Consider the following 41,487-nt stretch of genomic DNA (forward strand, 5'->3'; position numbering starts at 1 on the left):
GGACGGTGTCCGGGCCCTCCTCCACGTCCACGGCGAGGCTCACGCCGTCCAGCCGCCGCCCGGCGAGGTCGCAGACGGCGATCTGCGCACGGCTGGCGCCCAGGGATGCGACGAGGACGACGCCGCCCGCGGCGTTGAAGACGAGCCGGGTGGGCGGGCGGCCGCCGGTGGAGGGCCCCTCGCTGTCCTCCACGACGAGCCCGTGGTCCAGCAGCTCGGTGACGCGCAGCGAGACGGCCGGTCGGGACAGGCCGGTGACCCGGCCGATGTCGGCGCGCGTGACGGCTTCACCAGCGCGGATGAGGCGGAGCACCTCACCGCTGGTGGCGAGGGCGGCAGCGGGACGACGAGGCATCGGTCAAGTGAACCACACGGAGTTATGGAACCAAAACTCCGAGCTTTCTCATCTCAAATTACAAAACTCCGCTTGTGTGAAGCGCAAGATGTGGCTACTGTCCGATCCATCCCCTAATCCGGTAGATCACTACGGAGCAATCCTCATGTCCGAGACCCCGCGGCCCGCCGACCTGATCGTCTTCGGCGGCACAGGCGACCTCTCCATGCGGAAGCTCCTGCCCGCGCTGTATCACTGTGACCGCGACGACCGCCTGGCCCCCGAGACCCGCATCATCACGATGTCCCGGGGCGGGCTCGACGACGCCGACTTCCGCGGCAAGGTGGACGCCGAGGTGCGCGGCTATGTCCCGGCGGACGACCACGCCACCTGGCAGCGCTTCCTGGGCCGCCTGCACCACGTCTCCATCGACGTCGGCGGCCAGGACACCGAGGGCTGGTCGCGCACCGCCCGCCTGCTCGCCGGGCACGAGGAACGCGACCGGATCTTCTACCTCGCCAGCCCGCCCATGACGTTCGGCCCGTTCTGCCGCGAGCTGCACCGGGCCGGCCTGGTCACCCCCGCCTCGCGGGTGGTGCTGGAGAAGCCGCTGGGCCGCGACCTGGCCAGCGCCCAGCGGATCAACGACGAGGTCGGCGCGATCTTCGACGAGCGGCAGATCTACCGGATCGACCACTACCTGGGCAAGGAGACGGTCCAGAACCTCCTGGTGCTGCGGTTCGCCAACGCGTTCCTGGAGCCGATCTGGAACTCCCTGTGGATCGACCACGTCCAGATCACCGCCGCCGAGACCGTGGGCACCCCTGGCCGCCGCGGCTACTACGACCACGCGGGCGCGCTGCGCGACATGGTGCAGAACCACCTGCTGCAGCTGCTGTGCCTGGTGGCGATGGAGCCCCCGTCACGCAACGACCGGGAGTCGATCCGCGACGAGAAGGTCAAGGTCCTGCAGTCGCTGCGGCCGATCGTCGGCGGCGAGGTCGACCGGTTCACCGTCCGCGGCCAGTACACGGCGGGCGAGTGCGACGGCGTCCGGGTGCCGGGCTACCTCGACGAGCCCGACAGCACCGCGCCCACCGAGGCCTCCCGCCGGGTGGAGACCTTCGCCGCGATCCGCGCCGAGGTGAAGAACTGGCGCTGGGCGGGCGTGCCGTTCTACCTGCGCACCGGCAAGCGCATGCCGTACCGGTCCACGGAGATCGTGGTGCAGTTCAAGGACGTGCCCCACTCGATCTTCCCGGGCAGCGCGCCCAACCGGCTGGTGCTGCGGCTGCAGCCGAGCGAGGGCATCCGGCTGCACCTGATGGCCAAGGAGCCGGGCGCGGGCGAGGTGGCGCTCAAGCCGGTCCCGCTCAGCCTCAGCTTCGCCGAGACCTTCACCTCCCGGGTGCCCGAGGCCTACGAGCGGCTGCTCATGGACGTCCTCGCCGGCAACCCGACGCTGTTCATGCGGCGTGACGAGGTGGAGGCCGCCTGGCGGTGGATCGACCCGATCCTGCACGAGTGGGAGGCGCAGGGCGCCGCGCCCGAGCCGTATCCGGCGGGCAGCCCCGGCCCGGCCGGGGCGCACGAGCTGGTGCTGCGCAGCGGCCGCTACTGGTACGAGGACGACCTCGCGTGACCGGCCGCCGCACCCCCGCTGGACGCCCCGCGTGAGGAGCCTTCCGTGACCGATCGCCGCACCCGCCGCGAGGCGCCCCAGGTGAGGAGCCTTCCGTGACCGGCCGCACCGACCCCGGACGCACCGACCCCCGACCCGACGACGACGAAGGAGGCCGGGTGAACCCCGTCATCCAGGAGATCACCGACCGCCTGATCGAGCGCAGCCGCGCCAGCCGTACCGCCTACCTGGCGCGGATCGACGCCGAGGCCGAGGAGGCCCGCCGGCGCGGACCGGCCCGCTCCTCTCTGGGCTGCGCCAACCTGGCCCACGGCTTCGCCGCCGCCCCGGGAGCCGACAAGCTCGACCTCCGGGCCTCGGTCAAGCCGGGCGTGGCGATCGTGTCGAGCTACAACGACATGCTGTCGGCGCACCAGCCGTACGAGACCTACCCGGCGATCCTCAAGGCGGCCGTCCGTACGGCGGGCGGCGTGGCGCAGTTCGCCGGCGGCGTGCCCGCCATGTGCGACGGCATCACCCAGGGCCGCCCGGGCATGGAGCTGTCGCTCTACAGCCGCGAGGTCATCGCGATGGCCACGGCGATCGCGCTCTCCCACGACATGTTCGACGCCTCCCTCATGCTGGGCGTCTGCGACAAGATCGTGCCGGGTCTGCTGATCGGCGCGCTGCACTTCGGCCACCTGCCGGCCGTGTTCGTCCCGGCGGGGCCGATGGGCTCCGGTCTGCCCAACAAGGTCAAGGCGCGCACCCGGCAGCTGTTCGCCGAGGGCAAGGTCGGCAAGGACGAGCTGCTGGACGCCGAGGCGCGGTCGTACCACTCCCCCGGCACCTGCACCTTCTACGGCACCGCCAACTCCAACCAGGTCATGATCGAGGTCATGGGCCTGCACCTGCCGGGCGCGACCTTCGTCAACCCCCGCACCGAGCTGCGCCAGGCGCTGACCGAGGCGGCCGGGCGGCGGGCGGTGGCGCTGACCGCGCACGGCGCCGAGTACACCCCCGTGGGCCGGGTCGTCGACGAGAAGGCGATCGTCAACGCCTGCGTGGCGCTGCTGGCCACCGGCGGCTCGACCAACCACACCATGCACCTCGTCGCGATCGCCGCGGCGGCCGGCATCGAGCTGCTCTGGGACGACCTGGCCGCCCTGTCGAAGGCGGTGCCGCTGCTGACCCGCATGTACCCCAACGGGCAGGCCGACGTGAACCACTTCCAGGCCGCCGGCGGCATGCAGGTGCTCATCGGCGAGCTGCTGGATGCCGGGCTGCTGCACCGCGACGTGCTGACGATCGCCGGGCGCGGGCTGGACCACTACCGCTCGGCCCCGGCGCTCAAGGACGGCGAGCTGGTCTGGGAGGAGCGCACCGAGGGCAGCGCCGACCCCGACGTGCTGCGGCCGGTCGGCGACGCGTTCTCCCCCGACGGCGGTATCCACATGCTCGACGGCAACCTGGGCCGCGCGGTCAGCAAGGTCTCGGCGGTCAGGCCCGAGCACCTGGTCGTCGAGGCCCCGGCGAAGGTCTTCGACGACCAGCTCGACCTGCTGCGCGCCTTCGAGGCGGGCGAACTGGACGGGCAGGACTTCGTCGCGGTCATCCGCTACCAGGGTCCCAGCGCGAACGGCATGCCGGAGCTGCACAAGCTCACCCCGCCGCTGGCGGTGCTGCTGGACCGCGGGCAGCGGGTGGCGATCGTCACCGACGGCCGCATGTCCGGCGCGTCGGGCAAGGTCCCGGCCGCCATCCACCTGTCGCCCGAGGCCGCCCACGGCGGACCGATCGCGCTGGTCCGCGACGGCGACCCGATCCGCCTGGACTCCGCCGCGGGCACCCTGGAGCTGCTGGTGCCCGCCGAGGAGCTGGCCGCCCGCACGCCGCAGGGCGCCCCGCTCAGCGACGCCCAGTGGGTCGGCACCGGCCGTGAGCTGTTCGCCGCGTTCCGCCGTACGGCCGGCCCCGCCGAGCGCGGCGCCGGGATCTTCGCGCTGAACGGCCGCGCCGAGAGCCTCGCCGACGGCGCCGGCGCGGCCGGGAGCACGGCCGCCGCGGGGGACGCCCGGTGAACCTCCCCTGGCTCGTCGCCGACGTCGGCGGCACCAACGCCCGGTTCGGCCTGGTCACCGAACCGGGGCGGGGACCCGGCTCGGTGGCCGTGCTCGCCGTCGCCGACCACGCCGGGCTCCCCGAGGCCGTGACCGCCTACCTCGCCGAGCACGCGGACGGGGCCCGGCCGGAGGCGGCGTGCGTCGCGATCGCCGGACCGGTCGAGGGCGACCGCTACCGGCTCACCAACGCCGGGTGGGCGGGGTCGGTCCGCGACCTGGGCATCCCGCACGTCGAACTGGTCAACGACTTCGAGGCGCTGGCCGCGTCCCTGCCGCATCTGCCGGCCGCGGAGCTGGTCGGCCTAGGCGGTCCCGCGCCCGGGCACGGCGTCAAGGTCGTGCTGGGCCCGGGGACGGGCCTCGGCGTGGCGGGCCTGGTGCCCGCGGCCGAGGGCTGGATACCGGTGCCCGGCGAGGGCGGCCACGTCACCGTGCCGGTCCTGGACGAGCGCGACCACGAGATCGTCCGGGCGCTGCGCGCCGAGGGGATGGGCCACGTGGTGGCCGAGCACCTGCTGTCGGGGCCGGGGCTGGCCCGGTTGCACCACGCCCTCGCGCTGGTGCGCGGCGTCGAGGCGCCGCGGCTGGCCGCCTCGGACATCGTGGCCAGGATGGACGACTCGCTGTGCGCGGAGACCGTCGAGGTCTTCTGCGGAATGCTCGGCACCTTCGCCGGGAACGTCGCGCTGACCCTGGGCGCCCGCGGCGGCGTCTACCTGGGCGGCGGGGTGCTGCCGCGCATCGTGGAGCGGGTCCGCGCCAGCGACTTCCGCCGCCGGTTCGAGGCCGCCCCCACCATGACCGGCTATCTTTCGGGCATCGCCACCTCGCTGATCGTCTCCCCGCAGCCCGCGCTGCTCGGGGCCGCGGCCTGGCTGGGCCAGCGCCTGGCCGCCGCGCCGAAGTCGTCGAAGCCATCGAAGTTGGAGTACGCATGAGCCTGCTGGACATCGCCCCGGTGATCCCGGTCGTCGTGATCGACGACCCGGAGACCGCCGTCCCCCTGGCGCGGGCCCTGGCGGCGGGCGGCCTGCCCGTCATCGAGGTGACCCTCCGTACGGCCTGCGCGCTGGACGCCGTCGCGCGGATCGCCGCCGAGGTGCCCGAGGCGGTCGTCGGGGCGGGCACCGTCCGCACGCCCGCCGACGTGACCGCCTCGGTGGCGGCCGGCGCCAGGTTCCTGGTCAGCCCGGGGAGCACCCCGAGGCTCCTGGACGCCATGGAGGAGGGCGGCATCCCGTTCCTTCCCGGCGCGGCGACCTCCTCCGAGGTCATGGCTCTGGCCGAGCGCGGGCTGACGGAGATGAAGTTCTTCCCGGCCGAGGCCGCCGGCGGCGTGCCCTACCTGAAGTCGCTGGGCGGGCCGCTGCCCGAGGTGCGGTTCTGCCCGACGGGCGGGATCAGGCTCCAGACCGCGCCGGAGTATCTGGCGCTGGCGAACGTCGGGTGCGTGGGCGGGACCTGGCTCACCCCGGCCGACGCGCTGGCGGCCGGTGACTACGCCCGGATCGAGAAGCTCGCCGCCGAGGCGGCCGCGCTCCGCTAGCCGTACGGCCGGCGCCCGGCGGAGCCCCGGAGCCCGGAGCCGGTCCGGCGGAGCCCCGCACCGGCTCGCCGGGCCGGGGACCCGGCGCATGAGACCCGCGCGGACCCCCTCCCTGGTCCGCGCACGGGCCATGAGGCACCGTGACCCGGTGCGCCTCTCATGGGATCGAGGCCCGCGTCCGCCCACCCGGCGGTCGCGGGCCGCCCCTTTTCCCGCCTCCCCCCGCTTCTCCCTCCGCGGGGGCGGGCCGGTCTCCGGCCCCTGGGCCTGACCGGCGGATCCACGCCCGCGGCACGGAACCGGCCGTCCCCCGTCATGCGGGGACGGCCGGTTCCGTGCCTTCCGGGCCCCGGGGTCAGCCGGGCGGGCGGCCCGTCCCCTCTCCGGGGAGGTAGCCGCCGTCGTCGGCGTCGGTCCCGCCCAGGCCGCCGTTCGGGTCCTCCTCGTCGGAGGAGGACCAGTCCAGGTCGGCGTTCACGGTCCCGGTCTCCCGCGGGGCGTCGGGGCCGCGCCGGGGCTCCTCGTCCTCGTCGCGCCCGGCGGGCCGGGCGCTGGTCTTCCCCATCGAGGCCGGGCCGATGTCGCCGCCCATGTCGTGCAGCTCGGGGTCGAAGGGCGTCCCCCGGTACTTGCGCAGCTCCTCCTCGCGCCGCCGGGCGCGCTCTTCCTCGTTCGTCTCCTCGCTCACGGCGCTCTCCTCCCGTGTCGCTTCTTCCCCCTCACCGTTCTGCGGTGCCCAGTCGCCGATGTCCGTAACGGGTGTTTCCCGGCATGCCGGAAACGACGGCCGGCGCAGAACCCGATGAGCCGCCGGGTCAGTCCTTCCTGCCCATGACGTCGCGGATCACGTCGCGGACCCGATCCATGATCGCCAACGGGGTGCCCATCAGCACGTTCTTCGTCGCCGACTCCACCCCCGGGTGCGGGTGGGTCGGGGCCATCGCCTCGGCGGCCTTCACCCCGGCCGCCATCGCCCGCCGCTCGGCCTCGCTGGTGCGGGCGCGCAGCGCGGTGAACTCGTGGCGCTCCTCGTTCTCGGCGTGGGCGAGCACGGCCCCGCGCAGCAGCGTGAGGTCGGCGAGGAACCGCGGGTCCTCCACGCCCGCCTCATCCATCCGCAGGAGGAGCCGCTTGGCCTCGTTCTCCTCCTTCAGGCGGTCGTCCACCACGGCGTCGCCGCCGTCGAGCTTGCGGCGGGCGTAGGGATGGACGATCTCCTCCTCCGCCGTCTCGTGCACGGCCAGCAGCCGCACCAGCGAGCGGAACGCCTCGGCCCGCCTGTCGGCCGGCGCCCTCTCCACCTCGTCGAACATCTCCCTGATCATGGAATGCTGCAGCAGCAGCAGGTCCACGACGTCGTTCTCACCCATCAGCTCGGGAACCGGCCGGTCGTCACCCATGTTCTCTCCCTCTGTCCACATGCCGCCTACCCCCGCTACCCGGGATCACCGCACCGAACGTGGAAAGACACGGTCAGGGGGAGGGCGACGCGGGCGGGGTGAGGCGCAGGTCGGCCAGGATCGCGCGGTGGTCGCCGCCCGTCGGCGGCAGCACCCGGCTGCCGACGGCCGTGAAGCCTCGGGTGAGCACGTGGTCCAGGCGGACCAGCGGCAGCGCCGCGGGCCAGGTGAGCTGCAGGCCGGTGCCCGCCTTCTCGGCCACGGGCGTGACGGTCGCGGCGAGCGGGCTCAGCGCGCGGTCGGTCGCGGCCGTGTTGAGGTCCCCGGCGACGATGACCCGGGGAGCGGGGTCGGCCGCGACCGCGCGGGCCAGCGCCGCCATCTCCGCGTTGCGGCGGGCGATGACGGACGGCTCCGGGCGGAAGGAGGTGATGTGGACGGCGTAGAGGCTCACGTCGCCCCACGGCGTGCGCAGGACGGCGTGCCGGGAGCGCACCACGCCGGGTACGGGCTGCGGCCGGCCGTGGAAGGGGTATCTGCTCCACACGGCCACGCCGGGGTTGTCGGGGAAGCGGTAGGGCAGGACGGGGTCGATCAGCCGGGCGAAGCCGGGGTCGACCGTCCCGTCGCGCAGCACGGGGTCGTCGCGCAGCTCGGCGACCACGAGGACGTCCGCGCCGGTGTCCCGCAGGGCGGCGGCGGTGCGGGGCAGGCCGGGGTTGAAGTAGTCGACGTTCTGGTGGACCACCCGCAGGTCGCGCGGCCCGGTGACGGGGTCGCGGAGGAAGGCGGGCCCGAAGGCCGCCGCCCAGGTCACGGTCACGGCCAGGGCTCCGGCCAGCGCGGCCCACGACCGGCGGGCGAGCGCGGCCAGGACGAGGAGCGGCACCGCCAGGCCGAACCAGGGCAGGGCGCTGTCGACGACGTTGCCCAGCCCCCGCCAGTTGGGCAGCAGCCCGTGCCCCGCGATGAGCAGGGACACCAGGACGCCCGCACCCGCGGCCGGCCCGCCCCGCGTCCACGGCGACATGGTGGTGACGGCCCCCTCCCGCTGCCCGTGCGTGCCCTCGCGGCCCGGTCCCGCGACGCCGGGCCCGCGGAGGACAGTTCATCACGGGCGGGCCCGGTCATGGTGTCCGTTCCGGACAGGCAAGGCGCACCATACCCGCCCTTTTCCCCGTCCTGACCTGCGTGGATACATGATTGGTCTATGCGCGTACGCGACAAAAAGGGGAATTGCGGGCATGCGACGGGGGCGCTCGTGCTCCCCCGCCGGGAGAGCACGGAATGAAGGACACCCGGATCGACATCTCCAGCGGCCTGGCCCTGGAACTCTTCGACCCGGCCCCGGTCGGGGTGGCGGTCAGCAGGGGCCCGGATCATCGCCTGGTGTACACCAACGCCGCCTTCCGGTCGGCCTTCGGCAACCGCCCCCTGAACGTGCCCGCACGTGAGGCGTTCGCCGACCTGGTCGAGCGCGACTCCTACATCTCGATGCTGGACCGGGTCATGCGGGACGGGCACCCGGTGAACATCATCGAGGGCCGGGCCACCATGTCCTTCGCCGACACCGGCCCGCAGGAGCGCTTCTTCAACTTCAGCATGTCGGAGATCTACCTCGATGACGGCGAGCGCGGGGTGCTGCAGGTGTCCGTGGAGGTGACCGAGCAGATCGTCGCCTCACGGTGGATCGACGCCCTGTCGGAGGAGCGGCGCCGCCTGCTGCGGCGCTACCGCAACCTGGGGCGGGTCGGCACCCAGATGCTCTGGGTGACCGGGGCCGACGGCCGCGTCATCGAGCCGAGCCCCGGGTGGCAGAAGGTGACCGGCCAGTCGTGGGAGGAGTTCCACGGCGACGGGTGGCTCGACGCCGTCCACCCCGACGACCGGGACGAGACCGCCGAGTCGTGGATCAAGGCGATCGAGGAGGTGCTCCCGCTGTGGGAGCACGTCCACCGGATCCGGCTGGCCGACGGGAGTTACCGGCACTTCAGCGCGCGGGCCGTACCGGTGCACGAGGACGACCGCGTGGTCGAGTGGGTCGGCACCTGCGCCGACATCGAGCAGCAGTGGCAGGAGGAGCGGTACCGCGAGCTGCTGGGCCGCGCCTCGGCCGCCACCGCGGACGTCACGCGCCTGGAGGAGATGCTCTCGGCGCTGGCGCACGTGATCGTGCCGGAACTGGCCGACGCGTGCGGCATCTACCTGCTGCCGGAGTCGCCGGACCGGCCGGTGGGCCCCCCGCTCGTCTTCCGGCACGTCGCCGGCTCCGTACGGCAGGGCCTGCCCGGTCTGCCGACCGGGTACGAGGTGACGCTGGGCCCGGGGAGCGCGCTGGTGCGGGCGGTGCGCCGCCGCCACGTCGTGCGCCGCGAGTTCCCCCGCGGGGCGCCCCCGCCGGACCTGCGGCTGGCGCCGGGCACCAGCAGGTGGCTGGTCACCTCCGGGGCCACCAGCGTGGCGCTCGTCCCGGTCATCGTCGACGGGTTCGTGGCGGCGCTGGTGACCACCGCCACCTGCGGGGACCGCCCGGCGATCGGCGAGGCCGACGTCACCCTGATCAGCCAGATGCTCGACCACGCGCACGACGCGCTCAGCGGTGCCATGGAGTTCCAGCGCACCCAGCGGGTGGCGCTGGCCCTGCAGCGCAGCCTGCTGGCCGAGCCGCCGTCCGTCCCCGGCCTGCGGATCGTGGCCCGTTACCGGCCGAGCCCGGCGGCCGCGGCGGTCGGCGGCGACTGGTACGACTGCTTCCTGCTGCACGACGGCACCCCCGTGCTGACGATCGGGGACGTCGCCGGCCACGACCTGCCCGCGGCCGTGACCATGGGCCAGATCCGCACCATGCTCAGGGGGCTGGCCGTGGACCGCGAGGAGCCGCCGGAGGAGATCCTGCGGCGGCTGGACAAGGCGATGGAGCTGTTGTGCGACGACCAGACGGCCACCTGCGTACTGGCCCGCGCCGAGCGGGCGGAGGCCGGCCGGTGGCGGCTGAACTACTCGGTGGCGGGCCACCCGCCGCCGCTGCTGATCGCCGCCGACGGCCGCGGGCGGTTCCTCGACGAGCCGCTCAGCCCGCTGCTGGGCATCACGAAGGACCTGCCGCGCCGTGGCGCCACCGAGCCGCTGCCCCCGGGCTCCACGCTCCTGCTCTACACCGACGGCCTGGTCGAGCGTCGCGGCGAGGACCTCGGGATCGGGCTGAACCGGCTGCGGGACCACGCCATGTCGCTCGCCCGCGAGCCGCTGGACGTCTTCTGCGACGAGCTGCTGGCCCGGCTGGTGGCCGGCGGGGACGACGACATCGCCATGATCGCGCTGCGGACCCCCCTCACAGCGGGAGAACGCCACCCGGTTTGAGGGCCTTCATCGCGATCTGCGAGGTGAGCTTGTCCAGGCCGGGCAGGCGGCCCAGCCGCTCCAGGCAGAGCTGGCTGTAGGCGTCCATGTCCGGCACGGCGACGCGCAGGACGTAGTCCGGGCGGCCGAACATGCGCAGGCACTCCACCACGTCCTCGATCTCCATGACGGCGGCCTCGAACGCCGTGACGGTCTCGGCGTCCTGGCCCTCCAGCTCCACGTAGGCCAGGACCTGGAAGCCCCGCCCGACGGCCGCCGGGTCGAGGACGGCGCGGTAGCCGCTGATCACTCCCGACTCCTCCAGGTTGCGGACCCGGCGCAGGCACGGCGAGGGGGTCAGCCGGACCCGCTCGGCCAGCTCCTGGTTGCTGAGCCGCCCCTCCCGCTGGAGGAGGCTGAGAATTGCGCGATCGGTGACATCCATGGCAACAAATGTTAACCGACCAGCAATCCGGCATAAATCTTGACATCGCGTGCGCCGTAGCCTGGCATAGCCTTGCCGCACCCTCAGCCACTGAAGATGGGACGGAAGCATGACGATCTTCGCCGACCCCCGAGAGGCGACTCCCGGCGACGGGCACCCCCGCGGCGAGGGTCGGGAGTTCATGACCGGCACGCAGGCCCTGGTCCGGGTGATCCTCGACCAGATGCGCGCCGACCGCGCCGCCGGCCTCGACACCGGCGCGATGGTGTCGGGATACCCCGGCTCTCCGCTCGGCGGCTTCGACCAGGAGCTCATCCGCTCCCGTCGGCTCGCCGAGGAGCTCGGCGTCGTGCACCGGCCCGGCCAGAACGAGGAGCTCGGCGCCACCGCCGCCTGGGGCAGCCAGCTCGTGCCCTCCCTCCCCCGGCCGCGCAGGACCGGCGTCCTGGGCGTCTGGTACGGCAAGGCCCCCGGCGTCGACCGCGCGGCCGACGCCCTGCGGCACGGCAACTTCGTCGGCGCCCACCCCGACGGCGGCCTGATCGCCTTCTGCGGCGACGACCCGGGCTGCAAGTCCTCCACGCTGCCGTCGGCCACCGAGACCGCGCTCGCCGCGATGGGCATGCCCGTCGTCCACCCCGGCACCGTGCAGGAACTGCTCGACCTGGGCCGGCACGCCGTCGCCGCCTCCCGCGCCAGCGGCCTGTGGGTGGCCGTCAAGGCCGTCTCCAACGTGGTGGACGCCACCGGCACGGTCGAGACCGGCCTGGACCGCATCGTCCCGGTCATGCCGGTCGTGGAGCACGAGGGCAGGCCGTACCGGCACGTCCCCGACGCGACGCTGCTCACCCCGTGGTCGCTGGAGATGGAGAAGACCCTGGTCGGGCCGCGCCTGGCGCTGGCCCGCGCCTACGCCAGGGAGAACGGCCTCAACCGGATCACCGCCGACCCCGACGGCGCCTGGCTCGGCATCGCCGCCTCCGGCACCGCCTACCACGACGTGCGCCAGGCGTTCCGCAGGCTCGGCGTGGACCCGGCCGACCTCGGCGTGCGCCTGCTGAAGGTCGGCATGATCTGGCCGCTGGAGCCGGAGATCGTACGGACCTTCGCCCGGGGCCTGACCGAGATCCTCGTCGTGGAGGAGAAGGCCCCGCTGCTGGAGGGCCAGATCAAGGAGATCCTGTACGGCACCGCCGGCGCCCCGCGCGTCCTCGGCAAGCTCGACGACAACGGCGCCGCGCTCATCCCGCAGGCCGGGGCGGTGGACGCCGAGCTGGCCGCCAAGGCGGTCGCCTTCCGGCTGCGCCGCGGCGCCGAGGCCGGCGCGGCGGCCGGGCGGCTCGGCCCCGAGGTGCGCGAGCGGATCGACCGGGGCCTGGCGGTGATCTCCCGGCCGGCGCCGCTGAAGCTGCTCGGCCCGCAGCGCACGCCGTTCTTCTGCTCCGGCTGCCCGCACAACCGCTCCACCGCCGTCCCCGACGGCGCGCCGGTCGGCGCGGGCATCGGCTGCCACACGATGGTGGTGATCAACCGCGAGGGCAAGGGCACGCTCACCGGCCTGACCCAGATGGGCGGCGAGGGCACCCAGTGGATCGGCCAGGCGCCGTTCACCGACACCCCGCACATCTTCCAGAACCTCGGTGACGGCACCTTCCACCACTCCGGCTCGCTCGCCATCCGCGCGGCCGTCGGCGCGGGCGTCAACATCACCTACAAGCTGCTCTACAACAGCGCGATCGCGATGACCGGCGGCCAGGTGATCACCCCGTCCCTGGCCGTGGCCGACCTGACCCGCTGGCTGGAGATCGAGGGCGTGCGCCGGGTGATCGTCACCACCGACGAGCCCGGGCGCTACCGGGGCGTCAAGCTGGCCCGGATCGCCGAGGTGCGCGGCCGCGCCGCGCTGGAGGACGCCCAGCGGGAGCTGGCCGCGGTCCCCGGCGTGACCGTGCTGATCCACGACCAGCAGTGCGCCGCCGAGAAGCGGCGGCTGCGCAAGAAGGGCGACCTGCCCGATCCGGTCCGCCGGGTGGCGATCAACCAGCGGGTGTGCGAGGGTTGCGGCGACTGCGGCAAGAAGTCCGAGTGCCTGTCGGTGCTGCCGGTGGAGACCGAGTTCGGCCGCAAGACCGAGATCCACCAGTCCTCCTGCAACAAGGACTACTCCTGCGTCGAGGGCGACTGCCCGTCCTTCGTGACCGTCGTGCCCGGCAGGCCCGGCGGGAGGCGCGCGGCCGTGCCCGCCCCACCGGCGATGCCGGCGCCGGAGTTCCGCACCGGGGAGACCACCGTCCGGCTGGTCGGCATCGGCGGCACCGGCGTGCTGTCGGTGGCGCAGATCATCGGCCGGGCCGCGATGTTCGACGGCAAGCGCTCGCGCGGGCTCGACCAGACCGGCCTGGCCCAGAAGGGCGGCACCGTCGTCTCCGACATCCTGATCTACGAGGGCGACGACGACCGGACCGGCCAGGCGGGCACGGCCGGGGTGGACGCCTACCTCGCGCTCGACCTGCTCGGCGCCACCGACCCGAAGAACCTCAAGGCCGCCGGCCGCGAGCGGACCGTGGCCGTGGTCTCCACCAGCCTGGCGCCCACCGGATCGATGGTCGTGGACCCGTCGCGGCACGTCACCGACGTCGCCTCGCCGATCGGCGCGCTGGAGGCGCGGACCCTGCGCGAGCTGAACGTCTACCTCGACGCCGAGGAGGTCGCGCAGGCGCTGTTCGGCGACCACATGCCGGCCAACACGATCGTGGTCGGCGCGGCCTGGCAGCGCGGGCTCATCCCGCTGAGCCTGGAGGCGATCGAGCGGGCCATCCGGCTCGGCGGCGGCAAGAGCGCCGACCGGACGGTCGCCGCCTTCCACTGGGGCCGCGCCGTCGTCGCCGACCCCGAGGCGGTGGCCCGGGCCGCCCGCCCGGACGTCCCGGCCGAGCAGCCGCCGAACCCGGAGATCTCCCGGCTCGTGGACTCGGTCGCCGCCCCCGGCACCGAGCTGCACCGCCTGCTGTCGGTACGGGTGCCCGACCTGGCCGCCTACCAGAACCCCCGCTACGCCACCCGCTACGCCGAGTCGGTCCGCGCGGTCCTGAACGGGGAGCGGGCCGCCATGGGCCGGGCGGCGGGCGAGGAGGCCGGTGAGGAGGCGGGGTCCTTCCCCGTCACCGAGGCCTACGCCCGCCACCTGCACCGCCTGATGTCCTACAAGGACGAGTACGAGGTGGCCCGGCTCCACCTCGACCCGGCGGAGCGGGCCAGGATCGCCGCCGAGTTCGGCCCCGGGGCGAAGATCTCCTACAACCTGCACCCGCCGTTCCTGCGGGCCCTGGGCATGAAGCGCAAGATCCGCCTCGGCTCCTGGTTCGACCCGGCCTTCCGCGCGCTGTACGGCATGCGCGGGCTGCGCGGCACCACGTTCGACCCGTTCGGCCTGGCCGGGGTGCGCAGGGTCGAGCGGGAGCTGGTGGACGAGTACACCCGCGACGTGCACCGCGCCCTGGCCCGGCTGCGCCCGGACAACCTCGGCCTGGTCCGCGAGCTGGCCGAGCTGCCGGACGTGATCCGCGGCTACGAGGACGTCAAGCTGGGCAACGTCGCCACGTACCGGAAGCGGGCGGCGGAGCTGCTGGGCAGGCTCTGACCGGCCCGCGCGCCCGCCCGCCTCGCGCGGGCGGGCGCGCGGGTCAGGCGGCGCGGGACAGGAGGGTCGCCTCGTCGATGGGGCTCTCGTGGGTGCCGGCCACCGTGCAGGCGTGCGCGCCGGCCAGGGTGCCCAGCCGGACCGCCTCGTCCAGGGGACGGCCGGACAGCAGGCCGTACAGCACGCCGGAGACGAACGCGTCGCCGGCGCCGTTGCTGTCGGCCACCGGGCCGGGCAGCGGGGCGGCGGGGACGTGCCGGAGGCCCCGCTCGTCGAGGACGTGGCAGCCCTCGGCGCCGGCCGTGCAGATCACCGTGGTGGCGCGGCCCCGGGCGAGGATGTCGCGCATGACCTCGTCCCGGCGGGAGCCCAGCGCCGCCTCCGACAGGAACACCAGGTCCGAGGAGTAGGCGAAGTCGCGGTGGTGGTCGTTCTCGCCGTCCCAGTCGTGCAGGTCGGTGGAGATCCGCGCGCCCTCCAGGTCGGGGTAGACGTGCCGGGCGAAGTCCACGATCGACACGTGGACGTGCCGGGCCGCGCGCACCGCGGGCAGGTACAGCTCGCGGGGCAGCCGTTCGCCGGGTACCTGGCGCGGGTCGAACAGCGAGAGCCGCCGCCCGTCGGGGCCGACCAGCAGGACGCTGCGCCGGGTGCCCTGGGGGGCGAGCTCCCAGCCGAACTCCACCCCCGCGCCGGCCAGGTGGTCGCGGATGAGCCTCCCCTGCGGGTCGTCGCCGATCAGGTCGAACAGCTTGACCCTCAGGCCGAGGGCGTGGCAGCCGAGCGCGACACCGCTGCCGGTGTTGCCGATCCGGTCGATCACCGGGGGGACGGCGTAGGTGTCGGCGTAGGGTAGGGGGAGCTGAGGGACGTAGGCGGTGGTGTCGACACCGGTACCGCCGATCACGACGACGTCATGGTTCACCGTCCGATGATCCCATCCGCCGTCCGGCTCCCCGTCACGGGTGTCCGCGCCGTACGCCCGCCGGGCTCGGGGCGCCGCCGTCCGCCGGGAGACGTCCCCGCGGAAAGGCCCGCGCCGTACGGCCCGGCCCGCCGTACGCCGCAGTCAGCGGTGACCAGGGGGTCCGCACCGTACGGCGCGGTCAGCGGTTGACCAGGGGGCCCGAGCCGGTCGAGCCGCGCACGACCAGCTCGGCCTGGAACATCAGCTCGATGTGCCGGCCGCGGGCGCCGTTGATCTCCTCCAGCAAGGTCGCCACGGCGGCCGAGGCCATGGCGCCGATGGGTTTGCGCACGGTGGTCAGCGGCGGATCGGTGAACGCGATCAACGGCGAGTCGTCGTACCCCACCACCGACACCTCCCCCGGCACCGACAACCCCCGATCCCGGCACGCCCGGATCGCCCCCAACGCCATCAGATCCGACGCGCACACGATCCCCGTACACCCCCGCTCCAGCAACTGCGCCGCCGCCGCCTGACCCCCCTCCACCGAGAACAACGAATGCGAGATCAACTCATCGGCATCCGACACCCCCAGCAACTGCGCCATCGCCTGCCGGAACCCCTCGATCTTCCGGATCACCGGCACGAACCGCCCCGGCCCCACCGCCAAACCGATCCGCTCATGCCCCAGATCCACCAGATGCTGCACCGCCAACCGCGCCGCCGCACGATCATCCGGCGAGATGAACGGCGCCGGCACGTCGTCGGCGTGACCGTTGAGCAGGACGATCGGCACGCCCTGCCCGATGAGCTGGGTGTAGCGGTCGGAGCGGGCCGTGGTGTCGGCGTGCAGCCCGGAGACGAAGATGATGCCGCTGACGCCGCGCTCGACGAGCAGCTCGGTGAAGTCGTCCTCCACCACCCCGCCCGGCACCTGCGTGCACAGCACCGGGGTGTAGCCGTGCTGGGACAGCGCCTTCTCGAAGGCCTGGGCGAACGTCGGGAAGATCGGGTTGTCCAGCTCCGGGATCACCAGGCCGACCAGGCCGTTGCTGCGCTGGCGCAGCCGCTGCGGCCGCTCGTAACCCATGAGGTCCAGGGCGACGAGCACGGCCTGCCGGGTGGCGGCGGAGACACCCGGCTTGCCGTTGAGCACCCTGCTGACCGTCGCCTCGCTGACCCCCGCGTGCGCGGCGATGTCGGTCAGCCTCGCCGTACCGCTCGTCAGGGGGGTGGCGCCGTTAGGCGGCATCGCGTTCCCACCAGACGGCGGAGTCGGGCGCCAGGCGGGCCACGCCGTCCGCGACGGCGGGCTCGGCGCTGGCCAGCAGGACCCGTCCGGGGACGGGGATCTCCACCGGCTCGCCGGTCAGGTTGACCGTGCAGGTGAACCCGTCGCCCCGGGCGTAGGCGAGCGTGCCCTCCGGGGAGTCGAGCCAGGTCAGCGGGGCGTCGCCGAAGGCCCGCCGTTCCCGGCGGACGCGCAGCGCCTCCCGGTACAGCCGGAGGATGGAGCCGGGGTCGCGCAGCTGGGACTGGACGCTGAGCGGGCCCCAGGAGGCCGGCATCGGCAGCCAGGACTCCTCGATGCCCGGCAGGCTGAAGCCGAAGTGCGGCTCGACGTCGGCCCACGGGATCGGCACCCGGCAGCCGTCGCGGCCGTCGTCGGGGTTGCGCAGCCGCTGCGGGTCGCGCAGGAACTCCTCGGGCAGGTCGAGGACCTCCGGCAGGCCCAGTTCCTCGCCCTGGTAGAGGTAGGTCGAGCCGGGCAGGGAGAGCGTCAGCAGGGCCGCGGCGCGGGACCTGCGCAGGCCGGTCTCGCCGTCGCCGTAGCGGGTGAGGTGGCGCTTGACGTCGTGGTTGGACAGCACCCAGGTCGTGGGCGCGCCGACCATGCCGGCCGTGGCCAGTGACTCGGTGATCACCTTACGGAAGACCGAGGCGTCCCACGGCGCGTTGAGGAAGTGGAAGTTGAACGCCTGGTGCAGCTCGTCCGGGCGGACGTAGTTGGCCAGCCGCTCGGGGTTCGGCGCCCACGCCTCGGCGACGCCGATCCGCTCGCCGGGGTAGGAGTCGAGGAGGCGGCGCCAGGCGCGGTGGATCTCGTGGACGCCGTCCTGGTCGAAGAACGGCACCACGTCGGCACCGATCATCCGCACCTGGTCGGAGTGGCCGACGTCGGGCAGCCCCTCGGCCTTGACCATGCCGTGGGCGACGTCGATGCGGAAGCCGTCCACCCCCATGTCGAGCCAGAACCGCAGGATCGACTCGAACTCGGTGTGGACCTCGGGATGCTCCCAGTTGAGGTCGGGCTGCTCGGGGGCGAACAGCCGCAGGTACCACTCCCCGTCGGGGACCCTGGTCCAGGCGGGGCCGCCGAAGACCGACTCCCAGTCGTTGGGGGGCAGCTCCCCGTTCTCGCCCCGGCCCCTGCGGAAGACGTAGCGCTCCCGCTCGGGGCTGCCGGGCCCGGCGGCCAGGGCCTGCTGGAACCAGACGTGCTGGTCGGAGGTGTGGTTGGGCACCACGTCGACGATCACCCGCAGGTCGTGCCGGTGGGCGTCCTCGATCAGGGCGCGGGCGTCGGCCAGCGACCCGAAGATGGGGTCCACGTCCCGGTAGTCGGCCACGTCGTAACCGAAGTCGGCCATCGGGGAGGTGTAGAACGGGGTCAGCCAGAGGGCGTCCACGCCGAGGTCGGCGAGATACCGCAGCCGGCTCCGCACGCCCAGCAGGTCGCCGATGCCGTCGCCGTTGCCGTCGGCGAAGCTCCGCACGTAGACCTGGTAGATCACGGCATCGCGCCACCAGCGGGTGGCGGTGGTCTCGCCGGCGTGGCCGACCTGGATGAGCTCGGTCATATAAGTCCCCCGATCAAATGACATATCAGGACGTGTTGTGCTTGGTGCGCGGTGGTACCGGTTGCCGACCGGTGCGCGGTGGCGCCGCCCCCACGGGCGGCGCCGGCTCACGACTTCGTCGCCCCCGCGGTGAGCCCGGCGACCAGGTGGCGCTGGACGAGCAGGAAGACGACCGCCGCGGGCAGCGCGATCAGCACCGCCGAGGCCGTCAGCAGGCCCCAGTCCGACCAGTGCTGGCCGACGAACTGCTGCAGGCCGACGGCGAGGGTGCGGGTGTCCTCCCCCGTCATGAAGACCGAGGCGTAGGCGACCTCGCCCCAGGCCGTCATGAAGGAGTAGAAGGCGGTGACCGCGATGCTGGGCCGGGCCAGCGGCAGGATGACCCGCCAGAAGGTGCCGAACGGCGTCAGCCCGTCGATCATTCCGGCCTGGTCGATCTCGCGCGGGATGGAGTCGAAGTAGCCCTTCATCATCCAGGCGCAGAACGGCACCGCGACCGTCATGTATGCGATCACCAGGCCCGGGATCTGGTTGAGCAGCCCGAGGCCGGCCATGAGGTTGTACAGCGGCACGATCAGGATGGCCACCGGGAACATCTGGGTGACCAGCAGCATCCACATCACGCCGCGGTAGCCGGGGAAGCGGAAGCGGCTGATCGCGTAGCCGGTCGTCGAGGCCAGGAAGACGCCGATGACCGTGGTCAGGCCCGCGACGATCACCGAGTTGAGCAGCCAGGTCGGGAAGCCCGTCTCGGTCAGGACGCGGACGTAGTTGTCCAGCGACGGCTGATCGAAGATCTTCAGCTCGGTGGACAGCCAGCCGTCGCGCGGCTTGAGCGAGGTCAGCACGAGCCAGACGATGGGGAAGATCGAGATGATCGAGGCGACGATGAGCGTCGCGTGCAGCAGGATCGAGCCGCCGACGCTCCGGTCGTCACGGCCGCGGGCGCGGCGGGGCCGCGCGGGCTCTGCGGTGGCGGTGCTCACCAGACCTCCCCCTGCCGGCGCAGCGCGCGGCGGTAGACCAGGGCCATCACGACGAGGAGCAGCAGGATGATCACGCCCCAGGCCGCCGAGCCCGAGTAGTTGCGGATGCCGGTGAACGCCTCACGGTAGGCGTAGGTCACCAGGATCTCCGTGGCGCTGCCGGGCCCTCCCCCGGTGATCAGGAAGATCAGCGGGAACATGTTGAACGTCCAGATCGTGCCGAGCAGCACGACGGTGCTGGAGACCGTGCGGAGCCCGGGGATCGTGATGTGCCGGAAGCGCTGCATCGGCGTGGCGCCGTCCACCTCGGCCGCCTCGTAGAGCTCCGCGGGGATCGACTGGAGCCCGCCGAGCAGGGCCACCATCATGAACGGCACGCCCACCCAGACGTTGACCGCGATGACCGCGATCTTCGCGGTGGTCGGGTCGTCGAGCCAGCCGACGCCACCCAACCCGGCCGCGCGCAGCATCGCGTTGATGACGCCGAAGTCGCTGTTGTAGAGGTAGCGCCAGATGAAGGCGGCGACGAATCCGGGGATCGCCCACGGCAGGATCAGCAGCAGCCGGTAGAACGAGCGGAACCGCAGCCTGCGGTTGAGCATCATGGCCAGACCGAGGCCGAGGCCGTAGTGCAGGGCGACGCAGGCGACGGTCCAGACGACCGTCCAGGTCAGCTTCTCCCAGAAGACCCCGCTGGTGAGGATGTCGACGTAGTTGCCGAACCCGACGAACTCGTAGGTCGAGGGGATCACGTTGACGCCGATGGTCCGGCCCATCGTGGCCTCGGTGGCGTCGGTCAGGGACAGGTAGACCCCCCGGACCAGCGGCCAGCCGATCAGCACGGCGGTGACCACGACGACCGGGGCCACCATGGCCCAGGCGTACCAGTACTGCGACGTGGCGCGCCGGAACGGGCCGGCCTTTCGGGGCCGGCCCCGGCCGCGGGCGCCGTCGTCGGCGCCCGCGGCCCGGTCCCTGGCCGTGCCGGTCACACGTCCAGTGGAGGTCGCCACGGTGTCAGCTCCAGTCCTTGAAGATGCCGCGGTACTTCTGGTCGACCGTCTTGAGCATCTCCTCGGGCGTGGTCTTGCCGCCGACCAGGGCCTGGTAGCCCTCCAGCAGCGGCTGGAAGAGCTGGCCGCCCTCGGGGATCCACGGCCGCGGGACCGCGGTGTCGAGGATCGGCTTGAAGGTGGCGACGTCCTTGTTGCCCGTGACGTCGGGGTTGTCGTAGGCGGAGGCGCGGGTCGGCAGGAGGCTGATCTCCTTGGCGATCTTCGCCTGGGCCTCGGGGGTGCTCATGAAGCGGACGAACTCGTAGGAGGCGTCCAGGTTCTTGGAACCGGCGTAGATGGCGTAGTTCCAGCCACCGGTGGGGGCGCCGGCCTTGACCGAGCCCGCGGGGACCGGGGCGATGCCCAGGTTCTCCTTGTCCTTGAACTCCTTGCCCTGGTAGACCTCGGCCAGCGACCACGGGCCGTTGTAGATCATCGCGGTCTTGCCCTCCTTGAGGGCGGTCATCGCGTTGGCGTAGCTGTCCTGGATGGCCGGCTTGGGCGCGGCGCCCGACTTGATCAGGTCGTCGATCGTGCCCATCGCCTTGGCGTTGGCCGGGGAGTTCACGGTGATCTTCTTGTTCGGGGCGTCGAGCATGTCGCCGCCCTCGCCGTACATGAACGGCAGCAGGAAGTAGGCGTCCACGTTGAGCGCGAGGCCGTCGGCGCCGGTCTTCTTCTTGACGTCGAGGGCGGTCTGCTTGAGCTCCTCGACCGTCTTCGGGGCCTCCTCGTGCCCGGCCTCCTTCAGCAGCCTCTTGTTGTACAGCAGCGCCAGGGTGTCGGTGACCTGCGGCACGGCGTAGGCCTTGCCGTTGTACTTGGTGCTGCTCAGCGGGCTGGGCAGGAAGTCGGACTCGTTCTCCAGGGCGCGGGTGCCGTCCAGCGGCTGCAGGTAACCGAGCGAGGCGAACTGGGAGGTCCAGGCCACCTCGGAACGGATCACGTCGGGCGCGCCGGAACCGGCCTGCGCGGCGGTCTGGAACTTGTTCTGCGCCTGGTCCGAGGGGACGTTGACGTAGTTGACCTTGATGTTCGGGTACTTCGCCTGGAACTCCTTGATGAGCGCCTGGAACGTCGGGCCCTCGCTGTCCGGCCGGACCGTGTCCCACCAGGTGATCTCACCCTTGATCTTCGTGGGGTCCGACGGGGCCGAGCCGGCCGGCGCCGCCGCCGAGCCGCCGTCGCCGCCGCCACAGGCCGAGACCGCAAGGGCGAGAGCCGCGACGATCGTCGCGGCCGAGAAGGCTCGCCGCATCATTTCTCCTCATCGTTCAGGGGACCGGACCGGGATGGGGAGACTCCGGGCCGGGTTTGGAGTACGCCGGACGTTACGCCGACGTGAACTCCTTTGGAAGAACTTGCTGCAAGAGTCTGCAAACTTGTTACAAACCCGGCGAAGGCAACCGTTTCGTGACCTTCTCCCGCCTCTGACCTGGCCGGGAGCGAGCCGGGGGCGGGCCGCCGACCCGTCTCCGGGAGGCCGGGAGACCCGGCGGGGGCGGGCGTTCCGCGCTTCGGGCGGGATGCCCGGCGGAACCGTGCAGAAAGTTTCCGCAAGGGATTGCATAGATCATGGCTAATGAGTAACTTCCGGGCAACACCCCCGAAACAACCGTGGAGGCCACCGGTGGTCCGGCCGCTCCCCCCACGGCGCGCGAGGACGGGACCGCTCACCGCGGCCGTCATCGCGGCGGCGCTGCTCGTGCCGCCCCTCGCCGCCCCCGCCCACGCGTCGTCCCCCGCCTCTCCCCCGGCGGCGAGCCCCGCCTCCGCGCCGCCCGCCCCCGCCGCCTCCCCCGCTCCCGCCTCCGCGACCCCCGGCGCCGTGCCCGCCGCGCCCGCCTCCGCGTCGCCCGTGGTCTCCGCGCTGAGCCGTACGGCCGAGCCCGCCGACAGGGACCTCGCCCGGGACGCCGCGCGCACCAAGCTCACCCGCGAGCGGTTCTACTTCGCGATGACCGACCGGTTCGCCGACGGCGACCCCGGCAACAACCGCGGCGGCCTGTCCGGCGACCGGCTCACCACCGGCTTCGACCCCACCGACAAGGGGTTCTACCAGGGCGGGGACCTCAAGGGCCTGATCGACCGGCTCGACTACGTCAAGAACCTCGGCAGCACCGCGATCTGGATCACCCCGGCGTTCCGCAACCGGCCCGTCCAGGGCGCCGGCGCGAACGCCTCGGCCGGCTACCACGGCTACTGGATCACCGACTTCACCCGGATCGACCCCCACCTGGGGACGAACGCCGAGATGAAGCGGCTCGTGCGCGAGGCGCACCGGCGGGGGATGAAGGTCTTCTTCGACATCATCACCAACCACACCGCCGACGTGATCGACTACAGGGAGAAGACCTACTCCTACCGCTCCAAGGGCGCCTACCCCTACGTCGACGCCCGCGGCGTGCCGTTCGACGACCGCGCCTACGCCGGCAAGGACACCTTCCCCACGGTGACCGCCGACTCCTTCCCCTACACGCCGGTCGCACCGAAGAACGCCAAGACTCCGGCCTGGCTGAACGACCCGACGATGTACCACAACCGGGGCGACTCCACCTTCAGCGGCGAGAGCTCCGAGTACGGCGACTTCTCCGGTCTCGACGACCTGTGGACCGAACGGCCCGAGGTCGTCAAAGGCATGGCCGACATCTACAAGACGTGGGTCCGCGAGACCGGCATCGACGGGTTCCGCATCGACACCGCCAAGCACGTCGACATGGGGTTCTGGGAGCGCTTCTCCCCCGCCCTGCACGACTACGCGGCGAAGCAGGGCGACAAGCGGTTCTTCATGTTCGGCGAGGTCTACTCCGGCGACCCCGCCTTCACCAGCCGCTACTCCACCCGCGGCGGGCTGGACGCCACCCTGGACTTCCCGTTCCAGGAGGCCGCCCGGTCCTTCAGCGGCGGCACCGCGGACGCCGCCCGGCTGGCGAGGCTGTACGCCGACGACGACCACCACACCGACGCCGACGGAAACGCCGCCTCGCTGCCGACCTTCCTCGGCAACCACGACATGGGCCGCATCGGCCGCTTCCTCGCCCAGGACAACCCCGGCGCGGACGACGCCGAGCTGCTCCGCCGCGACCTGCTGGCCCACGAGCTGATGTACCTCACCCGCGGCCAGCCGGTCGTTTATTACGGCGACGAACAGGGGTTCACCGGGAGCGGCGGCGACAAGGACGCCCGCCAGACGATGTTCGCCTCCAAGGCCGGCGACTATCTCGACGACGACCTGATCGGCACCACGGCCACCCACGCCCAGGACAACTTCGTCCCCGGCCACCCGCTGTACCAGGGCATCTCCGCCCTGGCGAAGCTGCGCCAGGACAACCCGGCCCTGGCCGACGGCGCCCAGATCGAGCGCCTGGCCGCGGGCGGTGTCTACGCCTTCTCCCGGATCGGCGCCCGCGACCGGGTCGAGTACGTCGTGGCGGTCAACAACGCCGAACGGGCCGGCGCCGCCGCCGTGCCGACGTTCTCCCCCGGCATGGCCTTCACCAAGGTGTACGGCGAGGGCCCCGCGGACCTGACCTCGGGCGCCGACGCGAAGCTGCCGCTGACCGTGCCGGCGCTGTCGGCCGTCGTGTACAAGGCGCGCGGGGCGCTCGCCGCCCCCGCCGCCGCCCCGGCCGTCTCGATCGCCCTGCCCGGCGCCGAGATCAGGGGCACCGCCGAGGACGGCCGGATCCCGGTCACCGCCACCGTGCCCGGAAGCGGCTTCGACCAGGTGACGTTCGCCGCCAGGGTCGGCGACGGCGGCTGGAGGGTGCTCGGCACCGACGACGCGCCCAACGCCACGGCCGCCGGCCGTACCTTCCGGGTCTTCCACGACCTGCGCGGGATCCCGGCCGGCACGAAGATCACCTACCGGGCGATCGTGAAGGACTCCGCGGGCCGCCTCGCCTCGGCCACGGCGTCCGCCGCGGTCGGCGCCGAGCCCGCTCCGCAGGACCCGGGCGCGGTCACCCGCGACTGGCTGGTCGTGCACTACCAGCGCCCGGACGCGAAAGACGCCGGGGACGCCGGGGACTACGACGGCTGGGGCCTGCACGTCTGGGGCGACGTGGAGCGGCCCACCGAGTGGGGCTCCCCGCTTCCGCTGACCGGTGAGGACTCCTACGGCAGGTTCGCCTGGGTCAAGCTCAAACCCGGCGCGACCGACGTCGGGATCATCGTCCACAAGGGCGACGAGAAGGATGGCGGCGACCGCGTCGTCAACCCCGCCAGGACCGGCGAGGTCTGGGTGGCGTCCGGCAGGGCCGGGACCTACGCCTCCCGCGCGCAGGCCCAGGGCTACGCCACCGTCCACTACGCGCGGCCCGGCAAGGACTACGACGGCTGGGGACTGCATCTGTGGGGCGACGGCCTGGCCGACGGCGCCGGCACCGACTGGGCGTCCCCCCGCCCGCCGGACGGCGTCGACTCCTACGGCGCGTTCTGGAAGGTCCCGCTGAAGAACGCCGACGCCCCGCTGAACCACATCGTCCACAAGGGCGACGTCAAGGACCCCGGACCCGACCAGACGTTCACCCCGGCCGCGCAGCCGGAGGCGTACGTCGTCTCGGGGAAGACGGAGGTCCACCCGACCCGGGCCGCGGCCGAGAACGTCGCGATCGTGCATTACCACCGGCCGGACGGGAAATACGACGGCTGGGGACTGCACCTGTGGGGTGACGTGGCCGCGCCCACCGAGTGGGCCGCCCCGCTCCAGCCCGAGGGCCGGGACGCGTTCGGGCTCCGTTTCCGGATCCCCCTGAAAGAGGGGGCGAAGAACGTGAGCTACATCATCCACAACGGCGACGACAAGGACCTGCCCGTCGACCAGTCGCTCGACCTGGCCGCGACGGGGAACGAGGTCTGGCGGGTGGCGGCCACCGAAGGGAACCTGCTGCCGCAGCCCGCGGCGCGCGGGGCCGACGCCGACCTGACCAAGGCAGCCGCCCAGTGGATCGACCGGAACACCGTCGTCTGGAAGGTGGAGCCGTCCGGTTCCACGCACCACTCCCTCGCCTTCTCCGCCAAGGGTGACATCGCCCACGCCGACGGCGACCTCACCGGCGACCTCCGGATCATCCGGCTGGTCCCCGGCGCCCTCACCGACGCGCAGAAGGCCAGGTGGCCGCACCTCGCCGGATACGCCGCCCTCACCGTGGACCCGCGCGACGCCGGTCTGGTCGCCGAGGCGCTGCGCGGGCAGGTCGTGGCCGTCGAGCGGGACACCTCCGGCGCGCTGCTGGCCGCCACCGGCGTGCAGCTGCCCGGCGTGCTCGACGACGTCTACGCCAAGGCGGCCGGCGCCGAACTGGGCCCGGTCTGGGACGGCGTACCCCGGCTGTCGGTCTGGGCGCCGACCGCGCGCAAGGTCGAGCTCGCGCTCTACCGCGACCCGTCCGGCGGAGAGCGCGCCGTGCACCCGATGCGCCGCGACGACGCCACCGGCGTCTGGTCGGTGCGGGGCGCGGCCGCCTGGAAGGGCCGCTACTACACCTTCCTGGTCACGGTCTACTCCCCCGCCGCGGGGAAGGTCGTCACCAACGAGGTGACCGACCCCTACAGCCTGTCGCTGGCCGCCGACTCCGTCCGCAGCCAGCTCGTCGACCTCGGCGACCGGTCGCTGCGGCCCGACGGCTGGACCTCCCTGGTCAAGCCGAAGGCCGTCCCGCAGGACAGGGCGTCGATCTACGAACTGCACGTGCGCGACTTCTCCGCCTCCGACACCACCGTCCCCGCCGACCGGCGCGGCACCTACGCGGCGTTCACCGGCGACTACGCCGGGATGCGGGAGCTGCGTGAGCTGGCCGAGGACGGCCTGACCCACGTCCACCTGCTGCCGGTCTTCGACATCGCGACCATCCCGGAGAGGAAGGCCGACCGCGCCGAGCCGGACTGCGACCTGGCCGCGCTGCCCGCCGACTCCGACCGGCAGCAGGAGTGCGTCGGAAAGGCCGCCGCCAAGGACGCCTTCAACTGGGGCTACGACCCGCGGCACTACACCGTGCCCGAGGGCTCCTACGCCTCCGACCCGGACGGCACCGCCCGGATCAAGGAGTTCCGCGGCATGGTGCAGGGCCTCAACAAGGCCGGCCTGCGGGTGGTCATGGACGTCGTCTACAACCACACCCACGCCGCCGGCCAGGACCCGACCTCGGTGCTCGACCGCGTCGTGCCCGGCTACTACCACCGGCTGCTCGACGACGGCGCGGTGGCCACCTCCACCTGCTGCGCCAACACCGCCCCCGAGCACGCGATGATGGGCAGGCTCGTCGTCGACTCCATCGTCACCTGGGCGAAGCAGTACAAGGTGGACGGCTTCCGCTTCGACCTGATGGGCCACCACCCGAAGGCGAACATCGTCGCGGTCCGCAGGGCCCTCGACGCGCTCACCCCGGAGAAGGACGGGGTGGACGGCAAGTCGATCATCCTGTACGGCGAGGGCTGGAACTTCGGCGAGGTCGCCGACGACGCCCGCTTCGAACAGGCCACCCAGGCCAACATGGCCGGCACCGGGATCGGCACCTTCAACGACCGGCTGCGCGACGCGGTGCGCGGCGGCACGCCGTTCGACGCCGACCCCCGGATCCAGGGCTTCGGCTCCGGCCTGGCCGGCGCGCCCAACGGCTCGCCCGCCAACGGCACCGCCGAGCAGCAGCGGGCCCGCCTGCTGGGCTACCAGGACCTGATCAAGGTGGGCCTGACCGGCAACCTGCGCGACTACGCCTTCACCGACTCGCGCGGCAGGCGGGTCAAGGGATCGGAGGTGGACTACAACGGATCGGCGGCCGGCTACACCGCCGCGCCGGGCGAGGCCGTCACCTACGTCGACGCCCACGACAACGAGACGCTGTTCGACGCGCTGGCCTACAAGCTGCCGCAGGCCACCCCGATGGCCGACCGGGTGCGCATGCAGTCGCTGTCGTTGGCCACGACCGTCCTCGGGCAGGGCACCTCGTTCGTCCACGCCGGAACCGAGCGGCTGCGCTCGAAGTCACTGGACCGCAACTCCTTCGACTCCGGCGACTGGTTCAACCAGCTGCTGTGGGACTGCTCGGCGGGCAACGGCTTCGGCGCGGGCCTGCCGCCCAGGGCGGACAACGAGGACAAGTGGTCCTACGCCCGGCCGCTGCTGGCCGACCCGGCGCTGAAGCCGGACTGCGCGGCGATCACCTCGGCGCGGAACCTGTACGGCGAGCTGCTGAGGATCCGCTCCTCCTCCCCCGCCTTCACCCTCGGCTCGGCCGCCGAGGTGCAGAAGCGGCTGACCTTCCCGCTGAGCGGCGCCGCCGAGACGCCGGGTGTGGTGACCATGCACCTGGACGCCTCGGGAATCGACCCGAGGTGGGACTCGCTCACCGTCGTGTTCAACGCCACGCCCGAGAAGCGGTCGCAGACCGTGGCCGCGCTCAAGGGCACCGCGGTGACCCTCCACCCCGTCCAGGCGGACGGGACCGACGCCGTCGTGAAGACGTCGGCCTTCGACTCCGCCACCGGCACGCTGACGGTACCGGCCCGCACGGTCGCCGTCTTCGTCCGGCCGCGCGGCTGAGAGCCTCCCGGGGCCCCGCGGCCCCGGAGGGAAAGACCCGGGCCGGGTGCTGCAACACCCGGCCCGGCCAAGGGAATCCGTCCATCCATCTGGAGGCCCCCGTGAGATCCTACAAAGCCGTCCTGACCGTGGCGGCGACCGTCCTGGCGAGCGCCGCCGTCGCGCTCCCCGTCACGACCGCCGCGCCCGCCCAGGCGTCGCCGCCCACCCCCGGCCCGATCGTCAACATGTGGAACTGGAACTGGAACTCGGTCGCCCGGGAGTGCACCGGCGTGCTCGGCCCCGCCGGGTACGCGGCCGTCCAGGTCTCCCCGCCCAGCGACTCGATGAGCAAGGGCGGCTCCGTCTGGTGGGACGTCTACCAGCCCGCCCGCTACACGCTCAACAGCAAGTTCGGCGACGAGAACGCGTTCAGGAACATGGTGAACGCCTGCCACTCCGCGGGCGTCAAGGTCCACGCCGACGTGGTCGTCAACCACATGACCGGCCAGGGCAGCAGAAGCTACGGCGGCTACGACTTCGGCAAGTACGACTACCCCGGGCTGTACTCCTCCGCCGACTTCCACTCCCCCGCCTGCACGATCAACGACTCCGACTACGTGAACGACGCCTGGCGGGTGCAGAACTGCGAGCTGGTCGGCCTGTCCGACCTCAACACCGGCTCCGACCACGTCCGCGACCAGATCGCCGGCTACCTCAACAGGCTGACCGACCTCGGCGTGGACGGCTTCCGCGTCGACGCCGCCAAGCACATCAGCCCCGGCGACCTGTCGGCGATCAGGTCGAAGCTGAAGGGCTCGCCCTACCTCCACCACGAGGTCATCGAGGGCCCGAACGAGGCGGTCAAGCCGAGCCACTACACCGGGGTCGGCGACGTGCACGAGTTCGTGTACGGCCGCAAGCTGAAGGAGCAGTTCACCGGCCAGATCAAGTGGCTTTCGACCTTCGGGCAGAGCTGGGGCCTGTCGGTGCCGAGCGACAAGGCAGTGGTCTTCGTCGACAACCACGACACCGAGCGCAACGGCTCCACCCTCAACTACAAGTACGGCGACGCCTACAAGCTGGCCAACGTCTTCATGCTGGCCTGGCCGTACGGCACGCCGAGCGTCTACTCCGGTTTCACCTGGGGTGACAAGGAGGCCGGTCCCCCGTCGGCGAACGGCGGGTTCGTCACCGACGCCGACTGCGGGAACGGCCGGTGGACCTGCTTCCACCGGCAGATGAGCGGCATGGTCGGCTTCAACCGGGCCGTCGCGGGCACCTCCGTCGGCAACTGGTACGACAACGGCAACAACGTGATCGCCTTCAGCCGCGGCGGCAAGGGCTGGGTCGCGATCAACAACGAGGGCGGCTCCGTCACCCGGACCTTCAGCACCGGCCTGCCCGCCGGCACCTACGCCAACGACGTGGGCGGCGGCTCGGTGACGGTCGCGGCGAACGGCACCGCCACGGTGACCGTACCGGCGAGGGGCGCGGTCGCCGTCCACATCGGCGGCCCCCGGCCCACCCCCACGGACTCCCCCTCGCCGGACACGGTCGCCGCCACCTTCGCGGTGAACGCCACGACCTACTGGGGGCAGAACGTCTTCGTCGTGGGCGACGTGCCCGAGCTCGGGAGCTGGAACCCGGCGAACGCGGTGGCGCTGTCGTCGGCGGCCTACCCCGTCTGGCGGGGCACGGTCGGCCTGCCCGCCGGGCGGACGATCTTCTACAAGTACATCAAGAAGAACCCCGACGGGTCGGTGACCTGGGAGAGCGACCCCGACCGCTCCTTCACCACCCCCGCAGGCGGCACCGCGACGCGCAGCGACACCTGGCGCTGACCTCCCCCGGGTGACGGCCCGGTGACCCACCGCCCCGGGCGCCGGACGTGGATGCCGGGCTGACGTGTCGTGGGGAGCCGCCGGCTCGGAAAAATTTTTCCGGGCCGGCGGTTCCGTTTCCCGCCCGCCTCGACCTGCCCCTGAGCGACCTTCACGGGGGACGCGCGGCGCGGTACGAACGGATCAATTCCGGCGATCGTGGTTATCTTCCGGATCACGTGGTACGTCACTGCTGCAACACGTCAAAGAGGGACAAAGGAGGGGAAAAAGTATGATTACCCACGACCAGCTTCAGACTGTCCTTAACCAGCCTGTTTACGACAACAATGGCGAAAAGGTCGGCAAGGTCGAGCATGTCTACGTCGACGACGCCACCGGCCGGCCCGCCTGGCTCTGCGTGCGGACCGGGCTGTTCGGTATGAACGAGACCTTCGTCCCGGTCCAGACGGCCAACGTGGTGGGCGACCGCATCGAGGTGGCCCTCGACAAGGACCGCATCAAGGACGCCCCCAACATCGACGTCGAGTCCGGCGGCCACATGTCCGCCGAGGAGGAGCGCGAGCTCTACCGCTACTACGACATCGACTGGGAGGGCTCCTGGCAGGAGGCCAACCGGACCGGCGAGACCGGCGAGGCGGGCTGGGCGCACACCGGCGGCCTGCGGGAGCGCGAGCGCATGGGCCGCACCGCCGGCCTGGACGGCGAGCGCGGGATCCACACCGGCGGCGTGGACCACGACGGCCTCGGCCGCACCGGCGTCCCGGGCCGGGACGCCACCGGTCGCACCGGCGGCCTGCGGGAGCACGGGCGGACGGACCACGCCGGCATGGGCCGCACCGGCCACACCGGCCACACCGGCGACGACGCGATGACCCGCTCGGAGGAGCGGCTGGACGTCGGCACCGAGAGCCACGAGGCGGGTCGGGCCCGGCTGCGCAAGTACGTGGTCACCGACCAGGAGCAGGTCACCGTACCGGTCACCCGCGAGGAGGTCCGCGTCGAGCGCGAGCCGATCACCGACTCCAACATCGACGACGCCCTCGGCGGTCCGGAGATCACCGAGTCCGAGCACGAGGTCATCCTGCGCGAGGAGCGGCCGACGGTCGAGAAGCGGACCGTCCCGGTCGAGCGGGTCCGCATGTCCAAGGACCGCGTCACCGACGAGGAGACCGTCTCCGAGGGCGTCCGCAAGGAGCGCATCGAGGCCGAGGGCGACGCCCGCGGCATCGGCCGCGACCGGACCCTCTGACCGGCCCACCGGCCGAACCCGGGCCCGTACGGCACCGCCGTACGGGCCCGCGCCGTTCCCGGCCCCGGCTTCCGCCCCCCGGCGTCCCCCGGGCGGGAGCCGCCGTCAGACCAGGCGCCAGACGTGGAAGGCCGGGCCGTCGGCGGGCAGGGTGACGGGTCTCCGGACCGCCGCGCGGTCACGGCCCGTCCATGTTCCGTCCGGCGTCGCGGTCACGACCGGCGGCGGCGAGCCGGGCGCGGTGGCCGCGCCCGGGTCAGGGCCGCTCGCGGACGAACATCCCGGTCCATCGGCAGGCGACCGCGATGGGTTCGAGCAACGTGCGGCCGAGCGGGGTCAGCGCGTACTCGACTCGCGGCGGATGCTCGTCGTAGGCGGTGCGGGCGATCAGACCGTCGCGCGCCATCGCGCGCAGCGACTCGGTGAGCACCTTGGGCGTGATGCCGAGCAGGACGGCCTCCAGCTCGGAGAACCTCCGCGGGGCGTCCGCCAGGCAGACCACGATCTTCGCCGTCCACTTGCCGCCGATCCTGATCGGCGGCGGGATCGGCGCGCACCCGGCGAACATGCCGGGATCCAGCTGCTGCGTCACGTCCCTATCGTTGCAGTAAGGGACACCCCGCGGGCTACCGTCCCGGCATGGACGTCGATGTGATCGTTGTCGGGGCCGGCCCCACCGGCCTCATGCTCGCCGCCGAGCTCGGCCTGGCCGGGGTGTCCGCGGTCGTGGTGGAACGGCTCGCCGCGCGCGGCGGCCAGTCCAAGGCTCTCGGCCTGCAGCCGCGTACCGCCGAGGTGCTCGAACTGCGCGGCCTGCTCGGCCCGCTCCTGGACCGGGCGGTCCAGCTGGTGCCCGGCGGCCACTTCGCCGGGCTGCGGCTGGACTTCGGCGCCTGGGACACCCCGCACCCCCACATGGTCGGCGTCCCGCAGGCGCGGGTCGAGGCGCTGCTTGAGGCCAGGGCCGCGGAGCTGGGGGTCAGGGTGCTGCGCGGGCACGAGCTGACCGCGCTCGCGCAGGACGATGACGGCGTCACCGCCACCGCCGGTCCGGTACGGCTGCGCGGCCGCCATCTCGTGGGCTGCGACGGCGGGCGGAGCGCGGTGCGGGAGCTGCTGGGGATCCCCTTCCCCGGCCTGGACGGGCGGTTGCGCATGGCGGTGGCGGACATCACCCTCACCGGACCCGCTCCCACCTCGTGGAGCCTGCCGGTCATGACCCCCTCCGCCGCTGGGAAGGGCTACCTGGCGCCGCTCGGCGACGGCGTGCACCGCTTCCTCTTCTACGGCCCCGAGCAGCAGGACCTCCCCCGGGACGCGCCGGTCACCCCCGAGGAGGTGAGCAGGGCGCTGGCCGTCTCGTTCGGGCCGGGGGTGCGGCTCACCGGGATCCGGTGGGCCTCCCGCTTCACCGACGCCTCACGGCAGGTCACGCGGTACCGGCACGGCCGGGTGCTGCTCGCCGGGGACGCCGCGCACATCCACTCGCCGATGGGCGGGCAGGGGCTCAACCTCGGCCTGCAGGACGCCTTCAACCTGGGCTGGAAGCTGGCCGCGGAGGTCGGCGGCCGGGCCGCCGACGGATTGCTCGACACCTACCACGCCGAGCGGCACCCGGTGGCGGCGCGGGTGCTGGCCAACACCCGCGCCCAGGCCGTGCTGCTGGTGCCGGACGAGGAGAACCTCGCCCTGCGCGGCATCATCGAGGAGCTGCTGCGGGTGCCGGAGGCCAACAAGGTCGTCGCCGGCATGATCTCCGGGCTGGACATCCGCTACCCCCTGCCGGGGGAGCCGCATCCGCTGCTCGGGCGGCCGCTGCCCGGCCTCGAACTGCGCGACGGCCGTGCCGTGCTCCTCACCGCCACGAACCGGCTGCGCGCCGCCGCGGCCCCCTGGTCGGCCCGGGTGAACCACACGCCGACCACCCGTGATCTCGGCGCCGAGGCGGTGCTGGTGCGCCCCGACGGCTACGTCTGCTGGACGGGGTCGGACGCCGGGTCCCTGACCGGCGCCCTGTCCCGGTGGGTGGGTCGCCCGTGACGCTCGGGCCGCGGCGCGCCGTACGGCCGGAGCAGGATGAACGGGGTCGGCGGGGCGGGGCGGGGCCGGGTGGACGGGGTCGGCGGGCGGGGTGGGCGGGAAACGCAAAGGCGGGGATCGGGGCGGGTAAAACCCGGGCCACGTCCGCCGCATTCCGAACTCATTTGTCATGGTTTGGGCATATTCGTTACGGAGCAGGGCGGACTACGCCGATCAGGGGGTGGCGGCCGTGTCAGATGACCTGTTCACCGAACCGGACGACATGTTCCAAGACCGGCGGGAGGCCGGCCGGGTCCTCGCGCGCCTCCTGGAGCACTACCGCGGCAGACCCGACGTCGTCGTGCTGGGGCTGCCGCGCGGCGGCGTCCCGGTGGCGTACGAGATCGCCACGGCCCTCGGCGCCCCGCTGGACGTTTTCCTGGTGCGCAAGCTGGGCGTCCCGGGCCGCGAGGAGCTCGCCATGGGCGCCATCGCCAGCGGCGGCGCCATCGTGCTCAACGAGGACATCATCGGGCGGCTGGGGATCTCGCAGTGGGCCATCCGGGCCGCGGCCGACCGGGAGGGTCAGGAGCTGATCCGGCGGGAGGAGACGTACCGGCAGGGGCGGCCCGCGCTGGACCTCGACGGCAAGACCGTCATCGTCGTGGACGACGGCCTGGCCACGGGGGCGAGCATGCGCGCCGCCCTCCAGGCGCTCCGCCGTCACCGGCCGTCCCGGACCGTCGTCGCCGTCCCGACCGCGCCCGAGTCGGCCTACCGCGACTTCGCCCGCCTGACCGACGAACTGGTGTGCGCCGTCACGCCCCCGTACTTCTTCGCCGTCGGGCAGTCCTACCGGGACTTCACCCAGACGACGGACGAGGAGGTGCGGAGCCTCCTGCGCTCGGCGATCCGGTCCCGGCCGGCGACGGCCAGCTAGTCCGCGCCGGCGGAAGTCCGCGGGCGCGGCGCCTTGCAGGGTGGAGGGGGTGCATCGTGAACGCCGTCCGGATGAACCTTGAACGCCTGGAGATCCCGGCCGCCGACGTCGTGCTGGAGGCCGACGTCGCGGTGCCGCACCCGGCGCACGGCATGGTGCTGTTCGCGCACGGCAGCGGCAGCAGCCGCCACAGCCCGCGCAACCGCTACGTGGCGGGCGAACTGCAAAGAGCCGGTCTGGCGACGGTCCTCGCCGACCTCCTCACGCCGCAGGAGGAGCGGATCGACCTGGGAACCGGCGAGTTCCGCTTCGACATCGGGCGGCTCGCCGTACGGCTGGCCGGCCTGACCGGCTGGCTGGCCCGGCACCAGCCCACCGCCGGCCTCGATATCGGCCTCTTCGGCGCCAGCACGGGCGCGGCCGCCGCGCTCGTCGCCGCCGCCGCACGGCCCGCGGTGAAGGCGGTCGTCTCCCGCGGCGGGCGGCCGGACCTGGCCGGCGACGCGCTGCGGTCGGTCCGCCAGCCCACCCTGCTCATCGTCGGGGAGCGCGACCCCATCGTCGCCAGACTCAACCAGGAGGCGATGGAGCTGCTGCCGGGCGAGACACGGCTGGAGATCGTGCCGGGGGCCACGCACCTGTTCGAGGAGCCCGGCGCGCTGGAGCAGGTGGCCTCCCTGGCCCGGGAGTGGTTCCTGCGCCACCTGCCGCGGGAGCGGAGCTCGCAGGACGACGCGCCGGAGTGACCGTGCGCGGTCCGGGGTCCGCGCCGGAAGCACCGGGCCGCCCAGGGGCCGCGTCCTGCGGTCGTGCCCGGGGCGGCGGTTGAGAGCGCCGGAACCCGCGTGGATGCCAAGATCCGACAGTCCGCCGTAATTCATCACTCTCTGTCAGTGATTAGTAACTTAAAGTGATCGAAATAGCGGTTGGTTCTGCACTCGCGCGGCTATGAGAGGTGGTGACGAATTGGTCGTTGACTACGGGGGGACCCACGATGACGAACTTCGACCAGATCAAGGGCAAGGCCAGGGAGAACGCCGGTGAGGCGGTGAACGACGACGAGATGGCCGAGCGGGGCCGCGCGGAGCACGCCAAGGGCAAGGCCAAGGAGGCCGCCGGCAAGGCCAAGGACAAGGCCAAGAAGGCCGCGGACGACGCGCGCGGCAGGTTCGCCGAATAGTCCGGGCCTTCCTGCGACCGCGGTTTCCGATCATCGGCGCCGCGGGCGGCGATGAACGCCGCCCGCGGCGCCCGCGCGTCACGGCGGCCGCGGGCCGGGCGTCCGGCGCCTCCGAGGCTTCCCGGCCTCACGGCCTCACGGCTTCCCGATCCCGCGGCTTCGCGGCTCCGGGAGCTCCGCGATCACCCCCGCGCCGGGCGTCCGGAAAGTTAAGGCGGGTGACCCTGGGCGTTCAGCTCGGGCACCCCTGAACGGCCACCCTCGTGGCTAGGTTCGGCGAGCACCCCGATTCAAGGGCGTTCGTCCCGTGTCACGAGGAGTCACCTTGCGAGTCCTGGCCGTTGTGCCCGCCCGTGGCGGTTCCGTGGGCGTGCCGCTGAAGAACCTGGCCGCGGTGGGCGGCACCCCGCTGGTCGCCCGCGCGGTGCGGGCCTGCGCGCGGGCCGAGCTGATCGACGAGGTCGTGGTCAGCACCGACCACGCGGAGATCGCCCGGGTGGCCCGCGAGTCCGGGGCGGAGGTGGTCGAGCGGCCGGAGGAGCTGAGCGGGGCCACCGCCTCCAGCGAGTCGGCGGTTCTGCACGTGCTCGACCGGCTTCCCGAGAGCCCGGAGGTGGTCGTGCTGGTCCAGTGCACCAGCGCGTTCATCGACCCGGCCGACCTCGACGCCGCCGTCACCAGGATCCTGGACGGCGGCGCGGACGTGGTGTTCTCCGGCGTGGAGACGCACGAGTTCCTGTGGGACGCCGCCGGCGCGGGCGTCAACCACGACCCGTCCTTCCGCCCGCGCCGGCAGGACCGCGAGCCGCACTTCCGCGAGACCGGCGCGTTCTACGCGATGCGCGCCGACGGCCTGCGCGAGCACGGACACCGCTTCTTCGGCCGGGTCGCCGTGCAGCCCGTGCCGTCGCGGCACGCCGTCGAGGTCGACTCCCCCGAGGACCTGGAGATCGTCCGGGCGCTGGCGCCGTTCGTGGACCGGCCCGAACCCCTCGACGTGGACGCCGTGATCACCGACTTCGACGGCGTGCACACCGACGACCGCGCCTACGTCGACCAGGACGGCCGCGAGATGGTCGCGGTCAGCCGCTCCGACGGCATGGGGGTGGCGCTGCTGCGCGGATCCGGCGTCAAGCTGCTGATCATGTCCACCGAGCGGAACCCGGTGGTCACCGCCCGCGCCCGCAAGCTCGACGTGCCGGTCCTGCAGGGGCTGACCGACAAGCGGACCGTGCTGCGCGACTGGCTGGCCATCGAGGGACTGGACCCGGCCCGCGTCGCCTACGTCGGCAACGACGTCAACGACCTGGGCCCGATGAGCGAGGTCGGCTGGCCCGTCACCGTGCCCGACGCCCACCCCCGGGTCCGCGCCGCAGCCCGGGTGGTGCTCACCAGGCCCGGCGGGGCGGGGGCCGTACGGGAACTGTGCGACCGGATCCTCGCCGCACGCCCGGAAACCGGGGCGGCGCCCGCATCCGTGCCCGTTCCCCGCGCCGAACCGAGGGTGGCCCCGGCCACCAGGCCGGTGCGGATCGGCGACACGCCGGTCGGCGCGGGCCTGCCGGTCTACGTGATCGGCGAGATCGGGATCAACCACAACGGCGACCTCGACATCGCGCGCAGGCTCATCGACGTGGCGGCCGAGGCGGGCTGCCAGGCCGTCAAGTTCCAGAAGCGCACCCCGGAGATCTGCGTGCCGCCGGAGCAGCGCGACCAGATCCGGCAGACGCCGTGGGGCGAGATGACCTACCTGGAGTACAAGCTCAGGACCGAGTTCGGCCGGGACGAGTACACCGCGATCGCCGAGCACTGCCGCGAGCGGGGCGTCCACTGGTTCGCCTCGCCGTGGGACGTGCCGTCGGTGGAGTTCCTGGAGTCCATGGACGTGGTCACGCACAAGGTCGCCTCGGCGAGCGTGACGGATCTGGAGCTGCTGCGCGCCCTCGCCGCCACCGGCAAGCCGATCATCCTGTCCACCGGCATGTCCACGCTGGAGGAGATCGACCGGGCGGTGGAGATCCTCGGCACCTCCAGGCTCGTGCTGATGCACGCCACATCCACCTACCCCCTCCCCCCGGAGGAGGCCAACCTCCGCACGATCCACACCCTCCAGGAGCGGTACGGCGTGCCGGTCGGCTACTCCGGCCACGAGCGCGGCCTGCAGATCTCCCTCGCCGCGGTGACCCTCGGGGCGGTGGCCGTGGAACGGCACATCACACTCGACCGCACGATGTGGGGCTCCGACCACGCCGCCTCGCTGGAACCCGCCGGACTGGAGCACCTGGTCCGCGACATCCGCGTCATCGAGAGCGCACTGGGCGACGGCGTCAAGCGGATCTTCCCCGGCGAGGAGGGGCCGAAGGCCCGCCTGCGGCGCGTCACTGTGTAGATGGCGACGCTGCGCGTCGCGGCTCGGGGGCTCAAACCCGGCGCCTTCCCTCGTCACTCCGTCGCTCCGCTCCTCCGCTCCTCAGTCCAGACACCGGCGCCCCCTCGCGGGTGGGTGTGATCTTGAAAGGGAACCTTGATCAGGTTGTCGGTTGTCGTGCCGGTGCGGGACGTCGAGACGTACGTGGCCGACGCGCTGGCGTCCCTCGCACGGAACGCGCGGCGGGACTTCGAGTTCATCGTGGTGGACGACGGTTCGGTGGACCGGACCGGGCAGATCATCGAGGACTTCCGCGACGAGCTGCCCGGGCTGGTCGTGCTGCGCAACGAGACGCCCGTGGGGCTGGCCGACGCCCGCAACCAGGGGGTGTCGCTGGCCTCCGGCCGTTATCTGACCTTCATGGACGGTGACGACTGGCTCGCCCCGGGCTATCTGGCCGATCTGGTGGCGGCGATCGAGCAGCTCGGCTGCGACTTCGTCCGGGTGGACCACGTTCAGGCCGAGGGGCGTCGGAGGGTGATCCACCGGGCTCCGCCCGCCGTTCGCGGGGTGGTGCTGAAGCCGCGCGAGCACATCCTGCCCCTGTCGTCGCGGACCATGGTGGACTATCCCTACGCCTGGGCCGGGATCTATCGCCGTGACCTGGGCGGGCTGCTGACCTTCCCCGGTCATCTGCACACCGCCGAGGACCGGCCGTGGATCTGGCGGCTGCACCGGCGGGCCGCGTCCTTCGCGGTGGTGTCGCTGGCCGGGGTCTTCTACCGCCGGATGGTGGCGGGTTCACTGACCCAGGTCGGGGATGCCCGGCAGCTGCACTTCTTCGACGCGTTCGACCTGGTCTTCGCCGACCTGGAGAGGGACGCGGAGGAGGAGTTCGCCGCCAAGGCCGCCCGTACCTTCTGCGCGCTGCTGGTCCACCATCTGGAGCTGGGCGACCGCTTCTCGCCGGAGCTGCGCGCCCGCTTCGAGGCGCGCGGCGCCCAGGCCCTGCGGCGGCTGCCCGCCGGCCTGCTGGCCGAGGCCGGGAGCCTGGGACCGGAGCGCGACGCGGTCCTGCGGAAGCTGCTGGAGGAGCGATGACACGGCTGTTCTACGCCTCGACGCTGTTCGGGGCGATGACGCTGGCGGCCGCGATCGACGACGGCCGTTTCGGGCCGCGCGATGACCGGCGGATCCTGCTGGTCTCCAACAACGCCGCCGTCCCGGAGGTCACGCCGCCGCTGGACGAGGCTCCGGGGTTCGCCCCGCTGCGCCCGCGCTTCGACGAGGTCCACTCGTGGAACGAGATCGTGGCCCCGATGCACCCGTCGGACTGGAAGGCGCGCGTCATCGAGGTCCCGATGCTGAGCCGCCTGCTGGCCGCGCGGCTCTCCCTCGGTGACGACCTGTGCGAGCTGGTCCTGGAGTCCGTCGCTGTGCCGCCCGCCCGGACCGTCGCCACGCTGGTCAGGGACTGCCCGATCACCGTGTACTCCGACGGCCTGATGAGCTACGGCCCCACCCGCGACCCCCTGCCGCTGGAGATCTCCGGGCGGATCACCCGGCTGCTCCACCTCGACCTGGTGCCGGGCCTGGCCCCGCTGCTGCTGTCGGAGTACGGCGTGCCCGCCGACGTCCTTCCGGACCGGGCGTTCCTGGACGTGGTGGAGTCGGTGACCTCGGCGGTGGCCCCGGCGGCGGGAGCTCTGGACATGTCCGGGGCTCCGGAGGGCCGGGCGATGATCCTGGGTCAGTACCTGTCGGCGCTCGACATCGTCACGGCCGACGAGGAGGCGGGGCTGCACGCGGACATGCTGCGCGGCGTGGCCGCCCGGGGGTTCGGCACCGTCCTGTTCAAGCCTCACCCGGCAGCCGGGCGCCGGCATGCCCTCCGGCTGCGGGAGACGGCAGCGGAGGTGGGTGTCAGGCTTGAGGTCGCCGCGGAGAGCGTCCCCGCCGAGTCGTACTTCGCGGCCCTGCGGCCCGGGCTGGTCGTCGGCTGCTTCTCCACCGCGCTGGTCACCGCGAGGAACCACTACGGCCTGCCGGTGGCGGCGATGGGGGGTGAGCAGGTTCTGGAGCGGCTCTCGCCGTACGAGAACAGCAACCGGATCCCGGTGACGATCACCGACGCCCTGCTGCCCCGGCTGGCGGCCGACGGATCGGTGAGCGAGCCGCCGCCGGTGGACCTGCCCGCCCTGGTCCGCGCGGTCGGCTACTGCATGCGCGCCGGGGCCCATCCCGGCCTGCGCGAGGCCGCGTCCGCCCACCTGGACGCGCACGGCCCCGATCGTTATTTCAAGCGCCAGAGGCTGTCCGCCCTGGAACTGCTTCCGGCCCCGGACCGTACGGGGTCAGGGACCCTCGGCCGTCTCTGGCGGCGTCTGTCACAGACACTCCCGTAAAACCAAAAGATTCAGACATATATGCCTCTTGACCTGGGAATATTGCCCTTCAGTCGTTTTGAATGCGGTTCGGGAACCGCGCTGAGAGGGCGATCGAGAGGTAGGGGGATGACGCTGCGGGCGCGCAGCACCGTGATCGCGGCGCTACTGACCACGGTGGTCGTCGTGCTGGGCTGGCTGGGGCTGCTCGCCGTTCTCCAGCGGTTGGAGAACGGCGAGGCGCGCGATCACATCACGTCGCTGGCGCGGCAGAACGCGGCGATCGTCCGGGAGGACAGCACACCCACCCTGGTGACCGCCGAGGACGGCGGGGTCGTCCAGCTGGTGATCGGCGGGAGGGTGGTCGACACCGCGCCCGAGTCGGCCGACCGGCGGCCTCTCACGACGGCCCGCCCGGCCCCGGGAGAATCGAACTGGGACGGAACCGTCACCTGGAACGGGCAGCGGATGATCACCGTGGGCTACGCCGTCCCCGGCGGGATGGTCTACGCCGCGCAGCCGGAGCCCGGCCTGTTCTTCGACCCGCGACGGGCGGCGCTGATCGGCGCGGCCGGGCTGGTTTGCGTGGGTCTGGTCTCCCTGGCCACCTGGCTGACCATGTCCAGGGCGCTCGCCTCGATCGAGGGCATCCGCGCGGAACTGCGTGAGATCACCGCCACCGACCTGGGCCGGCGGGTGCCGGAGCCACGGCATCCGGAGGAGTTCAGGAGGCTGGCGGAGACTGTCAACGCCACGCTGGGGCGGCTGGAGGAGGCCGTCGGCCGGCAGCGGCGGTTCGCCGCCGACGCCTCCCACGAGCTGCGCAGCCCGGTCACGGCCCTGCGGACCCAGCTCGACCTGGCGATGTCCGATCCCGAACCGGACACCGACGCGACGCTCGAGGGGCTGGACCGCGCGATCGACCGGCTCCAACTGCTGGTGGACGACCTGCTGGCGGTGATCCGGCTGGACGCCACCGCACCGGCCGACAACGAGCGGATCGACCTGGGCGAGCTGGTCCGCGCCGAGCTGGACCGCCGCCCCGACGAGATCACCCGCGACCTGACGGCGGGCGCGCTGGTCGAGGGCGACCGGCTGCAGCTGACCCGGGTGCTGACCAACCTGGTGGACAACGCGCTGCGGCACGCCGAGCACGAGGTGCAGGTCAAGGTGCGCCCTGACGCCGACTCGGGGCACGCGGTGCTGGAGGTCGTCGACGATGGCGGCGGCATCCCGGAGGCCGACCGGGAGCGGGTGTTCCAGCGGTTCGTCCGGCTGAAGGAGGGCCGCGAACGCGACGCGAGCGGCAGCGGACTGGGCCTGCCGATCGCCCGGGAGATCGCTGAGGGCCACGGCGGCAGCCTGAACGTCGCCGACTGCGAACACGGCACCCGGTTCGTCCTACGACTCCCCCTACTGGCAGAAGACTCCGGCCCGACCGAGGAGCCCCACGAGGGGCGCCGATGCCTGGACTGAGGAAAGCCGCGAGGGGGCACCGGTGTCTGGACCGAGGAGAGAGCGAGCGCAGCGAGCGAACGACGAGGGAAGACACCGGGCAAGAGCCCCCGAGCCGCGACACGCAGTGTCGCCATGAACACAGCGAGGGGGCACCGGTGTCTGGACTGAGGAGAGAGCGAGCGCAGCGAGCGAACGACGAGGGAAGACACCGGGCAAGAGCCCCCGAGCCGCGACACGCAGTGTCGCCATGAACACAGCGAGGGGGC

General features: G+C 72.7%; 29 protein-coding genes (1 of these 29 cut by a window edge). 17 read left to right on the top strand and 12 right to left on the bottom strand.

The annotated features are described in order from the left end of the window. A protein-coding gene (locus IEZ10_RS21930; RefSeq protein WP_189248373.1) for an ROK family transcriptional regulator crosses the window boundary here: on the bottom strand, positions 1–355 show its beginning. It extends 815 nt beyond the left edge of the window; 355 of the gene's 1,170 nt are visible here — the first part of the coding sequence; the start codon lies at positions 353–355; its stop codon lies off the left edge, out of view. A gap of 145 nt (positions 356–500) precedes the next feature. Here IEZ10_RS21930 and zwf point away from each other — a divergent pair, with 145 nt between their 5' ends. The 4 genes from zwf (at position 501) to eda (ending at position 5,624) form a co-directional block, all read left to right on the top strand. Then, positions 501–1,976: a glucose-6-phosphate dehydrogenase gene (gene zwf / locus IEZ10_RS21935; protein ID WP_189248374.1), complete on the top strand. Its 1,476-nt coding sequence runs from the start codon at positions 501–503 to the stop codon at positions 1,974–1,976. A 158-nt stretch (positions 1,977–2,134) separates the two neighbouring features. Beyond that, a complete protein-coding gene (gene edd, locus IEZ10_RS21940; RefSeq protein ID WP_189248521.1) occupies positions 2,135–4,036 on the top strand; it encodes a phosphogluconate dehydratase in 1,902 nt (633 codons plus the stop codon). After that, positions 4,033–5,016 (top strand): glucokinase, encoded by a 984-nt coding sequence (locus IEZ10_RS21945; RefSeq protein ID WP_189248375.1) that lies wholly within the window; start codon positions 4,033–4,035, stop codon positions 5,014–5,016. The genes edd and IEZ10_RS21945 overlap by 4 nt, the downstream gene beginning before the upstream one ends. Next, on the top strand, positions 5,013–5,624 hold the full coding sequence (eda, locus tag IEZ10_RS21950; protein WP_189248376.1) for a bifunctional 4-hydroxy-2-oxoglutarate aldolase/2-dehydro-3-deoxy-phosphogluconate aldolase: 612 nt from the start codon (positions 5,013–5,015) through the stop codon (positions 5,622–5,624). Before IEZ10_RS21945 ends, eda begins: the two co-directional genes overlap by 4 nt. 355 nt (positions 5,625–5,979) lie before the next feature. On the opposite strand, the gene IEZ10_RS21955 is transcribed toward eda, so the two are convergent. From IEZ10_RS21955 to IEZ10_RS21965, 3 genes are all read right to left on the bottom strand, one after another. Next, the gene (locus tag IEZ10_RS21955; RefSeq protein WP_189248377.1) at positions 5,980–6,312 is read right to left on the bottom strand and encodes a hypothetical protein; all 333 of its coding nucleotides are present in this window, start codon (positions 6,310–6,312) and stop codon (positions 5,980–5,982) included. Between the two features lie 127 nt (positions 6,313–6,439). Then, on the bottom strand, positions 6,440–7,024 hold the full coding sequence (locus tag IEZ10_RS21960; RefSeq protein ID WP_229811505.1) for a hemerythrin domain-containing protein: 585 nt from the start codon (positions 7,022–7,024) through the stop codon (positions 6,440–6,442). Between the two features lie 73 nt (positions 7,025–7,097). Continuing rightward, positions 7,098–8,054, bottom strand: coding sequence for an endonuclease/exonuclease/phosphatase family protein (locus tag IEZ10_RS21965; protein WP_189248378.1), 957 nt, complete (start codon positions 8,052–8,054; stop codon positions 7,098–7,100). Positions 8,055–8,311: 257 nt separating this feature from the next. On the opposite strand from IEZ10_RS21965, the gene IEZ10_RS21970 reads away from it, so the two are divergent. After that, positions 8,312–10,384, top strand: coding sequence for a SpoIIE family protein phosphatase (locus IEZ10_RS21970; protein ID WP_189248379.1), 2,073 nt, complete (start codon positions 8,312–8,314; stop codon positions 10,382–10,384). Here the strand turns inward: IEZ10_RS21970 and IEZ10_RS21975 are convergent. Continuing rightward, a complete protein-coding gene (locus tag IEZ10_RS21975) occupies positions 10,356–10,808 on the bottom strand; it encodes an Lrp/AsnC family transcriptional regulator (RefSeq protein ID WP_179818106.1) in 453 nt (150 codons plus the stop codon). The genes IEZ10_RS21970 and IEZ10_RS21975 overlap by 29 nt on opposite strands. A 109-nt stretch (positions 10,809–10,917) precedes the next feature. Here IEZ10_RS21975 and IEZ10_RS21980 point away from each other — a divergent pair, with 109 nt between their 5' ends. Next, positions 10,918–14,448: an indolepyruvate ferredoxin oxidoreductase family protein gene (locus tag IEZ10_RS21980; protein ID WP_189248380.1), complete on the top strand. Its 3,531-nt coding sequence runs from the start codon at positions 10,918–10,920 to the stop codon at positions 14,446–14,448. A gap of 43 nt (positions 14,449–14,491) precedes the next feature. On the opposite strand, the gene IEZ10_RS21985 is transcribed toward IEZ10_RS21980, so the two are convergent. The 6 genes from IEZ10_RS21985 to IEZ10_RS22010 all read right to left on the bottom strand — a co-directional run bounded on the left by IEZ10_RS21985 (position 14,492) and on the right by IEZ10_RS22010 (position 21,515). Next, complete coding sequence (locus IEZ10_RS21985; RefSeq protein WP_189248381.1) at positions 14,492–15,373, bottom strand: carbohydrate kinase family protein; 882 nt, start codon at positions 15,371–15,373, stop codon at positions 14,492–14,494. A gap of 181 nt (positions 15,374–15,554) precedes the next feature. Then, entirely contained in the window at positions 15,555–16,607 is a 1,053-nt protein-coding gene (locus tag IEZ10_RS21990) for a LacI family DNA-binding transcriptional regulator (RefSeq protein ID WP_189248382.1), read from the bottom strand. Then, entirely contained in the window at positions 16,597–18,216 is a 1,620-nt protein-coding gene (locus IEZ10_RS21995) for a glycoside hydrolase family 13 protein (RefSeq protein WP_189248383.1), read from the bottom strand. The genes IEZ10_RS21990 and IEZ10_RS21995 overlap by 11 nt, the downstream gene beginning before the upstream one ends. A 107-nt stretch (positions 18,217–18,323) precedes the next feature. Continuing rightward, entirely contained in the window at positions 18,324–19,202 is an 879-nt protein-coding gene (locus IEZ10_RS22000) for a sugar ABC transporter permease (RefSeq protein ID WP_189248384.1), read from the bottom strand. Continuing rightward, positions 19,199–20,215: a carbohydrate ABC transporter permease gene (locus IEZ10_RS22005; RefSeq protein WP_189248385.1), complete on the bottom strand. Its 1,017-nt coding sequence runs from the start codon at positions 20,213–20,215 to the stop codon at positions 19,199–19,201. The genes IEZ10_RS22000 and IEZ10_RS22005 overlap by 4 nt, the downstream gene beginning before the upstream one ends. 4 nt (positions 20,216–20,219) lie before the next feature. Further along, a complete protein-coding gene (locus tag IEZ10_RS22010) occupies positions 20,220–21,515 on the bottom strand; it encodes an extracellular solute-binding protein (RefSeq protein WP_189248386.1) in 1,296 nt (431 codons plus the stop codon). Between the two features lie 372 nt (positions 21,516–21,887). Between IEZ10_RS22010 and pulA the strand changes: the two genes are divergently transcribed. The 3 genes from pulA to IEZ10_RS22025 all read left to right on the top strand — a co-directional run bounded on the left by pulA (position 21,888) and on the right by IEZ10_RS22025 (position 30,872). Continuing rightward, positions 21,888–27,800 carry a pullulanase-type alpha-1,6-glucosidase gene (pulA, locus tag IEZ10_RS22015; protein ID WP_229811506.1) on the top strand — a complete coding sequence of 1,971 codons (5,913 nt, stop codon included), beginning with the start codon at positions 21,888–21,890 and terminating at the stop codon, positions 27,798–27,800. A gap of 101 nt (positions 27,801–27,901) precedes the next feature. Continuing rightward, entirely contained in the window at positions 27,902–29,623 is a 1,722-nt protein-coding gene (locus tag IEZ10_RS22020; protein ID WP_229811507.1) for a carbohydrate-binding module family 20 domain-containing protein, read from the top strand. A gap of 271 nt (positions 29,624–29,894) precedes the next feature. Then, positions 29,895–30,872: a DUF2382 domain-containing protein gene (locus tag IEZ10_RS22025; protein ID WP_189248387.1), complete on the top strand. Its 978-nt coding sequence runs from the start codon at positions 29,895–29,897 to the stop codon at positions 30,870–30,872. A 256-nt stretch (positions 30,873–31,128) separates the two neighbouring features. On the opposite strand, the gene IEZ10_RS22030 is transcribed toward IEZ10_RS22025, so the two are convergent. Continuing rightward, positions 31,129–31,464 carry a winged helix-turn-helix transcriptional regulator gene (locus IEZ10_RS22030; protein WP_229811508.1) on the bottom strand — a complete coding sequence of 112 codons (336 nt, stop codon included), beginning with the start codon at positions 31,462–31,464 and terminating at the stop codon, positions 31,129–31,131. Between the two features lie 47 nt (positions 31,465–31,511). Here IEZ10_RS22030 and IEZ10_RS22035 point away from each other — a divergent pair, with 47 nt between their 5' ends. The 8 genes from IEZ10_RS22035 (at position 31,512) to IEZ10_RS22070 (ending at position 41,239) form a co-directional block, all read left to right on the top strand. Next, positions 31,512–32,912, top strand: coding sequence for an FAD-dependent monooxygenase (locus tag IEZ10_RS22035; protein WP_189248388.1), 1,401 nt, complete (start codon positions 31,512–31,514; stop codon positions 32,910–32,912). A 229-nt stretch (positions 32,913–33,141) separates the two neighbouring features. Further along, positions 33,142–33,831 carry a phosphoribosyltransferase gene (locus tag IEZ10_RS22040; RefSeq protein ID WP_229811509.1) on the top strand — a complete coding sequence of 230 codons (690 nt, stop codon included), beginning with the start codon at positions 33,142–33,144 and terminating at the stop codon, positions 33,829–33,831. A 71-nt stretch (positions 33,832–33,902) separates the two neighbouring features. Continuing rightward, positions 33,903–34,577, top strand: a complete 675-nt coding sequence (locus IEZ10_RS22045) for a dienelactone hydrolase family protein (RefSeq protein ID WP_189248389.1) — start codon at positions 33,903–33,905, stop codon at positions 34,575–34,577. 248 nt (positions 34,578–34,825) lie between these two features. Next, a complete protein-coding gene (locus IEZ10_RS22050; RefSeq protein ID WP_189248390.1) occupies positions 34,826–35,011 on the top strand; it encodes a CsbD family protein in 186 nt (61 codons plus the stop codon). A 325-nt stretch (positions 35,012–35,336) separates the two neighbouring features. Continuing rightward, a complete protein-coding gene (locus IEZ10_RS22055; RefSeq protein WP_189248391.1) occupies positions 35,337–37,400 on the top strand; it encodes an N-acetylneuraminate synthase family protein in 2,064 nt (687 codons plus the stop codon). Positions 37,401–37,544: 144 nt separating this feature from the next. Beyond that, positions 37,545–38,480 (top strand): glycosyltransferase family 2 protein, encoded by a 936-nt coding sequence (locus tag IEZ10_RS40005; protein ID WP_268246346.1) that lies wholly within the window; start codon positions 37,545–37,547, stop codon positions 38,478–38,480. Next, positions 38,477–39,784 carry a polysialyltransferase family glycosyltransferase gene (locus IEZ10_RS22065; protein ID WP_189248393.1) on the top strand — a complete coding sequence of 436 codons (1,308 nt, stop codon included), beginning with the start codon at positions 38,477–38,479 and terminating at the stop codon, positions 39,782–39,784. The genes IEZ10_RS40005 and IEZ10_RS22065 overlap by 4 nt, the downstream gene beginning before the upstream one ends. A gap of 108 nt (positions 39,785–39,892) precedes the next feature. Beyond that, positions 39,893–41,239, top strand: coding sequence for a sensor histidine kinase (locus IEZ10_RS22070; protein ID WP_189248394.1), 1,347 nt, complete (start codon positions 39,893–39,895; stop codon positions 41,237–41,239). Positions 41,240–41,487 lie beyond the last annotated feature (248 nt).

This window comes from Streptosporangium pseudovulgare, from assembly GCF_014648055.1.
GTDB lineage: Bacteria > Actinomycetota > Actinomycetes > Streptosporangiales > Streptosporangiaceae > Streptosporangium > Streptosporangium pseudovulgare.

Bases quoted from the DNA above. Each gene is read 5' to 3' on its own strand.
- zwf (WP_189248374.1), top strand. From the start codon at position 501: ATGTCCGAGACCCCGCGGCCCGCCGACCTGATCGTCTTCGGCGGCACA.
- eda (WP_189248376.1), top strand. From the start codon at position 5,013: ATGAGCCTGCTGGACATCGCCCCGGTGATCCCGGTCGTCGTGATCGAC.
- IEZ10_RS21960 (WP_229811505.1), bottom strand. From the start codon at position 7,024: ATGGGTGACGACCGGCCGGTTCCCGAGCTGATGGGTGAGAACGACGTC.
- IEZ10_RS21965 (WP_189248378.1), bottom strand. From the start codon at position 8,054: ATGTCGCCGTGGACGCGGGGCGGGCCGGCCGCGGGTGCGGGCGTCCTG.
- IEZ10_RS21970 (WP_189248379.1), top strand. From the start codon at position 8,312: ATGAAGGACACCCGGATCGACATCTCCAGCGGCCTGGCCCTGGAACTC.
- IEZ10_RS21975 (WP_179818106.1), bottom strand. From the start codon at position 10,808: ATGGATGTCACCGATCGCGCAATTCTCAGCCTCCTCCAGCGGGAGGGG.
- IEZ10_RS21980 (WP_189248380.1), top strand. From the start codon at position 10,918: ATGACGATCTTCGCCGACCCCCGAGAGGCGACTCCCGGCGACGGGCAC.
- IEZ10_RS21990 (WP_189248382.1), bottom strand. From the start codon at position 16,607: ATGCCGCCTAACGGCGCCACCCCCCTGACGAGCGGTACGGCGAGGCTG.
- IEZ10_RS21995 (WP_189248383.1), bottom strand. From the start codon at position 18,216: ATGACCGAGCTCATCCAGGTCGGCCACGCCGGCGAGACCACCGCCACC.
- IEZ10_RS22010 (WP_189248386.1), bottom strand. From the start codon at position 21,515: ATGCGGCGAGCCTTCTCGGCCGCGACGATCGTCGCGGCTCTCGCCCTT.
- IEZ10_RS22025 (WP_189248387.1), top strand. From the start codon at position 29,895: ATGATTACCCACGACCAGCTTCAGACTGTCCTTAACCAGCCTGTTTAC.
- IEZ10_RS22035 (WP_189248388.1), top strand. From the start codon at position 31,512: ATGGACGTCGATGTGATCGTTGTCGGGGCCGGCCCCACCGGCCTCATG.
- IEZ10_RS22045 (WP_189248389.1), top strand. From the start codon at position 33,903: ATGAACCTTGAACGCCTGGAGATCCCGGCCGCCGACGTCGTGCTGGAG.
- IEZ10_RS22050 (WP_189248390.1), top strand. From the start codon at position 34,826: ATGACGAACTTCGACCAGATCAAGGGCAAGGCCAGGGAGAACGCCGGT.
- IEZ10_RS22065 (WP_189248393.1), top strand. From the start codon at position 38,477: ATGACACGGCTGTTCTACGCCTCGACGCTGTTCGGGGCGATGACGCTG.
- IEZ10_RS22070 (WP_189248394.1), top strand. From the start codon at position 39,893: ATGACGCTGCGGGCGCGCAGCACCGTGATCGCGGCGCTACTGACCACG.